We start from the raw sequence: 55,443 nt of genomic DNA, 5'->3' as shown, positions 1-55,443 counted from the left end.
CATCGGCGACCTCGACGGCGACGGCTGCGCCGATCTGGTGGTGGGCGACCCGTTCGCGTACGGCGGGGCGGGCGCGGCCCAGGCCGAGGGTGCGGGCGCCGCGTACGTCTACTGGGGCGGCCGCGATCTCGGCACGACGCGGCTGGAACTTCGGGCGCCGGCGGCCCGGACCGGCGCCCATTTCGGCTGGTCGCTCGCGGTCGCGGCGGGCACGGTCGCGATCGGCGCGCCGTACGAGGACGCCGACGAGGTGGCCGACTCCGGGGCGGTCTACGTCTATCGGTTCACCGGGCGCGTGGCCGGGCCGCCGCAGCGGATCACCCAGAACACCCCGGGCGTGCCGGGCAGCGGCGAGGCGGGCGACCTGTTCGGGTGGTCGGTCGCGCTCGGCCGGCTCGGCGGCGCGCCCGGCCAGATCGACCTCGCCGTGGGCGCGCCCTTCGAGGACCAGGAGGAGGGTGGCCTGCCGGACACGGGCGCGATCACGGTCGTGTACGACGTGTCCCTGCGGCCGTGGTCGTTCCAGGGCGTGGGCTGGAACCTGGCCGCCGTCACCCGCGAGGTCGCGGCGCACGCCGGCGACCATCTCGGCCACAGCCTGGCGTACGGCGAACACGACGGCGTGGGCCACCTGGCCGCGGGCGCGCCGTACGCCGACGTGGACGGCGTGCGCGACGCGGGGGCCGTGCTGCTCTTCCAGGCCGCCGGCCCGGGGCCGCGCTTCGTCCGCCTGCTGCGTGAGGGCGCTGTCGCGGGCACCGGCGACCGGTTCGGCTTCTCGCTGGCCTTCGCCGGGCCCTTCCTGGTCGCCGGGTCACCCGGGAGCGGCCTCCCCGGCGCGCCCGAGAGCGGCGCCGCGCACGTCATGGCCCTCGCCGGCCCACCCGAGCGGCGGACGCTGACCGAGCGCGACCCCCGGCCGTACGACCACTTCGGGTGGAGCGTGAGCGGGACGCCGGACGGCCGGCTCCTCGTCGGCGCGCCCGACCGGGGGGTGACGGGGGCGGTGACGGTGGCCGCGGCGGGACCGGCGGGCCCCGGCGCGCCCTCCGGGGTGTCGTGGGGGGCCCAGGCGGCCAAGACCACCACGAGCGGAGGTTCCCGCGAACTTCTCCCCCCGAAAGAGGGTCCAACCGGAGAGGAGGCCCTGGACTTCGGAGCCGCCGTGGCCGGATGAGGCGGAGGACGTGTGGACGTTCGCGACATGCCGACCCTTCCCGGCGGGAGGCCACAGGCCGCCCGAGGCGCCGTGCCCGGCAGGCCGGCTCCGCCGGTCCGGCGCGTCCTTCTGCGGACCGCGGCTCTGGGGGCCGTGCTGGCCGCCACATCAGCCGTCCTGACCGCTTCGGCCGCCCAGGGACAGGCGCCGCCGCCACCGCCCACGGACATCGGCCGGCGCCTCATGCTCACGGCCGGGTTCGACGCGCCGTGGATGCTCGTGCAGACCCCCGGCTGCGGCTACCCGAACTGGGCGAGGGGCGTCCGCCACCCCAACCGGCAGACCTGCCGCCTCGTCGTGCTCTTCGGCAATCCGGGCCCCGATCCCGTGCGCCTCGCCGGCCGGTTCCCGGATCTCGTCGACGACCGGGGGACGGCGCACTACGCCGTCCGGGTGTCCGGTGTCCCCCTCAGGGCCCTGCGGCCCGGCGAGCGGGTCGTGAGGCTGACCTTCTCGTACGGCATGCCGAAGGGACGCAGGCCGGTCCGCCTGCAGGGCGCCGTGCTCGCCGGGGGTCCCGGCGTGCGGGTGACGCTGTGAGGGCGGCCGGGACGCCGGCGCTCCTCACCGCGCTCCTCACCGCGCTGGTCGCGGCCCCCGTTCACGTGAATCCTCCGATCCGGAGGTGCGCGCCGGAGATCGTGGTGGCCGATCCGAGCGGGCAGGAGTACCGCTCGCCCGGCGTGGGGTCGCTGTACGCGCTGAAGTTCGACGAGTACGGCCCGCCGCGCGTGCGGGCCGCGCTGACCCGCGGGCAGGTGCCGGTCACCCCGGAGGGCCCGCTGGCCCGCGCCGACATCGACGGGGACGGCTGCGAGGACCTCGTCGTCGGCTCCCCTCATGTGGACGCCTTCAGACAGCCCGACGCCCCCGCCATCGGGGCCGGCCCCGGCGACGACGGCCTCGTCCAGATCCTGTGGGGCGGGCCGGGGGACTCGCCCGGCGTGCGCGACACGACCGTCCTGCCGGCGCCGGAGGCGGGACGGCGGGGGCACTTCGGCTGGTCGGTGGCGGCGGCGAAGGGTCTCGTGGCGGTGGGGGCGCCCCACGAGGACGCGCCGGGCGCCGCGGACTCCGGGGCCGTCTACCTCTTCCGGCTGTCCGGCCGTGAGGTGCGGGACGCCCCCCGCCGCATCACCCAGGACTCCCCCGGCGTGCCCGGCAACGGCGAGGCGGGCGACGCGTTCGGCTGGTCGCTGGCCCTGGCGGACCTCGGCGGCCTCACGGGCGTGCCCGAGCTCGTGGTGGGCGCGCCGTACGAGGACGACGACGGCGCGGGGCGGCAGCAGGACGGGCAGGGCGTGCCGCACGCGGGGGCGGTGACCCTCCTGGCGGATGTCACCACGGCCGGCCCGACGCGTGGGTGGCGGTTGTCCGGACCCTCGGCGCCCGGGGCGCGGTACGGCTACGCGCTGGCCACGGGCGAGGGGGACGGCCCTGCCTACCTCGCGGCGAGCGCGCCCGGCGTCGACGCCGTGAACCTGTACGAGGTGACCCCGGACGGGGAACCCCGGCCCGTCCTGCAGTGGCGGGGGACGGGCGCGTTCGGGTTCTCGCTGGCCCTGGGCTACGGCCGGCTCGCCGTCGGAGCCCCGTACGGCGGGACCGCCGGGACCGTGACCGCGCTCCCGCTGGACGGCGGCCCGGCGACGACCCTGCCCGGGAGCGGCGCCGGCGACCGGTTCGGGTGGGCCGTGGCCTGGGCCGACGACGGATGGCTCCTGGTGGGCGCCCCGGACAGGGGCACCACGGGAGCCGTCGCGCTCGTCCCGCTGGGCGGCGGGGAGAGGATCTGGCTCGCGCCGGGCGACGGCTTCGTCCCCTCCCCTCCGTCCGCCGGAATCGGGCCCCGGTTCAAGCCCAACGAGCAGGGCGTCGCGCTCGACTTCGGGGCCTCCATGGGCTGAGCACCGCCCGGGCTCCCAGGCAGGTCGGAGGACGCCGCGGGCGGGCTTTCCCGGACCGGTCAGAGGATGCCGCGGGCGGTGAAGGCGGTGGTGACCGCGCCGGCCGCGGCTGAGCCGTACAGGCGCCGGGCGGCGGCGACGGTGGCCTGGGCGGCGGCCGCGAACGTGGTGTCGGGCGCGAACGCGAACTGCGCCTCGATGATCAGCGTGCTCGCCCTGCGGTCGCCGAGGGCCGTGCGGATGTCCCACAGGGCCCGCGACCAGATCTCGCCGTCCGCGTGCACCTCGCCGACGACGTCCTGCGGGTAGTGCTTGTCCCCGTCGAGCCGGCGCAGGCAGTGCGGGGCGTTCGTGTAGCTCGTCGAGTCCCAGTCGGCGACGCAGGCCTCGTCGGTCCTGGTCGGCGTTCCCGTGGCCCAGCTGCTCACGGCGACCGCGAGGTAGTCGCCGAACGCCTCACCGATGGCGCCGGACTCCGCGGTCGTGCCGAAGCCGGGGACCTGGCCGTCCTGGACGCTGTGGCCGTACTCGTGCACGATCACCTCGGCGTCCTCGCCGTCGTCGACTCCGCCCTTGCCCAGCGAGATGTTCGCCTTGTCGTCGCGGAAGAAGGAGTTGTCGCCGCCGTACTGGTCGATGCGCAGCTCGATCTGCCGCTGGTTGACCGGGCGCAGCGAACCGCCGAACCCGAGCGACTGGATGTACCGCTGCGCGGCGGTCACCCAGTAGTAGCCCATGACCTGCTCGAACTGGTCGGCGTCCCGGTGATAGGCGGGGAAGGCGCCGCCCGTGGCGCGGGCGGCCGCTCCGGTCCCGCTCTTGACCCGTACGTAACGGCCCGTGAGCGTGCCCGATCCGTCGAGGTCGGTCAGCGTCACGGTCCGGTAGGCGGGCGCGAAGACCGGCAGGTCGGCGTCCTTGGCGTCGGTGAGCGTCTGCAGGCCGAGCTGCTGGACGGGGTTGGGGGCGAAGACCGTTCCGGTGGCCGTGGCCGTGTAGGGGTCCGCGGCGGCCACGGCCGGCGCGGCTGCGGCGGCCAGGGTCAGGGCGCCGGTGAGGCTCATGATCACAAGGGGGGTGCGCGGCATTGGATCCTCCGTCGAAGAGCGCGGAAGCCCCAACACTAGATCCGCGACCCATATCGCCCGCAAGCCCTCATACGCCTATTCCGCGGCCGATACGGGATCGGCACCGGGAGAGCGGCGCCAGCGCCAGTCGAGCTCGCCGGGGGCCGGGGGCGGGCCGGGCAGAGCCGGGGCGTCCGCGGCCGCCATGCCGTCGAGCAGCATCGCGAGGTGACGCAGGCGCAGCTCACGGGTGCGGCCGGGGTCGGGGACGCGGATCGCGGCGCACCCTTCGAGGACGAGCCCCACGTCGCCGGTCACCACGTCCCGCCGGAGCCGTCCACTTGCGGCGGCGCGCCCGGCCAGGGCCGCGCCGAGCGCCCCCGCCCGCTCGGCGTCCCGGCGCATCTCCGGCGTCGGGGTGAACGTCCCCGCCAGGTGGACGGTGAGGGAGTGGACGTCGGCCTCGACGACCCGCTCAAGGAAGCGGGTGAACGCGGCCCAGCCGTCGGGCTCGGCGTCCGCCGCCTCGGCCTCGGCGATGAAGCGGCGCAGCCCGTCGTGACACAGACGGCGGAGCAGGTCCTCCTTGCCCGCGTACCGCCGGTAGAGGGCGCTCATGCCGACCCCGGCCCGCTCGGCGACGGCGGCGATCGGCGCCTTCGGGTCCTCCAGGAACACCGCACGGGCGGCGTCGAGGATCACGGAGTCGTTGCGGGCCGCGCGTCCCCGCCGGGCCGGCTCGGTCTCGGTCATGTTCGCCAGCGTAACAGTGGAACGGATCGTTCCGTTCTGCTATGCTCTTATCAGAGCGGAACACTCCGTTCCGAAGTTGGCGGAAGGGATCGACCATGAGCGAGAACACGGTGGGGAACTGGCGGGGTCTGCTGGCGGAGGCCCACGACGCCCTGCGCCGGACCGTGGCGGCCGTCGGCCCGGACGGCTGGAACCTGCCCACGCCCTGCGAGAAGTGGTCGGTCACGCAGGTGCTGCAGCACGCGACGGGCGACCAGATCGCGTTCGCCGCGGCGATCACCGGAGGTGCCTGGCCGTCGGAGGACCCGTTCGCCCCGTCGGGCCGTCTCGACGGCGACCCGGTCGCCTATCTGGCTCGGGCCCTGGAGACGTCGGCCGCGGCCTGGGCCGGTGTGGGCGACGGGGACGAGGGCGTGCCGACCCCGCTGCCCCACGGTCCGCTGCCGGCCTGGCTCGCGGGCGGGGCGTGCGCGCTCGACGCCGCGGTCCACGCCTGGGACATCGCGGTGGCCACCGGGCAGCCCTCGCCGCTGTCGGAGGAGGCGGCCCGGTCGCTCATGACGGTCGCGGCCGCCGTCGTCGAACCGCTGCGCGCGTACGGCGCGTACGCCCCGGCGCTCGACGCGGGGCCCGAGGCCGGGGAGGCGGCGGCCCTGCTGTCGTACCTGGGCCGTTGCCCCACCTGGACTCCCGCCGGGTGACGTCTCCGCACCCGGCCCCGGTGTCCGCCGTACGGGTCAGGGCGTGGACGGGGCGGCGGCCCGGCGGTGCTCGGCGATGCGGGCGAAGTCCTCGACGCCGAGCTGCTCCCCCCGGGCCGACGGGTCGACGCCCGCCGCGACCAGGGCCTCCTCGGCCGCGGCGGCCGTGCCGGCCCACGACGCGAGGGCGGCGCGCAGGGTCTTGCGGCGCTGGGCGAACGCGGCGTCGACAGCGGCGAAGACCTCCTCGCGGCTCGCCGTCGTGACCGGGGGATCGCGCCGGACGAGGGAGACCAGGCCGGAGTCGACGTTGGGCGCGGGCCAGAAGACGTTGCGGCCGACCGGCCCGGCTCGGCGCACGTCGGCGTACCAGGCCGCCTTGACGGACGGGATGCCGTAGATCTTCGATCCGGGAGTCGCGGCCAGCCGGTCGGCCACCTCGGCCTGCACCATCACCAGCCCGCGTCGCAGCGACGGCAGCGTCTCCAGCAGGTGGAGCACGACGGGCACGGACACGTTGTACGGCAGGTTGGCCACGAGCACGGTGGGGGCGGCCCCCAGGTCCTGCGGCCCGATCCGGAGCGCGTCGGCCCGGACGACGGTCAGCCGATCGGCCGCCTCCGGGGCGCGCTCGGCCACGGTCAGCGGCAGCTGGGCGGCGAGGACCGGGTCGATCTCGACGGCGACGACCCGCGCGACCTCGGGGAGCAGCGCGAGCGTGAGCGATCCGAGCCCGGGCCCGATCTCGATGGCCACGTCGTGCGGGGCGACCCCGGCCACCCGGACGATCCGGCGGACCGTGCCGCCGTCGATCACGAAGTTCTGCCCCAGCTTCTTCGTCGGCCTGAGGTCGAGCTTCTCCGCCAACGCGCGCACTTCCACCGGCCCGAGCAGACTCATGCATCCAGTGTCGTGCATGCGAGCGTGTCGAATTACGCGGCGGATCCGCGCCGGGCTTGCCATCCTTTCCGTCTTCGGCGACGAACGGCCGGTGTACGGAGGGAGCTGACGTGGATAATGTGGCGACGCGCGGCGCCGCGCCCCAAGGAGACCCGCCCATGGATCCCACCGGTGCAGAGCCCCTGCGCCCCCAGGACCCGCCGGCCGTCGGACCGTACCGGCTGCTCGGCCGGCTCGGCGAGGGCGGGATGGGGACGGTGTACCTCGCCGTGGCCCCCGGCGGCCGGCTCGTCGCGGTCAAGGTGGTGAAGGCGCAGTTCGCGCTCGACGAGGACTTCGCCGCCCGCTTCCACGCCGAGGTCGGCAACGCCCGCAGGGTCGCCTCGTTCTGCACGGCCCAGGTCCTCGACAACGGCGACGCCGCCGACGGCACGCCGTACATGGTCACCGAGTACATCGCGGGGACGCCGCTGTCGCGGCAGATCGACCGGTACGGCCCGCTGGAGCCGGGCCCGCTGCACGGCGTGGCCCTCGGCGTGGCGGCGGCCCTCGCGGCCATCCACGTGGCGGGGCTCGTCCACCGCGACCTGAAGCCGGCCAACGTCATCCTGTCCCTGACGGGACCGAGGGTGATCGACTTCGGCATCGCCCGGGCCCTGGACACGAGCCACAGCTTCACCCAGTCGGGCGAGCTCCTCGGAAGCCCCGGGTGGTGGGCGCCCGAGCAGGTGCGGGGCGAGGAGGTGACCCCGGCGGCGGACGTCTTCGCCTGGGGCTGCCTCGTGGCCTACGCCGGGACCGGCCGCCACCCCTTCGGCCGGGGCGACCTCGTCACGCTGGCGGCCCGTGTGCTCAACTCGCGGCCCGACCTCGGCACGCTGCCCGCGCCGCTCGGCGAGCTCGCCCACCGGGCGACCGCCTCCGACCCCGCCCGGCGGCCGTCGGCCCAGGATCTGCTCATCGCCCTCGTGAGCGGTGTCGTGCCCGGCGCCGCGTCGCCCGCCGCCGCGGCCACCGAGGCGCTCACCCGGTCCTGGGAGCCGCCGCCGAACGTCGCGGAACGCCGGCGTGACGTCGCCGCCGCGCAGACGCTGATCGACCCGGCGTCCGCGGCGACGGACCCCCGGCAGCTCTCCCCGGGCGCCGGGACTCCGCCCACCGCTCCTCCGCCCGCGCGGCGGCGGTCACGGGGCGGCCGCTGGCTGCTGGCCGCGGCCGCCGTGGCGGTCGCCCTGAGCGTCTCGGTCGCGGTGCTCGTCAGGGCGACCGGAGGAGCGGGCCGGTCGGCCGGAGCCATCCGGCCGCCGACGGCCGGCACGGCGGCAGGCCCGGCGGCCACCCCGGGCCCGGACGTCGGACGACGCATCCACACCGGCGGCTACGACCTCCAGCTGATCGTCCCGGCGGCCCCCCGCTGCGGCCTCACGTCGTACGGCGCCGTGACGGCGCGGGAGGGCGGCCTCTGCGTGGTCACGTGGACGCTCCTGAACCTGGGCGGGGACGAGGCCGCGTTCGCGGCATCCTCCCCGCGCCTCGTGGACGACCGGGGCGCGGACCACCCGGCCGAGGCCGCGTCGACCGCCTTCCCCGACGCCGTCGCCCCGGGCGCTCGGGCCGACGGCGTGCTGGTCTTCGACCTCCCTCCGGGCCGGCGGCCCGCGACCCTGGTGGTCGCTCGAGGCGTGGAGGTGCGGCTGTGAGGCGGCCGTCCGTGCTGGCCGCCGTCGCCGCCCTGATCCTGTTCGCCGCCCTCCCGCCCGCCGGGGCGTCCCCGGCCCTCGCCCGCACGGACGGCTGCGCGGGGGCGGGCGCCGCCGACTTCGACGGCGACGGCACCGACGACGCCGTCGCCGGGGACCCGTTCGCCGGGGTGGGCGGCCTCGCGGGGGCGGGCGCCGTCCACGTGCTCCTCGACGCGGGTCGCGGGGGCGTGCTGGCGCTGCACGCCCCCGTCCCCTCCGCCGGGGCCGCCTTCGGGTGGTCGGTGCGCACCGCCCATGTGGACGCCGACCGGTGCCTGGACGTCATCGTCGGCGCGCCGTACGCCGACCAGGACGGCACGCGAGATGCGGGGGCGGCCTACGTCGTCTTCGGCACCCCCTCGGGCACGCCCCGGGTGGCGGCCCTGCGCCCCGATCCCGAGCGGGACGCGCACTTCGGCTGGTCGGTCGCCGCGGCCGAGCTCGGCGAGGGCGGCGCGCTCGTGGCCGTCGGGGTCCCGCACGCCGACAGCGACGGAGAGCGGGACTCGGGGGCCATCGACCTGTTCCGGGTGCGGGAGACCCCGGAACGGCTCGCGAGGATCACCCAGGACTCCGACGGCGTCATCGGCAACAGCGAGGCCGGCGACATGTACGGCTGGGCGGTCGCCCTCGGCCGTCTCGGCGGCAGGCCTGACGACCTCGACCTCGCCGTGGGCGTGCCGTACGAGAACGACGACGGCGCGGGCAGGCAGGTCGACACCGGAAGGATCGACGCGGGCATGGTAGGCGTCGTCTTCGACGTGATCACGGCCCGCGGGCACTACGGGAGCGTCAAGTGGGACCTGCGCCAGGCCACCGACGCGGTACGGGAGAGCTCGGGCGACCGGTTCGGCTACGCGCTCGACTACGCGGAGTGGAAGGGCGACGGCTACCTGGCCGCGACCGCGCCGCTGACGGACGGCGACACGAAGGACTCCGGCCTCGTGCAGGTGTTCGTCCGCAGGGGCGCCGGGCAGCTGGCGCCGTTGCGCGCCCTCGGCCCCGTGTCCGCCTGGAGCCTCGCCTGGTGGGACGCGGGCGGCGTCCTGTCGCTCGCCGCCGGCGCCCCCTACGCGCCGTCCGGGCCGGCGCGGGAGGCCGGGGTGGTGCGCGCGTTCGCCGACGCCGGTCAGAGCGCCGCGAACGGTCAGCTCGTCGCGGGAAGCGGCGGCAGGCAGCTCGCCGTGGGGAGCGCCGCGTACGAGCACCTGGGCGCGGCCGTCACGGACGTGGGCGGCGCCACGCCTTTCACGCCCGGCCGCACGCTGCTCGCGGGCGCCCCCGACCACGGGCCGACGGGCGCCGTCGCCCTCCTGGACGGCGGGCGCGCGACCTACCGGCCGCCGGGGACGGGCGTGTCGTCAGCCGATCTCGGCGCCGCCGTCGCGGGCTGACGCCGCGCCCGCGACCGTCACCAGGCGCCGAAGGCCCGTTCGCCGTTGGCGCTGACGGCGGCGGCGAGCGCCGCCACGTCCATCCCCTTGACCTCGGCCAGGCAGCGGAGCGTCAGCGGGATCAGGTACGGCGCGTTCGGCCTGCCCCGGTGGGGCGTCGGCGGCAGGTAGGGTGCGTCGGTCTCGACCAGCACCAGCTCGGCCGGGGCCACCCGCGCCGCCTCCCGCAGGTAACCGGCGTTCTTGTACGTCACGGGGCCCGAGAACGACATGTAGTAGCCGGCCTCGGCGCACTGCTTGGCCAGCTCGGCGTCGCCGGAGAAGCTGTGGAACACCACGACGTCGGGAGCGCCCTGGTCGGCCAGCACGGCGATCACGTCGTCGTGCGCGTCACGGTCGTGGATCACCAGCGCCCTGCCGGTGCGCTTGGCGATCTCGATGTGCGCGCGGAAGCTCGCGTGCTGGTCCTCCCGCGACGCCCAGTCGCGGAAGTAGTCGAGCCCGGTCTCCCCCACGGCCCGTACGTGGGGCAGGCGGGCGAGCTCCTCGATCTCCGCGAGCACCTCAGGCGTCGCCGCGTGCGCCTCGTTGGGGTGGATGGCCACGCCCGCGTAGACGTCGCGGTGGTCGCCGGCCGTCTCGGCGTTCCATCGGGACGAGGGCAGGTCGTACCCGACGGTGACGAGCCGCGTCACGCCGACCGCCCGCGCCTCGTCGAGGATCGACTCGACCGTGGCGGCGGCCGCCTGGGCGGCCAGCGCCACGGGGTCGCCGGACGAGGCCTGCCGTCTGCCGACCATGATGTCCAGGTGGCAGTGGCTGTCGAACACCTCGCCCGGCAGCGGCTCGGGCGGCGGTGGGAGCTCGCTCACGACCGGCCCGTCAGGCGCTCTCGAGGCGCGGGAAGAGGATCTCGCCCTTGACGATCTCGGCCCCGGCGGGCAGCCGGCCCCAGGTGGCGGCGTCCGCGATGCGCTGGGCCGCGAGGGCGCCGAGATGCGGCTCGGCTCCCAGCGACGCCCAGAGCTTGGCGCTCGTCGTGGGCATGACCGGGTTGAGCAGGACCGCGATCGCGCGCAGCGACTCCGCCGCCGTGTAGAGGATCGTCGCCAGGCGCGCCTGGCCCTCGGGCGAGTCGTCCTTGGCGACCTTCCACGGGGCCTGCTCGCTCAGGTAGCCGTTGACCTGCTTCACGAAGTCGAAGACGGCGCCGAGGCCGCCCGCGAAGTCGAGGTGATCGCCGATCATGACGTCCGCCCGGGCGACCGCCGCGGCCAGCCCGTCCGCGATCGCCTGCTCCGCGGGACCGGCGTCCGTGGCCTCGGGCAGTGTGCCGTCGAAGTACTTGCCCACCATGGCGGCCACCCGCGAGGCGAGGTTGCCGAAGTCGTTGGCCAGCTCGGAGGTGTAGCGGGCGGTGAAGTCCTCCCAGGAGAACGAGCCGTCCTGCCCGAACGGGATCGCCCGCAGGAAGTAGTAGCGGTAGGCGTCGACGCCGAAGTGGCCGGTCAGCTCGCGGGGCGAGATGCCGGTGAGGTTCGACTTGCTCATCTTCTCGCCGCCGACCATGAGCCAGCCGTTGGCGAAGACCCGGCCCGGCAGCGACAGTCCGTTCGCCATGAGCATGGCCGGCCAGATGACCGCGTGGAACCGGAGGATGTCCTTGCCCACCAGGTGGACGTCGGCCGGCCAGGTGGTGTCGAACTTGGCCTGGTCGGCGCCGTACCCGACGGCGGTCGCGTAGTTGAGCAGCGCGTCGATCCACACGTAGATGACGTGCTTGGGGTCCCACGGGATCGGGATGCCCCAGTCGAACGTGGAACGGGAGATCGACAGGTCCTGGAGGCCCTGCCGGACGAACTGGACGACCTCGTTGCGTGCCGAGGCCGGCTGGATGAAGTCCGGGTTGGCCTCGTAGAACTCCAGCAGGCGAGGACCGTAGTCGGAGAGCCGGAAGAAGTAGTTCTCCTCCTTCAGCCACTCGACCGGCCGCTTGTGGATGGGGCACAGGTCGCCCTCGAGGAGCTCGCCCGGCGACTTGTACTCCTCGCAGGGCACGCAGTACGGCCCTTCGTAGCCGCCCTTGTAGATCTCGCCCTTGTCGTACAGGTCCTGCACGAACTCCTGCACGCGTTCGGTGTGCCGCGGCTCGGTGGTGCGGATGAAGTCGTCGTTGGCGATCTGGAGGTGCTCCCAGAGCGGCTTCCAGGACTCCTCGACGAGCTTGTCGCACCACTCCTGGGGAGTCACGCCGTTCGCCTCGGCCGTACGCATGATCTTCTGACCATGCTCGTCCGTGCCGGTGAGATACCACACCTTCTCGCCACGCTGACGGTGCCAGCGGGTGAGGACGTCACCCGCGACGGTCGTGTAGGCGTGGCCCAGGTGCGGGGCGTCGTTGACGTAGTAGATCGGCGTCGAGACGTAGAACGCCGACTCCCCGGATGCAGTCGTTCCTGTAGCCGCCATGTGCGAATCCTATCGGCCCGCGGGGGATGCCTCCCCTGGGTAAACGGCCGGTGGTCAGGCCACCGACTCGCGGTTGACGGCCTGCGCGGCCTCCTCGGCGGCGGACGCCGCGATGTCCGCCGGGGTCTCCCGGGAACGGCGGATGCCGAGGATGCTGATGAACAGCGACGCGAAGATCGTCTGGAAGCTCATGACGAACGCGGTGGCCGACGGCACGACCAGGCGCAGCGACTCGGCCGGGATCAGCTCGCCGAAGTTGCGGCCGCCCCAGTGGGCGAGCGAGGCGCCGAGGCCGGCGAGACCGGCGATGGCCAGGGCGCCGCCCGCGAGCAGGCCCTTCTCCAGCGTGACGATGTCGACGAGCTTGCGGATGCGCCGGTCCTCCGGCAGGAAGCCCTCCTCGGCCGCGTACACCTTGGTGAACAGCGCGAACAGCACGGCCTGGAAGCCGATCACCACCATCGCCGACGCGCCGACGAGGGTGTCGACGTCGAAGGCGAGCTTGCCGATGTAGACCGGGCCGAACGTCAGCGCCGCGCCGGCCAGCAGGCCGAGGCTCATCAGGACCAGGCCCGGGATGAAGAACAGCCAGCGGGGGCTGTACAGCAGCAGGAAGCGCAGGTGACGCCAGCCGTCCCGCCAGGAGCGCAGGTGCGGCGGGCGGGAGCGGCCGTCGGGCGACAGCGTCGTCGGCACCTCGCGGACGTCCAGGCCCTGCAGCGTGGCCTTGACGACCATCTCGGAGGCGAACTCCATGCCGCCGGTCTGCAGGCCGAGCCGCAGGATCGAGTCGCGGCGGAAGCCACGCAGGCCGCAGTGGAAGTCGCCGATCTCGCTCGGGAAGAACAGCCGGCCGATGAACGACAGGACCGGGTTGCCGAGGTAGCGGTGGAGCGGGGGCATGGCGCCCGGCGCGATGCCGCCGCGGAACCGGTTGCCCATCACCAGCTCCGCGCCGTCGCGCAGCTGCTCGACGAACGGCAGCAGGTTCGTGAAGTCATAGGAGTCGTCGGCGTCGCCCATGATGACGTACTTGCCACGGGCGGCCCGGACGCCGCCGATCAGGGCGTTGCCGTACCCCTTCTCGTCAACGTGGACGACACGGGCGCCCGCGTCGCGCGCGAGCTGCTGCGACCCGTCGGTGCTGCCGTTGTCGGCGATCACCACCTCGCCGTCGATCCCGTGCTCGCGCATGCTGGTGAGGGCCTTGCGCACACAGATCTCAACGGTCTCGGCCTCATTGAGGCATGGCATGACAACGGTAAGTTCCACGTCGCAACTCCTCGCATATGACGGCAGGACACCAATGATGCCCGCTTCCCCGTAGGGCCCGAGTCAAGTCCACAAAACGGCTGGCATTCTGTAACCATGGTCGCGGTCGCGGATCCTCCTTCAGTGGACGCCTCCCCGGTCGGCCGTTGGAAGCGCGCGGTCGCGCTCCTGCGCCGTCACCGGGTCTTCGCGCTGACCTGCGCGGCAGCGGCCGTGCTCAGGGTCGTCACCATGCTCGGGTTCGGCCCGGCCATGTGGTTCAACGACTCCTACGACTACGTGTCGGTCGCGCTGCGCCCACGGCCGCACCCGATCAGGCCCGACGGGTACAGCTTCTGGCTGTTGATCCTCAAGCCATTCCACAGTTTCGGGCTCGTCGTCTTCACTCAGCACGTCATGGGTCTCGCGGCGGCCGTGACGATCTATGCGTTGCTGACCAAGAGATTTGGCATCCCAGCTTGGGGGGCGACCCTCGCGGCCGCCCCCGTCCTGTTCGACGCGTACCAGATCGAGCTGGAACAGCTGGTCATGTCGGACACGATGTTCATCCTGCTGGTGGTGGGCGTCGTCACGCTCGTCCTGTGGCACCGGACGATGTCGTGGAAGACCGGGGCCGTCGTCGGGCTGCTGCTCGCGCTGACCGCGCTGACCCGGAGCATCGGCCTGCCGATCCTCGTGCTGATCGTGGCCTACCTGGTGGTGAAGCGGGCCGGCTGGCGGCCCGTCGTCGCGATGGTCGTGGCCTGCGCCGTCCCGGTCCTGGGGTACATGAGCTGGTTCAAGGCGGTGAACGGCCAGTTCGCGATGACCAACAGCGACGGCGTCATCCTCTACATGCGCACCGCGCTGTTCGCCGACTGCCACAAGATGAACATCGACTCCCGCAAGGAGCTCGAGCTCGCGCTGCTGTGCATCAACACGCCGCCGGACAAGCGGGCCCCGTCGGCCCAGGCGTACCTGTGGTGGGACGAGCAGAACCAGCTCCACGTCTTCGGCTCAGGCATGAAGTTCACGCCGCAGATCAACGCCGACGCGAGCACGTTCGCGAAGCGGGCGATCCTCTCCCAGCCCGGCGACTACGTCGCGGGGGTCGCCAAGGACTTCTTCCGCGCCTTCCGCTGGGACCGCCCGCAGTTCCCGGACGCCAAGACGTTCCTGCAGTACGAGTTCCGCAACGAGTACACGCGGAAGCTGCCGGCGTGGAGCTCCTACCACAGCACGACGGACCGGGACGCCGAGGCGTACGAGAACGGGCCGGCCGCCACCCACGTCGTCTCGCCCTGGTACGACATCATGGTCGGCTACCAGAAGGTGGTGCGCCTGCCCGGCATCGTGCTGGGGGTGCTGCTGCTCGTCGGCCTGTACGGCGTGGCCGTGCGGTGGCGCGAGCTCGGCGGGCCGGCGCTGCTGCCGTGGCTCGGCGCGGTGGGGCTCGTCCTCGCCCCGGCCGCGACGGCCGAGTTCGACTACCGCTACCTGCTCCCGGCGGTGCCGCTGGCGTGCATGGCCGCCGCCATCGCGCTCGCCGGCCTGCGCCGCCCGCGTCCCGAGGCGGTCGAGCCGCCCGCCGCCGCCGCCGTCCCCGAGCCCGCCTGACCCGCAGTACGTCCGGCCTTACCCGCGCGGCGGCCGGCCGTGCGCGGCAGCGGGGCGTGCGCGGGGGCCGGCCGGGTGCGGGGGGCTCAGACGGCGTGGACGGCGTTGTACACGTCGCGTTTGGGGACGCCGGCCGCCCGGGCCACGTCGGCGATCGCGTTCTTGCGCGGCACGCCCGACGCCTCCAGGCGGGCCACCTCGCCGACCAGGTCGTCGAGGCTCGGCGGCGTGAGGTCCGGCTCGCGCCCGCCCACGACCAGCGTGATCTCGCCCCTGACCTCGCCCGCCGCCCACGCGGCCAGCTCGCCGAGGCCGCCGCGCCGCACCTCCTCGTAGGTCTTGGTCAGCTCGCGGCAGACGGCGGCGGGCCGGTCAGGCCCGAACGCCTCGGCCATCGCCTCCAGGCAGGCGTGGAGCCGGTGCGGCGCCTCGAAGAACACCATCGTCCGCTCCTCGGCGGCCATGGCGGCGAACCGCCGGGCGCGCTCCCCCGGCTTGCGCGGCGGGAAGCCCTCGAAGCAGAACCGGTCGCTTGGCAGGCCCGACACGGCGAGGGCGGTCGTGACGGCCGACGGGCCGGGCAGCGCGGTGACCGCAATCCCCGCCTCGACGGCGAGGCGGGTCAGGCGGTAGCCGGGGTCGGACACGCCCGGCATCCCGGCGTCGGTGATCACCACGACGTCCTGCCCCTGGATCAGGGCCTCCACCAGTTCCTCGGCGCGAGCGGACTCGTTCGCGTCGTAGTAGGAGACGATCCGGCCCGTGAGGGCCACGTCGAGGTCGGACGCGAGCCTGCGCAGCCTGCGGGTGTCCTCGGCCGCGATCACGTCGGCCGCTCCGAGCACCTCGCGGAGCCGCGGCGACGCGTCCCCTGGCCTGCCGATAGGGGCTCCGGCGAGAATCAGCACCCATCCACCCTATGGCTGTGTGAAACGTTCATCGGCGAAAGGCCGGATATCCACAATCGGCGCGTAGGCCGTGTTCGCGCGGGTGCCTCGCCAGTACTCTGTCCGGGTGGCCGTGACCGACTTCTCACACAAGCCGTTCGAGCAGCCCGAGGAGGGCCCGGAGGACGCGCCTCCGCCGTCCGTGCGGGACAGGTTCGTCCCCGCGCTGCCCGGTAGTGGCATGTGGGGGTGGATCGGCCCGATCGCCGTCGCCCTGTTCGGCGCCGTCCTGCGGTTCATCCACCTGGGCACGCCCGACGCGGTGGTCTTCGACGAGACCTACTACGCGAAGGACGCGTTCGCCACGATCAGGTACGGCGTCGAGCGGCAGTTCGTCGAGGGCGCCGACAAGCTGATGCTGGCCGGCAACCAGAACATCTTCAAGCAGTGCGCCCAGGTCGACCAGTGCGCCTCCTACGTGGTGCATCCGCCGCTCGGCAAGTGGCTGATCGGCGTCGGTGAGATGATCTTCGGCCTCAACCCGTACGGCTGGCGCTTCGCCGCCGCGCTGCTCGGCTCGCTGTCGATCCTCATCCTGGCGAGGACGGCCCGCCGGATGACCAGGTCCACGCTGCTCGGGTGCGCGGCCGGGTTCCTGCTGGCCCTCGACGGCCTCCACTTCGTGCTCTCCCGCACGGCGCTGCTCGACATCTTCCTGATGTTCTGGGTGCTCGCCGCGTTCGCGTGCCTGGTCGCCGACCGCGACTGGGCGCGGCGCCGGATGGCCGACTGGTACGAGAGCGCGGCCGCGTCGGCCGACGGGTGGGGCCCGTCGCTCGGCTGGCGGCCCTGGCGGCTCGCGGCGGGCCTGTGCCTCGGCGCGGCGACGGCCACCAAGTGGACCGGCGTCCTCTACATCATCGCTTTCGCGATCATGTCGCTCGCGTGGGACATCGGGGCCCGGCGGGCGGCCGGAGTCAGGCGTCCGTACCTGGCGGTGCTCCGCCGCGACCTCCCACTGGCCGCCGCCTGGACCGCCGTGGTGCCCGTGGTCACCTACGTGGTGTCGTTCACCGGGTGGTTCGTCGGCGACAAGGGGTACGCCCGCAACTGGGCCGACGCCACCTCCGGCGGCCCGCTGCGCTTCGTCACCAGTTCGTTCGCGTCGTGGATCGACTATCAGCGGCAGGTCCTCAGCTTCCACACCGGCCTGGAGTCCACCCACCCGTACCAGTCGAGGCCCTGGCAGTGGCCGCTGCTGCTGCGCCCTGTGGCCTTCTTCTACGAGTCGCCCAAGACCTGCGGAGCGCCCTCCTGCTCGTCGGCCGTGCTCGGCGTGGGCACGCCGGTCATCTGGTTCGGCGGCCTGATCGCGCTGATCGCCATGATCGCGTGGTACGTGGCCACCCGGGACTGGCGCGCCGGTGCGGTGCTCGTCGGCTACGCCTTCGGCTGGCTGCCCTGGTTCTACTTCTCGCTCGCCGACAACCGGACGATGTTCCTGTTCTACGCCATGCCGATGGTGCCGTTCATGGTGCTCGCGATCGTGCTGGCGTTCGGGCTCATCATGGGGCCGGTGGACGCCGCCCGGCCCGGCCGGCGCGTCCTGGGGACGGTCGTGGTGGGCGCGTTCGTCCTGCTGGCCCTGGTCAACTTCGGCTGGCTCTACCCCATCCTCGCCGCCCAGGTCATCCCGTACGACGCCTGGCATGCCCGCATGCTCTTCCCGTCGTGGATCTGACCACCCGTAAGGTGGGGCGCGGGGGTGGTCGCCGGTGATACGCGGTCGTCGTCAACGATGGGTTCCATACGGCAGACTGCGGGTCATGCCTGCACCTGACGTCGCCGCGCTGCTGGCCCAGCTGGAGCGCTCCGAGCCGGACATCGCCGAGCCCGCGCGCGTGGCCGTCGAATGGCTGGCCGGCGGCGAGGCCCTGGAGACGATCAGCCAGCTCGACGTGTGCGAGTTCCTCTGGTACACGTTGCCGATCAAGGTGCCGGGCGACCAGACGACCATCGCGCGGGCGCTCGGCGAGCTGCTCAGGCTCGGCGGGATGGACCGCTACGCCGCCCTGTGCGACTCCCCCTCGACCGCCCGCATCCTGCGGACGTACGCGCGGGAGGGCGAGGAGGCCGGGGCCGCCGCCTACCAGGCCGCGCTCGAGGCCACCGGCGTGCTGCCCCCGGACATCCCCGAGCTGTCGTGGAGCTCGATCATGGGCCCGGAGGAGATGGGCGCCCACGTCGCCTGCGCCGCCGCCCTGGAGCTGGCCATCGTGTCGCGCGAGACCGTCGACCGCGAGGAGCTGACCCGGCGCTGGCTCACCGCCTCCCGCACCGAGCTGGGCGGCGACTGCTGGCTGCACCGGGTGCACGGGGAGCGGCTCAACCGGTGGGTGCTCGGGCGCGGCACCGCGCGGCGCGAGCTGGCCCAGCCGTTCGAGGTCCGGCTACACGCCCCCGTCCCGGCGCCCGCCGAGCCGTCCCTGGAGCCGGTGCGCTGGCTGCTCGGGCTGGCCCGCGGCGGGCTGCGCCTCACCGAACGGCTCAACCTGGCCCGGGCCGTGGCCGTCGACGCCGCCGACCGGTTCGGCTGGGACACCACGGCAGGCCGGGCCGTACGCGCAGAGGCCGACGTCGCCCCGCTGGGCGCGCTCAAGGAGATCGCGGTCGAGGAGCTCAAGGCGTTGCGCCGCAGCGGCAGGAGGCTCGTCCTCACCCCCACCGGGCGCGCCCTGCTGGACGACCCCGAGCGGTTGTGGGAAGCGGTCACCCCCGCGCTGCTCACCCCCGCGCCCGGCGAGCACGACTTCGAGGTCTCCATCCGGGAGTGCGCGCTGATGCTCCTCGTCGACAACGGCTCGCTGCCGTACGCCGAGCTGGGCGACCGGGTCGCGCGGGTGGTGAACGGCGAGGGCTGGCGCACGGCCGCGGGCGGCCAGGTGACGGCCGTCGACCTGGCGGGGCCGCTGGGCGAGCTGCGCCGCCGGCTCGACGCCCTTGGCCTGCGGGAGAGCTCGTCGTGGGACGCTCCGTGGCGGCTCACCTCTCCCGGCCGCTCCGCCGCCCTGGCCGCGCTGCGCGCCCAGGCCCTGCGCCCCCGCCAGTACGCCGGCCTCGGCTGAGGTCGGCGCACCGGCCGGCGGTCGCGCGGGACCCCGAGGCGCCTAGGTGCAGGTCAGGGCGGGATCCCGGGGCGCCGGAGGGTCAGCCCTCGCCTCACGTCGGCGCGGGACCCCGAAGCGCCGGACGGGGGTCAGCCCTCGGCGGAGACGGTGGTGTCGAGGCGCTGGACCTTGAGCTCGCCGGTGGCCGCGTCGACCTCCAGCCGCGCCTCGAACGGCCGGTCCTTGCCCGGCTCCGCGTCGGCGGTGGACCAGCCCTCGTCTCCCTGCGTGGCCGTGAACTGCCAGGACGGCCCGCCCTCGGACTCCACGACGATCTCCATCTGGACGTCGCCGGCGTCCTCCTTGTAGAGCGGGTCGATCGACGCCGGGTCGAGCCGCAGCTGGAATCTGCCGCCGGCGTCCGTCCTGCCTCGGGCGACGACCTTCGTGGGGACGTCGGCGCCCTCCTGGATCTTGTCGAGCTCGTCGCTCTTCGGCCAGGCCACGGCGAACACCGGGATGTCCGGGCGGGGCTGCCCGTCGGCCACGAGCGTGCCGAGGGCCACCGTGTCGCCCGACGCCGCCGGGTTCGCGGAAGCGGCCGGCGCGCCGGCGGACGCGGCGGGCTTCGCCACCCCTGACGGCTCCCCGGGCGCGTCCGCGCCACACGCCGTCACGGCGAGCGCCACCGCCGCCCCCACCAGCACCGTGGCAACCCGCATGCCTCCGCCCCTCCGCTCAGATCGTCTCCGCACGGCGACACAGACTACTGGTCCCGTTGATCTCCTCGTCCGGAAATCTCACTTCATGTGCTGATGAACCGTACCGGCGCGGGCCGCCCAGTCGGCCCTGACCAGCTCGTACTCCACCTCGCCATGCTCGGAGCCCTCGATGGGGTCCGGCCACCGCTCGTGGAACGTCCGGACGTACCGCAGCCCGCACTTCTCCATGACCCGTCGGGACGCGGTGTTGACCGCCATCGTCACCGCGACGACCCGCCGCACGCCCAGCTCCGCGAAGCCCTTGTCGATCAGCGCGCGGGAGCCCTCGGTGGCGTAGCCCTTCCCCCAGGCCGCCCGGTTGAGGCGGTAGCCGAGTTCGACCACACCCGGGTCGTCCTCGTCCAGGGGCCGGAACTCGAACCAGCCGAGGAACGCGCCCGTGGCCCTCTCCTCGGCCGCCCAGTAGCCCAGTCCGCTGAAGCGCTCGTAGTAGCCGAGGAAGCGGGGCAGGATCCGTCCCTCGACCTCCTCGCGGGGGATGGGCCGTCCCCCGGTCAGGAAGCGCATGACGGCGGGGTCGGCGTCCAGGGCGGCGAGGTCGTCAAGGTCGGTCTCGGCGAACCGGCGCAGCCTCAGCCGGTCCGTCTCCAGAAAGCTCGGCACCGTCCGATGCTCACGTAACCCCGCCCTCCGGGCCAACAGGTTTTGCGGGCGCCTCGTAGGCGGCGAGGACCGTGTCGAGCAGGCCGGGGAAGCGGCCGTCGAGGTCCTCCAGGCGCAGGGTCGTCCAGCGCCGGTTGCCGTCCTCGCGCTGGCGGATGAGCCCGGCCTCGCGCAGCACCCGGAAGTGGTGGGTCAGCGTCGAGGGCGCCACGTCCACGGGGAAGGTGCCGCAGGCCCGCTCGGGCTCGGCCCGCAGCGTGCGGACGATGGTCATCCGGGTCGGGTCGGACAGCGCGTGCAGTACGTCGAGCAGGTCGATCTCCTCGGCCTCCGGATGGACCAGCGCCGCTCGCCGCCGTTGCGTTCGGGGCATCCCGCACCTCTCTTTCGACATCCATCGTACATGTGTGGTACGACTTTCGTCGTACGACGAACAGCGAAAAAGGAGGACCGCCATGCGCGCGCTCGTGATGACCGGACCGTCCCAGGGCCCCGACCGCACCGAGATCCGGGAGATCGCCGAGCCAACGCCCGGGCCGGGAGAGGTGACCGTCGACGTCGCCCACGCCGGGATCAACTTCCTCGACGTGATGGCGCGCAGAGGCGACCCGGGGTACGTCGCCGCCTGGCCGTACGTCCCGGGCAAGGAGATCGCGGGCACGGTGCGGGAGGTCGGCCCGGGCGTCACGGACCTGTTCCCGGGACAGCGGGTGGCGGCGTTCACCTCCGGCGGCGGGCTGGCCGAGGTGGCGCTCGCGCGGGCCGCGCTCACGGTCCCGGTGCCTGCCGGCGTCCCGTCCGAGGTCGCGGCCTCGGCCCCGCTGATGCTGGCGAGCGCGCTGCTCCTGCTCACGGACGCCGGCCGCTTCAGGGCAGGGGAGACCGTGCTCGTCCACTCGGCGAGCGGCGGCGTCGGCTCGGCGGTCGCCCGGCTGGTCCCGGCTCTCGGCGGCGGGCGGCTGATCGGCACGGTCGGCCGTCCCGGCAAGGTCGCCGCGGCCCTCTCGGCCGGCTACGACGCGGCGGTCGCCCGGCACGACGCCGGCGTACGGCCGGAGACGCGAGGCGTGGCCGCCCCCGGCGCCCGCATCGTGCCGTCCGGCGACGTGGGCGGGGGCGCGAGCAGCGTCGATGCGGCGCATGGCATCGACAGGGACGTCACGCGCGCGGGCGGCGACCTGGCGGGGGCGATCCGGGCGGCGGCGGGTGGCGGGGTCGACCTGGCGGGGGCGATCCGGGCGGCGGCGGGCGGTGGGGTCGACCTGGCGGGGGCGATCCAGGCGGCGGCGGGCGGCGGGGTCGACCTGGTGCTCGACCCGCTCGGGACGGCCACCCTCGACCTCGACCTCGACGTGGCCGCCCCCGGCGCCCGCATCGTGCTGTTCGGCAACGCGGGCGGGGGCGCGATGGCCCCGCTTCCGTCGCAGGCGAGACTGAGGAGCGGCAACATCGGCGTCGTCGGATTCAGCATCAGCAGCCTGTCGGCCACGGCGCCGCACCGCGTGGCCGCCGCCCTTCGCCGCGTGCTGGACCTGATCGCCGAGGGACGGCTGGACGTCCCGGTCACCGAGGTCGGCTCGCTCGACGAGGTGCCCGCCGTCCACCAGCTCCTGGCCGAGGGCCGGGGCGAGGGCAAGTACGCGGCCAGGGTCGGCCGTCCCTTCTCCTGACCCCCTGCCGTATCGACGCGCATGTGCCCGTCGGCCGAAATTCGGTTGCGGCCCTGTTCGGCCAGGTGGTGGAGTGCCCGCATGACGGAGACCCCGGCCGGCGAGGAGTTCTCCGCCCTGGTCGCCCGCATCAGGGCGGATCCGGCCGTCGCCGGCGCCGTCCTCAGCGGCTCGCAGGCACGGCGCGGCATGGCCACCCACCGCTCCGACTACGACGTCTACGTCATCACCAGCGGCGACGGGACGGTTGCCGAGGAGCGTCGTGACTCCCGGCTGGACGTCGTGGTGATGTCGCTGGAGGAGTTCCGCACGCACGCGATGCCGGGGTCGGGCTCGGAGTGGAACAGGTACGCCTTCGCCCACGCCCACGTGCTGAAGGATCGGCCGGACGGCCTCGTCGGCGAGCTCGTCTCCCGCAAGGGGACGCTGTCGGCCGAGGAGTCCGGCGAGACGGCCGCACACGCTGTGGGCGGCTTCGTCAACGCCGTCTACCGATGGCTGAAGAACCACCGCGACGCGCGGGCCGTCGAAGCCCGCCTGGACGCCGCGGAGAGCATCCCTCCCCTGCTGACGTGCGCCTTCGCCCTCGAAGGCCGGGTCCGTCCCTACAACAAGTACCTGGCGTGGGAGCTGCGCACCCATCCTCTCGACGCGTCCGCGTGGCGTCACGACCGACTGCTGCCCCTCCTGGAGGCCGTCCTGTCGGACGCCGACCCGCGGACCGCCCGACGGCTCTTTCTCGACCTGGAGCCACTGGCCCGCGCCGCCGGTCACGGTCCGGTGCTGGACGCCTGGGGCGACGACCTCCACGTCCTCCGCCACGGCCCGAACTGACGTCTACCAGGGCCTATACCTCCCCTATACCGCCCTGTCCGATGCTCTGGGCGAGGGTGGTGCGCCACTGCCACGCACAGGGGAGGTGGCAGTGATCGCCGGCCTCCGGCCCCGATCGTCGATCCGTGAGCCGTGACTCGCGGCCAGGGAGAGGAAAGCAATGACGACAGTGAAGAGACGTGCCGGCGCCGCCACCGCGGTGGCCATGATGGCGATGACGGCCTCGGTGTTCATCATCGCCGAACCGGCCAGCGCGGTCACCTGCTCCGTCACTCCCGCGCCGGGAGTGAGCGCCGTCTCCATCCGGTCGCAGAAGAGCACGTCAACCGGCTACGTCACCAGCACGCTCTACGCGGGCCAGTACCTCCCTTCGCTGTGCCAGAGCGAGAGCGGCGGCTACTACAGCTCGTGCGGCGGGTCCAGCTACTGGATCTACATTCCGGGCGAGCTCAACTTCCCCAGATGGGTCGCGGCGGCGTGCGTGCGGCTCGTGAAGGACCGGGTCGGCACCTGACCCCGCGGCGTGCGGCTCCTCCCAGGGCCTGAGGCATAAGATCCATTCCCTCGGCTGAGCAGAAAGGCCGGTCCCGCGGCGCGGGACCGGCCTCGCCGGCGCCTGGGGGACTCGCGTCAGATTCGGACGCTTGTCGGTCTACCGATGTTGTCGCCAGGCTGCGGCGCACACCTCTATCCAGGTCGCGAGGTCAGGCACGTCATCGATCGTGAGTAGCGAGTACGGCGGGGAGCCGGCCAATCGTGCGACATGTGTGAACGCGTGGTCCGGTGCGAAAAGAAGTAGCCGACCGTCGTCCCGATGTGCCAGCGTCAGGTTCCCGTTGGCCTCCACGGCGACGGCGTAGTACTCATCGGGGTTGATGGGTACTTCCAGGCCGGCGTCTTCCCAGAGCCACGCATAGTCGGTGAGTACATCTGCGATGCCTAGGCGGGCCGCATCAACCGTGAGCACCTCATTCTGGTTGTTCCACCAGGTGGCGGGCTCATGGAACCTTTCGACGATCCCGCCGCAGAGCTTCCAGAAGCTCTTGTGAGTCTGGGAGACGGAATCGCCGTCCACGTCGCGAGGCGGGCGGCAGAGCCATCCCCGTCGGTCGTCCGGTGATCCCCATGCCAGCAACTCAAAGGCATTGCTTCCGACGGAGACAGGCGTGAGGGTCGTCGATTGAAGCAGAGCAGACAGTTCGGGCAAGTCGTCGATCGATCCGCGGGTCCACGGCTGTGCCTCGCCCACTGCAGCGCTCTCTCCGGGTTGGAGGAACCACGAAACCTCGTGGAGGAACCGCTCCCAGTCGCTCATGGCACCAAATGGTGGCAGCGATATCTTCGTCCATAGGTCAGGGGGCCGAGCGTCCGCTCACACTCCCACTGGTTAGGCGGCCTCGATGATTGCTGCCGCGAGTCGGCTCATGTTGTCCACCAACGCACCGACAGTGCTCCGGCGTTGACCCCGGCCCGGCCGGGCTCTCAGCCGTGAGGCTCGATCTCGGGGGTCATGGGGAAGGTGATGCGGTGGGTGTCGCCGCCCTTCGAACCGCCTGCCTCGACCACTTCGAGGACCGGTTCGCCGTCCTTGCTGTTACGGGTGATCTGGACCAGGATCTCCACGTCGACGGTGCCGACGCTGAAGCGCATCTCCTCGCCCAGGACCTCGGCCCTGATGCGCGCCTTGCCGATCTCACCTCGGATCACGTCTATCGCGTCAGCCAGTGACAGCGCCTCGTGTGCCATCCGTCCCTCCCCGCGTCGCTCCCTGTGAACGGCCGATCGGTGTCATTCCCGCTCAAAAGCCAGGGGTGCCGGGACCTCGGTATGCATCGCCCCAAGCTTCTGGGGTGTCCGCCGGCTCCGTGTCGGGCGGACGCCGGGGGGAATGGAGCCAGTGTGGAGCACAGAGACTTCTTCGGCAGGGTGGCCGAGCGCAGCGGCCTGTCGCGTGAGGAGGCGGCGGATCTGAGCCGCGCGACGCTGGAGGTTCTGGGAGACCGTCTCAGCGCCACGGAGGCTCAGCATCTCGCGCTCGAACTTCCGGAGCCTCTCCGGGAGTCGATCCACGTCGGTGATCCGATCCAGCGGTTCGGTTTCCGCGAGTTCGTCTCGCGGATCAGCAAACGCACAGGGCTGACCGCGGTGGAGACGAGGGGAGGGATCCGGGCCGTCCTGCTGACGCTGCGGGACGCTGTTCCGGACGAGACCTTCGACCATGCCATATCGCAGCTGCCGGCCGAGTTCCAGCAGGCCGCGGAGTAAGCCGTACGGCCGGGGCGGTGCGTCAGTGGTGGAAGCTCGTCCCCTCCTCTGGGCCGAACATGGGCCCTGGCTGCTTGCGCAGCCACGGCAACAGACCCCGGAGGTCGTCGACCAGCCGGTCGGCCAGGTCGAGCGAGAACCCGTTGCGGCACACCACCCGCAGCACCTGCAGATCCTGCCGGTTGGGCGGGAAGGTGTAGGCCGGCACCAGCCAGCCCCACTCCCGGAGCCGCCGCGAGACGTCGTAGACGTTGAAACGGGTGACGTCGTCGGTGGTGGTGAAGGCGAACACCGGCAGCTGGTCGCCACGTGTGAGGAGCCGGAAGCAGCCGAGCCCTTCGATCTGCCGGGCGAGGTGCGTCGCCACCTCCCGGAGGGCGCCCTGCACCTGGCGGAAGCCCTCGTGGCCGAGCCGGAGGAAGTTGTAGTACTGGGCGACGACCTGCGATCCGGGCCGGGAGAAGTTGAGCGTGAACGTCGCCACGTCACCGCCGAGATAGTTCACGTGCTCCACCAGATCCCCGGGGAGCGCCTCCCGGTCCCGCCAGAGGACCCATCCGAGTCCCGGGTAGACCATCCCGTACTTGTGACCGGAGACGTTGATGGAGGCGACCCTCGGAAGGCGGAAGTCCCACACCAGGTCCGGCTCGAGGAAGGGGGCGATCATCCCTCCCGACGCGGCGTCCACGTGCACGGGCACGGACCATCCCGTGCGTTCCTCGAGAGCGTCGAGTGCCGCGCAGATGTCGGCGACCGGCTCGTAGCTTCCGTCCATCGTGGAGCCCAGGACGGTGACGACGCCGATGGTGTTCTCGTCGCACTGCCCAGCGGCCTCTTCGGCGCCCAGGTGGAACCGGTCGCCCTCCATCGGGACGAGGCGGGGCTCCACTTCCCAGTAATTGCAGAACTTCTTCCAGCACACCTGGATGTTGACGCCCATCACCAGGTTGGGACGCGCCCCGGCGGCGTAGCGGTCGGGGTTGCGATGCACCCAGCGGCGTTTCAGCGCCATCCCGCCGAGCATGCACGCTTCGCTGGATCCGATGGTGGACGTCCCGAGTGAGGCGTCGGGGTCGGGGGCGTTCCACAGGTGGCGGAGCATCGGAATGCAGCGCTGCTCAAGCTCGGCCGTCGCGGGATACTCGTCCCTGTCGACGAGGTTCCTGTCGGCGGTGTCGCCCATCAGCGCGTGCGCCTCCGGCTCCATCCAGGTGCTGACGAAGGTGGCCAGGTTCAGCCGCGGGTTCCCGTCCAGCATCAGCTCGTCACGGATGAGCCGTGACACGGCGGAGGGCGTCATGGGCCCTTCGGGAAGCCGGCGCCGCGGCGGCACCGCCGTGATTCCGGAGGCGGGGTCGGTCACCCCGAACAGCGGATTGACCCATACGGGCCGTTGCCTGGCCTGCCTGTTCTCCTGTGACGTCACCCCGTCCACACTCCCCTCCGGCCGATCCCCTGAGTGAGTCTGGCAGGCGGCGGCTACAGACCGGGCAGAAGGCGACTAAAGACGCAGTACTGACACTTATATCATTTAGGCGGTTTTGGGGTAAAAGGGTGCATTTCGAACATTCCGGGTTTGACGACGGTGTATGTCGACTCCGGCACCTCAAGCCACAGTCCGGGCAGGTCGCGCAGGGGTTCGGACACGACCACCCGTGCCTCGTCGGAGATCTCCAGGAGCTCGAACACCTCCGGATGCAGCTTCCGGAGGCTCTCCATGTTGGTGCTGTGAAAGAGCGACCGCGAGTGGCGCTCGGTGGAGTAGCGGAAGGACCACAGCCGCTCGCCGTTGGATGTCGACAGGGACATCTGGACCGGGTGTTCCACGTTGTGACTCCAGCCCGTCCTCTCCACGAGACCCGCCATCCGCTCCACCGCTCCCGGCGGGTCCTCCTGCAGCCCCAGCGTGAGCGCCAGGAAGAACATCACCTCCGAGTCGGTGGACCCCTCGATCGACGGGTACAGCTCCGGGGCGATGGCCATCACGAGGTCCCGTTTGAGGCGGCTGAACTCGGAGATCACGCCGTTGTGCATCCAGATCCAGGTGCCGTAGCGGAACGGGTGGCAGTTCGTCTGCTGTATCGCCGTCCCAGAAGACGCGCGCACATGCGCCATGAACAGCGGTGACCGGACATGGCGGGCGAGTTCGCGAAGGTTGCGGTCGCCCCACGCGGGCTTGGTGTCCTTGAACACCGCGGGCGATACGCCGTAGTCAGCGTAGTAGCCGACGCCGAACCCGTCGCCGTTCACCGTCTCATCGCCGTACCTGGCGTGGAGGCTCTGGTCGATCAGTGAGTGCTCCGGCTCGTAGATCAGCTTCTCCATGGCGATCGGCGAACCGGTATAGGCCAGCCAGCGGCACATATGTCCTGTCTACCCCGACCCGGCCGACGGAACTCCCGGACGAACGCGCCAGGCGGATCGCGGCCGTCACATCAGCTCGTCCAGCATCCCGTGCAGGTGGGCCGCAGCGACCTCGATGTCGGTGTACTTCAACCGCGCGGCCCGTACTTCCGCCGCGATGACGCCGCATCGGTGCACCTTCTCGAAGTCCGCGAAGGGGAACTTGTAGTGCCCCTTGTTGTCCTCGTCCTGGTCGTCGTCCAGGCCCAGATACCACTTCCCGTACTCGCCGAATCCGTGTTGCTTGATGAACGCGTTCTCCCGGGCGGCGGAGGGCTGGTGCTCGCTCCAGTCGTCCATCGAGTCCAGCGCGACCCGCTTCTGCCTGATCAGGCCCTTGGCGTGGTCGAACGCCCGCTGATTCAGCTTCACCGCCATGGCAGGTCCCCGATCTGCCGTTCCCGCGCGCCTCGGTCCGACGCGCGGCGAGGCTCAGAGCGTTTCGAGCGGCCGCCGCGAGAGCGGCGGCGGGAATGCCGCGTCAAGCAGCAGAAGATCGTCGTGAGTGAGGTGGATGCCCAGGGCCGCCGCATTGTGCCGTACGTGAGCGGGGTCGCCCGACTTCGGTATCGCGATCACGCCGTCGTTCCTGAGCACCCATGCCAGGGCGACCTGCGCCGGGGTGACCTCGTGCCGGTCGGCCACGTCGAAGAGCGCCTGATGGTCCAGCAACCGGCCCTGCTCGATCGGCGAGTACGCCATGATCGGCAGGCCCCGCTCGTGGCACCAGGGGATCAGCTCGTACTCGGGACCGCGCCTTGTGAGGTTGTACAGGATCTGGTCGGTCTGCACGGCCGCGCCTCCGGGGAGCGCGACGACCTCCTCCATGTCGGAGACGTCGAAGTTGCTGACTCCCCAGTGCCTGACCAGCCCCGCGGCGACAAGTTGCTCGAAGGCGGCGAGGGTCTCCTCCAGCGGGACCGGGCCCCGCCAGTGGAGCAGGTAGAGATCCAGCCGGTCGGTCCCGAGACGCCGCAGGCTGCCCTCGCAGGCGGCGACGGTGCCCTCCCGGGTCGCGTTGCGCGGCAGTACCTTGCCGACCAGGAAGACCTCGTCCCTGTGGCCGGCGACCGCCTCCCCGACCAGCCGTTCGGCGCGGCCGTCGGCGTACATCTCGGCGGTGTCGATCAGCGTCATGCCGAGCTCCACGCCCAGCCGCAACGCCCTGATCTCCGTTTCCCGCAGCGACCGGTCCTCGGCCATCCGCCAGGTTCCCTGGCCGAGGACCGGGACCTCCTCGCCGGACGGAAGCTTGGTCGTACGCACGGCGACCTCCCAGGTCGACTACCAGCCACCCTACGCACCCAGCCGCCCCGGACGAGGTCAGCGCGCCGCGGCGGCCACGGCGGCGGTGATGGTCCGGAGGTTCGCCGGCACCGGGACGTCCTCGACGAGGACGGTCGGCGTGCCGCTGACCCCCCGTTCCATCGCCATCGCCGTGACGTACGCGGCCCAGTCGAGGTAGGCGTGGGCGTGCACGCACCGGCCGAAGGCGGGGCCGTCGAGCCCCACCAGCCGGCCGATCTCGGCGAGCTCGTCGTCCGTCAAGCCCGGCCCGCCCTCCGGCGGCTGGTTGGCGAACAACGCCTCGGCGTACTCCACGAACGCCCCTCCGTCCGAGGCGCAACCGGAGGAAGCGGACGCGCGCGAGGAGTAGGCGTCGGCCGACAGTTCGTCGAGGAAGGCCATCGGATGGTAGACGACGGTGGCGAGCCCGCCGTTCACCATGGCGTGCAGCGTCGGTCCCGCGGTCTCCTCGAACCGCCGGCAGAACGGGCACAGGAAATCGACGAAGACGTCGATCGTCACCGGGCCCGCGCCCACGACGATGCCGTCTCCGCTCGTGGAGGCCCCGGCAGGTATGTGCCGCGGCACGGATGCTCTGCGTGCGTGCGTGGTCATGAGGTCCTCCCGCAACCCGCTCGGCCGACTACGGTTCCTACCCCCGCGAAGCCGTCCACGGCTACAGCGGGCCCATTTTTGGGAAAACCCCTGTCGGTGGTCGGCCGGGCGCCCGCCGAGCTGAAGCCATGGCGGCACAGCTACGTCTCGCTGCCGTCGGCCGGCGGAGTGCCGATCGAGAACATCTCACGCCTGGTAGGTCACAGCAACGCGAAGGTCACTGAGGCGATCTACCACAAGCAGCTTCGTCCGGCGCTCCTGGAGGAGGCCCGAGGCGATGGATGACCTCTCCAAGGCGTAGTCACTCAGTCAGTCACCCGGAAGATCAAAGAGTGCTGACCAGTGCCGTCAAGTACAGGTCGGATGCCGCCCCGTAGGCCACGTAGCCGTCCCGTGTCAGCAGGTTCGCTGACTTCTCGCTGACTTGCGCGACTCCTCGACGTGCCCCGAGTGCGCCGGGCCGTCTTGGGTCTCTCCTCGTTCAGACCGTGGACCGCCCTGTGTCGTCGAGGTGAGCCAGGAAGGCGCCATGCAGCCCAAGCCTTGTGTGGTTGGTGCCGTTCTCGTCTATCAGGTAGACCATGCCTGTATCGGCGCTGTCGCTGCCACCGTCGATGGTGACGCAGTAGCCGAACATCATCGACGTCAGCTCTCGACGAATGAAGAAGCTCAACCGTCTCTCGGCTTCCGGAAGGTTCGTCGAGTCAGGCAGCACTCCGTATTGGCCACTCATGATCTGAGATGTCTGCCATGCCACGAACCGTATCGGGTGCATACGACCAGGTTGGAAGAGTTCGGATCTTGTCGCTCAACCTGCTTCGGCGCTGGTCGCAGGCGTTCATGGCCTGCCCGGTCATACCTTCGATTCCCCGTGACTCCCCGCACTGGCTGGCACGCTTGTGGCACGCGATCTAGGGCTGATCATGAGGGTTCCTGTGCTTTCGGCATCTGCCAACGCCGTGCAGAGGTGCGGACGAGCCAGCGCGCCCCTCGAAAGAGGAGCCGAGCAAGGCCGAAGAGGAACGCGACCTGGAACAACAAGGCACACATGAACATGGTCTCGTTGAGCAACTTCCCGCCGACCCACTCACTCGCCCAACCGCCGACGACGGGTGTGATGATCATGCCCAGCACGTACCCAAGCATCACCAACGCCTCGTTATACGCAGCTCGCATGAACTGATCGTAGGGCTGCGGCGATACCCGCACACTTCCCCTGTCCTGATCTCTCGTCTGCCTTCGACCCACCGCGTAGCGGCAGCGGGCCGGCCTTCTCGGGCACGGCCAGACCTCGACCACGCTCAACCGCTACACGCACCCCTCGCGGGAGCGGAACAGCCGGGCTCGGGCGGTCTTCGCTGACTTTTCGCCGACTCCCAGCAGCGGGAACGAGGCGATAGCCGTACCGACCGCCCTCGACGGCGAACGGCCCGGGACATAGTGGCACGGTTCTGAGCAGCGAAAAGGCCCGCCAGGGGGATCACCTGACGGGCCTTCATCGTGGTGGAGCTATGGGGATTTGAACCCCAGACCCCTTCGATGCGAACGAAGTGCGCTACCGGACTGCGCTATAGCCCCAACGACTCGACTAGGTTAGCAAACTCTTGGGGCTCCTCGCGCCACTCGCTCAGTCCCCGACGGCGCGCCTCCCGTCGGCGTACTGGTCGAACACCTGGGCGCGCCTGCGCGCCTCGAACTGGATGATCTCGGCCTCCCTGGCCAGGGCGGCCAGCGCGCGGCGGCGCTCCCGCTGCCGGCGCAGGTGCTCGGCCCGCGCCTGTGCCGCCCTCTCCCGCTGCTCCCGGTCCATCCGTACGGCGATGCGGAGGACCAGCAGGTACGACACGAGGAGGACGCCCGAGGGCGCGACGGCCCACCAGGGCACGACGCGGACGGCCGCGGTGACGACGGAGGCGACCACGAGCAGGATGCTCCACAGCAGGCGCCTGCGCCGCCGGGCCAGAATGCGGGCGCGGCGGCGGCCGGCCTTCGTGCGCGGGCGCGCGGGAGCGTCGGACGGCGCCGGCTCGGCCTCCCCCGGCTCCTCCGAAGGGTCGTCCTCGGCGGTTTTGGAGCGGTCCCCGGCGGGAGCGTCCACGACGGTGTCCGCCTCGGCGACGGAACTGTCGGTGGGCTCGGGTACGGTGCCGGTGTCCGGGTCGCTCGAGGCGTCCACCAGGTCGTCGTCGGCGTTCCGGTCCCGCCGCAGCCACATGGGGAGGAGGACGCTGAGCCACATCACGACGATGGCGAGATAGAGGAAGGCGCTACCCATGCGGCCGCCTCAGGGCATGGTGAACACGTCCGGGGACCTGTGTCGTCGGAGAGGTGTTCACGTCACGCACCGTAGGACTGCGTGTCACTGATTGACGAGCATTCAGTCCGGTGTGTCGCGAGATCGTCAAAGCTGTTCATGTAATTCGATCCCGTGCGGGCCCCGGAAACGGCACTCCGTGCTGCCCTCGTCCCGCTACCTGAACCAGACCGCGCCGGAGACCGCGCCGGCTCAGCCCGGGCTCGGCTCGCTTCGCTTCGCGGCGGAGCCGCCCAGCGTCCTGCGCCACTGCACGAGCAGCCCGCGCGGCACGTCCTCGACCGTCAGCGCGTAGCAGATGTGGTCCCGCCAGGCCCCGTCGATGTGGAGCTGGCGCCGTCGGATGCCCTCCTCGCGGAACCCGAGCTTCTCCACGACCCGGCGGCTGGCGTGGTTCTCCGGGCGGATGTTGGCCTCCAGGCGGTGTAAACCCGTCGTGAAGAAGCAGTGGTCGACGGCCATGGCCAGGGCGGTGGGGATGATCCCGCGGCCCGCGAGGGCGCCGTCGATCCAGTATCCGACCTGGGCGGAGCGGGCGGACCCCCAGACGATCGCCCCCACGGTGAGCTGCCCGGCGAAGGCCCCCTCGTACGTGACGACCCAGGGCATGGCGAGCCCCTGCCGGGCCTCGCGGCGGAGCGTGCCGACCATGGAGACGTACGGCCCGAGCCCGGTCTTGAACAGCGGCGTCTCCGGGTTGCTGGGCTCCCAAGGGCGCAGCCACTCGGCGTTGCGCAGCCGGGTGTCGCGCCAGTCCCTGACGTCACGCAGGCGCAGCGGCCGGAGCGTGACGGGCCCCTCGACCAGGGTCGCCGGCCAGCCGCGAAGTCGATCCATTAGTCAATCATCCACCGGAAGACGGTCAACGCGCCACGTGGGTCCTCACGCGCTCAGCGGGCGTGGTCGCCGCCGTGGATCTGGTCCACCACGTGCGCCAGGATCGGGCCCAGCACGGCCATGCCGTCCCGGACTCCGCCGGACGACCCGGGCAGGTTGACGACGAGCGTGGACCCCGCCTGCCCGGCGAGGCCCCGGGACAGTATCGAGGTCGGCACCTTGTCGCGGTTGACCTGCCGTACGGCCTCGGCGATGCCGGGAATCTCCCGGTCGATCACCCGGCGGGTCATCTCGGGCGTCAGGTCGAGCGGCGTCACCCCGGTCCCCCCGGTGGTGACGATCACGTCGTACCCGCCGGCGACGCCCTCGCGAAGCGCCGCCTCGACGGGCGACCCGTCGGCCACCACAGCGGGCCCGTCCACCTGCTCGCACCCCGCCTCGCGCAGCAGGCCGGCCAGGAGAGGCCCGGAGCGGTCCTCGTACACACCCGCGGACGCCCTGTTCGACACGGTCACCACCAAGGCCCGCAACGGGGCTCCTCTCACTGACGTCAGGACCCGGAACGGGTCCAGCGGCCGGTCTTGCCGCCGGTCTTCTCCTCGACCCGGACGCCGGTGATCACGGCCTCCGGGTCGACGGCCTTGACCATGTCGACCAGGGCCAGCGCGGCGACGGTGACCGCCGTCAGCGCCTCCATCTCCACCCCCGTCCGGTCGGCCGTGCGGACCCGCGCCGTGATGTCCACGCCGTCGTCCGCCACGATGAGGTCCACCTTCACGCCGTGCAGCGCGATCGGGTGGCACAGGGGCACCAGGTCCGGGGTGCGCTTGGCGCCCATGATCCCGGCGATCCTGGCCACACCCAGAGCGTCCCCCTTGGGGACCTCCCCCGAGCGGAGCAGCGCGACGGTCTCCGGCGACAGCAGGACACGCCCGGTCGCGACCGCCGTGCGGGCGCTCACGTCCTTCTCCGAGACGTCCACCATCCGGGCGGCGCCCGACTCGTCGATGTGGGTGAGTTTCACAGCGGGATCACCTCCACCTCGGACCCCTCCGGCAGCTCGGTCACGTCCTGGGGGACCACCATGAGCGCGTTGGCCCCCGCCAGGGCCGCGAGCTGGTGCGACCCCTGTCTCCGTACGGGCGACACCTCGCCGCCGGACAGCACGGCCCGCAGATAGGACCGGCGGCCGGCGGGAGACCGTGCGGGGGCCGTGCTGACCGCCCGTACGGACGCCGGGGGCCCGGCGGGATGCCCCTGCATTTTCCGCAGCGCCGGCTTCACGAACAGGACGAACGACACGAACGACGACACCGGGTTGCCGGGCAGCGTGAAGATCGGGACGCGGTCGGGACCGACGACGCCGAAGCCCTGCGGCATGCCCGGCTGCATCGCGACCTTCTCGAACGTCACCGTGCCGAGCGGCGCCAGGGCCTCCTTGACCGGCTCGTACGCCCCCATGGACACGCCGCCGCTGGTGATCACGGCGTCCGCCCGGATGAGCTGGGCGTCGAGCCTGTCCATGAACTCCTTGGGGTCGTCGGTCACGGCCCCCGCGCGGAACCCCTCGGCTCCGGCCTCCCGTACGGCGGCCGCGAGCATGAAGCTGTTGGACTCCCAGATCTGCCCGTGGCCGAGCGGGGTGCCCGGCTCGGCCAGCTCGGCGCCGGTCGACAGCACGACGACCCGGGGGCGGGGCCGCACGGTCACCCTGCGGCGGCCGACACCGGCCAGGATGCCGAGCTGGGCCGGGCCGATCAGCGTGCCCTCGGGGAGCACGGTGTCGCCCGCCGCCACGTCCTCGCCCGCCCGCCTGATCGCGTTGCCCGACTCGGCCGGCCTGTCGATCCGCACCCGGATCGTGCCGGCGTCCGTCCACTCGACCGGGACGACCGCGTCGGCGCCCGCGGGCAGCGGCGCGCCCGTCATGATCCTCGTGACGAGGCCGGGGCCGATGGCGTGCAGCCCGCCGTCCCCCGCCGGCACGTCCTCGATCACCGGCAGCGTGACGGGGACGCCGGCGACGTCCGCGGCGCGCACCGCGTACCCGTCCATCGCGGAGTTGTCGAACGGCGGCAGCGGCACGGGCGAGACCACGTCCTCGGCCAGCACGGCGCCGAGGGCGGCCTCGAGCTCGACCTCCATCGGGGCGAGCGGCCGCACCGCCGCGAGGATGTCGGCGAGGTGGCGGTCGACGGGCTTCATCGGCTCAGGATCCGGTCTGGTCGAGGAACTCGCGCAGCCAGGGCAGGAACTCGGGGGCGAGGTCCTCCCGGTTGGCCGCGAACTGGACGACGGTCTGGAGGTACTCGAGCTTGTTGCCCGTGTCGTAGCGGCGTCCGCGGAACAGCACGCCGTGCACCGGGCCGCCCTCCTCGGGGCTCGTCGAGGCCAGGGTCCGCAGGGCGTCGGTGAGCTGGATCTCGCCGCCGCGGCCCGGCTCCGTCTTCTCCAGCACGCCGAACACGGCCGGGTCGATGACGTACCGCCCGATGATCGCCCAGTTGGACGGGGCCTCGTCGGCCGGCGGCTTCTCCACGAGGTCGGTCACGCGGACCACGTCATCCTCCTCGGTCGGCTCGATGGCCGCCGCGCCGTAAAGAGAGACGTGCTCGCGCGGCACCTCCATGAGCGCGATCACGCTGCCGCCGTAGGTGGCCCGTACCTCGATCATGCGCCTGAGCAGCGGGTCGCGCGGGTCGATGATGTCGTCGCCGAGCAGGCACGCGAACGGCTCGTGGCCCACGTGCTGCTTGGCGCACAACACGGCGTGGCCGAGGCCCTTCGGCTCGCCCTGCCGCACGTAGTGCATCGTGGCGAGATCGACCGGCTCCTTGACCTGCGAAAGCCTCTCCTCGTCCCCCTTGGCGCGCAGCGCGTCCTCGAGCTCGTACGCTACGTCGAAGTGATCCTCGATGGAACGCTTGTTCCGGCCGGTCACCATGAGGACGTCGAGCAGCCCGGCGGACACCGCCTCCTCGACCACATACTGGATGGCCGGTTTGTCGACGATCGGCAGCATCTCCTTGGGGGTCGCCTTGGTCGCGGGGAGGAATCGGGTGCCGAGACCAGCCGCGGGGACCACTGCTTTCGTTACAGGATCGAAGTCAGCCATGGTTGAACACTAACGGAGCAGGCAATGGACAAGACGAACCTGCGTCGGCGGATCCTGCGCGACCGCGCCGCGCTCGACCAGGCCACCCTCCGGGAGTCCTCCGCCGCCGTGCGGGAGCTGCTCCTCGACCAGCCGTGGGTGCAGATGGCGGGGCTGGTCGCGTGCTACTGGTCGTTCGGCACCGAGCCGTCCACCCACGGGCTGGTCTTCGCGCTGTGGAAGCACGGCGCCACGGTGATCCTCCCGGTGCAGCGGCCGGACGGCGACCTCGACTGGGCCGTGTACGACGGCCCCGACTCCCTGGCGCCCGGCCCGGGTGGGTTCATGGAGCCGGTCGACACCCGTCGCGGCGTGGACGCCATCCGCACCGCCGCGCTCGTCCTCGTGCCCGCCCTCGCCGTGGACCGGACGACCGGGGTACGGCTCGGCCGCGGCCGCGGGCACTACGACCGAGCCCTGACCCGCGTGGGGCCCAACGTGCCGACCGTCGCCCTGCTGCACGAGGGCGAGCTGATCGAGGACGTCCCCGCCGAGCCCCATGACCAGCCCGTACGGCTCGCCGTGCAGCCCAGTGGCATCGCCCACTTAGTGCGTATGTGACAAGATTGCCCCAGGTCGCGGCGAAGGGAGCGGGTAGGTCTGAACGTCTGGCTCCTCCTGTCCGCCGCCGTCGTGATCGCGGCCATCGCGTCCGTCCGGATCGCGCACCGCACCGGCCTCCCCAGCCTGCTGATCTACCTGGGGCTCGGTCTGTTCCTCGGCCAGTCGGGACTCGGGGGAGTCCACTTCGAGAACGCCCAGCTCGCCCAGCAACTCGGCCTCGTCGCCCTCGCCGTCATCCTCGCCGAGGGCGGCCTGACCACCAACTGGAACCACGTCCGCGACGCGGTCCCCGCCGCGCTGGTCCTCGCGACGGCCGGGATCGCGGCCAGCATCGGCGCGATGGCCGTCGCGGTACACGCTCTGCTCGGCCTGGACTGGCGGCTGGCACTGCTGCTCGGCGCCATCCTGGCCTCGACCGACGCGGCCGCCGTGTTCTCCGTGCTGCGGCGGCTGCCGCTGCCGCCCCGGCTGGCCGGGATCCTGGAGGCCGAGTCGGGGTTCAACGACGCCCCGACCGTCATCGTCGTGATGATGCTCAGCGAGGCCGCGGCCGGGGCGCCCTCGATGGGCGGGACCCTGCTGGAGACCATCTCCGAGCTGGCCATCGGCAGCGCGATCGGGCTGGCGGTGGGACCGGCGGGGGTGTACGCGCTGCGCCGGGTCGCGCTGCCCGCCTCGGGCCTGTACCCCATCGCGGTGCTCGCGCTCGCGTTCGTGGCCTACAGCGGCGCCGCCCTGCTGCACGGCAGCGGCTTCCTCGCTGTGTACGTCGCGACGCTGGTGCTCGGCAACGCCCGGCTCCCCCACCGGGCCGCGACGCGCGGCTTCGCCGAGGGGGCGGCCTGGCTCGCCCAGATCGGCCTGTTCGTCATGCTCGGCATGCTGGCCACCCCCGCCGAGCTGCCGCAGGTCCTCGTGCCTGCCCTGGTCGCGGGCCTGGTCCTGGTGCTGTTCGCCCGGCCGGTGTCCGTCGTGGTGTCGGCCGTGCTGGTGCGACTGCTGCGGATCGGCGTCCTGTCGTGGCGCGAGCAGGTGTTCCTGTCGTGGGCCGGGCTCCGCGGGGCCGTGCCGATCGTGCTGGCCACGATCCCCTGGGCCGCCGGGATGCCCGGGGCGAAAGGGCTGTTCAACGACGTCTTCGTCATCGTCGTGGTGTTCACGCTCGTCCAGGGGCCGACGCTGCAGTACCTGGCCCGCCTGCTCGAGGTGTCGGCCGAGGGCGAGGCCCGCGACCTGGACGTGGAGTCGGCCCCGCTGGAGGAGCTGAACGCCGACCTCCTCCAGGTCCGGATCCCGCCGGGCTCGATGATGCACGGCGTGGAGATCTTCGAGCTCCGCCTGCCCGCGAACACCATGGTCACCCTCGTCGTACGGAAGGGCCGGTCGTTCGTCCCGACGGACTCGACCCAGCTCATGGCGGAGGACCAGCTGCTGGTCGTGACCACGGCCACCCAGCGGGAGACGGTCGAGCGCCGCCTGCGGGCCGTGAGCCGGCGCGGCAAGCTCGCCGGCTGGTACGGCGAACGCGGCGCCTGAGCGGCGGTGGTCGGCAACCGTCGTGGTCCGGGGTTTGGCGGAGCCCGCTTGTGGCGGTGACCAGGGCGGACCCGGGGTGCTTGGCGGAGTCGCTTGTGGCGGTGACCAGGGCAGACCCGGGGTGCTTGGCGGAGCCGCTCGGGGCGGTGACCAGGGCGAAGCGGGGGTGCCGTGGCACGAGCCGCAGGCGGCGCCGACCGGCCTGCGGGTGCTGGGCCGGGTGGCATAAAGCGGGGTGGAGTGGCGTTTGGGCTCCTAGATTGCCTACCATTAGCAATCGACCCGGTCGAGTGCCAGTCTCAGGAGGAGCGCGTGCCCACCTACCAGTACGCCTGTACCGCTTGCGGGGAGCAGCTGGAGGCCGTTCAGAAGTTCTCTGACGACCCGCTCACGGAGTGCCCGGCCTGCCAGGGCCGTCTCCGCAAGGTCTTCTCCGCCGTCGGCATCGTCTTCAAGGGCTCCGGTTTCTACCGCACCGACAGCCGTTCCTCGGGATCGTCGACGTCCACCACCTCGTCGAAGCCGTCGAGCGACTCCTCGAAGCCGTCGGGCGACGGGGCGAAGAAGGAGCCGGCCGCGGCGTCCGCCTCCACGTCCTCCTCGTCCTCCACGTCTTCGACGTCGAGCTCGTCCGGTTCGTCGGGCTCGTCCTCGGGTTCGACGGCCGCCGCCTGACGGTCGGGCGCCGGCCTCAACCGGGGAGGCCGGCCGCCGGCTCTTCGTAGTTATCCACAGGCTCCGGCCGGACGGCGCCGGGGACCGGCCGATTCGCTAGGGTCGGCCGCATGGTCAATCGCGCAGAGATCGGGGTCATCGGCGGCTCCGGGTTCTACTCCCTGCTGGAGGACGCCGAGGAGATCGGCGTCTCCACGCCCTACGGACCGCCCAGCGACACGATCACCGTCGGTCGCATCGGCGAGCGGCAGGTGGCCTTCATCCCCCGGCACGGCCGGGGGCACGTCCATCCCCCGCACCGCATCCCCTACCGCGCCAACCTGTGGGCGCTGCGATCGCTCGGCGTCCGTCAGGTGCTCGCGCCGAGCGCCGTCGGGTCGCTCCGGGCCGAGATCGGGCCGGGCGCCCTGGTGGTCCCCGACCAGCTCGTCGACCGCACCGCCGGCCGCGTGCAGACCTACTACGACGCGGGCGGCGCCGTCCACGTGTCGTTCGCCGACCCCTACTGTCCCCTCGGCCGGGCGGCGGCGACCGCCACCGCCCGCGACGCCGACTGGGACCTGGTCGACGGCGGCACCCTCGTCGTGGTCGAGGGCCCGCGGTTCTCCACCCGGGCCGAGTCCCAGTGGTTCCAGTCCGCCGGTTGGTCGATCATCGGCATGACCGGGCATCCCGAGGCCGTCCTGGCCCGCGAGCTGGCCCTGTGCTACACGACGCTGGCCCTGGTCACCGACCACGACGCCGGCGTGGAGGCCGGCGAGGGGGTCACCCACGAGGAGGTCCTGGCGTTCTTCGCGGCCAACGTCGAGCGGATGCGCTCGCTCGTCCGGGACGTCGTTCAGGCCCTGCCCCACGAGCGTACCTGCCCCTGCGGCGACGCCCTCGACGGCATCAAGCTCCCCTTCGAGCTCCCGTAGCCCGTGGTGCCCGCTCCGAGCCGCCTTCTGGCCCGTCACCGCCGCCCGATCGCCGCGATCCTCGCGGGGCTGGCGGTGACGTGCGGCCTGCTCGCCGTCCGGTCCCCCGCCGGGGTGGAGGTCCTCGCCGCCGCCCGCGACCTGGCCGGAGGCAGGCTGTCCTCAGCAGACCTCATGGTCGTGCGGCTCCCCGCCGACGCGGTGCCCGACGGCGCCCTCCGTCCGGGGGCCGCGGCGGCCGGCCGGGTCGTGACCGGGCCGGTCCGGCGGGGCGAGCCGCTGACCGACGCCCGGCTGCTGGGCCCGGCCGTGCTGGCCGCCGGAAGCCCGGGGATGGTCGCCGCCCCGGTCAGGGTCGCCGATCCCGACGCCGCCAGGTTGCTGTCCCCCGGCGACGTGATCGACGTGCTGGCCGCGTACGAGGGCGAGGGACGGCAGGCGTACCCGGTCGCCCAGCAGGTGCGGGTGCTGACCCGCCCGCCCAGCCGCGCCGACGAGGGCGGGGCGCTGCTCGTGCTGGCCACCACGCCCGTACAGGCGGCCCAGCTGGCCCAGGCCCAGGCGCAGGGACGGCTGTCGGTGGCCATCCACCCGCGCTGAGCACGGTCGTCAGAGCTGCGCCCCCAGCTTGGGGTCGTACTCCCAGTGCCACGGCTCGAACGGGCTGTGATACGACCAGTCCGGATGGATGAAGCCGAACCGCTTGCTGTTGGCCTCCAACCAGTTGAACTGCACCGACCGGAAGGCCTGCACGCCCCCGCACAGGTCGACGGCGAGGCCGAGGCCGTGGTTGCTCTTGCCCGGAACGGCGGCGAAGCCCGGGCGCTGGTAGTACACGGCCTGCTGCGCCGAGAGGCTGCGGTAGCTGCTGGAGATGCACATCGGCTGGCCGAAGTGGCTCTTGTAGGCCAGGTTGAGGTCGGCGAAGGCGATCGCGGCGTCCGCGCGCAGCTCCGCGCCCTTCTGCGGCAACGGACACAGGAAGCTCTTGGGCAGCAGGCCGTTCGGATACTGGTCGGCCTCAGTCACGCGGGTGGGGTCGCAGGCGCCCGGGCCGCGGTTCCCCTGGTTGACGTTCACGCCGAGCTTCGTCAGCGTCCGGGTCAGCGACTTGACCAGCTTGGAGGACTTCGCCCGGAGCAGGTCGATCTGCGCGTCGAGCTGGGCCTCCTCCAGCAGGTTGGCCGCCCGCAGTTCCTGCGCCTCGCCGGCCAGTTGCTGCTGCTGCTGGAGCAGTTTCAGAGCGTCGGACAGCACGATGTTCCGCCCGGCCACGAGGTAGTCCATGTCGCTCATGGCCCGCAGGGTGGTGGCGCCGTCGCCGCCCGTGAGGAACGGGCTGAGCCCGCTCATCGACGGATCCTGGTAGAGGGACGACACGAGGTCCGAGAGCGGCTTGCGCATCTTGTTGAGCTGCAGGGTGGCCGTCTGGAGCTGCGTCAGCTTCGTCGCCAGCTCCCGTTGTGACGCGTCAAACTGCTTCTGCCGCGCCTGCAACGCCTTCGTCGCGTCCTCGATGCCCTTGTACGCCTGCTGGGCCTGCCGCCGCAGCTGGGTCAGGGAGACCGGGTCCTTACCCTTCGCCGCGGCGGCGGATCTCGGCGCTCTCACCACCCGGACCCGCTCGGTCCCCGCCGTCGCAGCCCTGAGGACCTGTGTTCCGGCCGTCGTGGCCGTCCGGGTCGTGCCGGCGGATGGGGTCGCGGTGGTTGGGGTCGCGGTGGTTGGGGTCGTGCCGGCGATTTCGGACACTGCGCCGTCGGTCAAGGCCGTGCTCGTGACGGTGGTCGCGCTCGTGGCCGTCGCCGCCGCGGCCGTGCCGTACGGCATCGCACCACTGAGCGAAGTCATCGCCGTGACGACCGCGATCAGGCGCGCTGATCGAGGAGAGGGCACGCTCGACTCCTCCGTTTGCCAACTCGTGACCTGGGTCAGGGACGCACGTTACTACAGGGTTCATCCTGTCCGGGCCCGAGTTGGCATACGCGCTATCTCCCGATCAAGCACCTTTCGGGTATTTCCAGGTCTGATTTCGGTCCTGCCGGCGGCCTCACAGCTGTGCCTCGTGGTCCTGGCACAGCTCCCACAGCCACGTGTCCCGCCACTCGGGAGGACACATCAGCGAGGACTCCTGCGGGTGCGGCTCCGGCTCCTCGGTCCGCGGCTGCTCCCTGAGACGCCGCCCCGGGGCCGGTCCCAGCGCCGGCGCCTGGATCTGCGGCTGGTCGATCCGGATGAGCCCCTCGTAGATCCGCGCCGGCCCGTACGGCTCGGGCATCGGGGTGGGATCCAGCAGACCCTGCTGTACGGCTCCCGCCTGCTGCTGTCCGGCCCCGGACTGCTGTCCCGCTGCGGACTGCTGCTGAGCGGCGCCCGCCTGCTGTTGCGGGTTTGCCACCTGCTGTCCGGCCGCGGATTGCTGTGCGGCGCCAACCTGCTGTTGCCCGTTGGCCACCTGCTGCTGAACCGTCCCCGCATGTTGTTGTGCGTTTGCCACCTGCTGCTGCGCGGCCGCGGACTGCTGGGCGCCTCCGGCCTGCTGTTGTGGGTTGGTCACCTGCTGCTGAGCCTGCTGGGCGAGCCCCGCCTGCTGCTGCGCGAGGCCCACCTCTCGCGACGCGCCCGCCTGCTGGTCCTGTCCCGATATCGCCGGCTGATGTGCGTCCGGCACCTGCCCCTGCCGGGCAGCCCCGGCGTACAGGCCGTTCCGCCCGCTGGTCGGGCCGCTCTCGGCAGCCTGGGCGACGGACGTGTTCGGCACCTGATCGTGTGCCGCAGGAAGACCGAAGAGCGTGGCGCTCCCCAGCCCGCCCTGCCCGGCGGCCGCGGTGCCGGAGAACCCGCCCGCCCCCGTTTGCGCGGACGCCCCCGCGCCGAGCGCCAGCACCCCGGCCGGACCGGCCTGCACGGGCACCGGCGCGGCCTTGCGCTTCCCGTGCCTGCCCTTCCGGTGCTTGTGACGCCGCGCATGCTCGGCCGGCCGGCGATCGGCGAGCCTCTTCACATTCAGTACCCGGGTCGGCCGTAGGGGCTCGGAACCCATCTGCTCGGGAATGCCGGGCATCACACCCGGAGCCATCACCGCCGGCGGCTCCACCAGCGGCCCGTCGTCCGGCACGGGAGCCACGGGCCCCTGCACCCTCGCGGGCTTCGTGCCACCTTGGCTCCCCCGCTCCTCGGCGGCGCTGCCCCGCGCCATCTTTTCGTAGCCGGAGAACTGCGCCGCGAGCAGGCCCGAAGCCAGGATCGCCGGCGCGATCATCGCCGCGACGAGCACCATCGGACGGAGCCCGCGCACATACCTGCGTCGCGTTGTGGTCACGAGCAGTGACGGTAATCAGCCCGCACAAGCGCGGACACTCGGACTTGCCAGGCCTTTACCGCACGTCAGCCTGCCGATGACCGACGACCTTCGAGCCACACCCCCTCCGGGCGCGCGAGGCACCCCAACCTTTCGCTAGGCTTACAGGGCACATTGCACGCCTCCGTAGCTCAGGGGATAGAGCACCGCTCTCCTAAAGCGGGTGCCGCAGGTTCGAATCCTGCCGGGGGCACCTAGTTGACCTTGCACGTTGCCGCCTACCTGCGCTAACTGACAGGAACAGGTGACAGCCCAGAGGCAGGCGAGAGCAGCGGTATGCACGCGTAGGCCAATGATCGCGAACCATACGCGAACCGATCATGAGGGTGTTCGCGCAGCTCATCAGCCGCATTGACGGCAGAGCTTGGCAAGGCCGTGACAATTGCTGGCCGAGGCGATCGCCGCCGCAGGGCCTTCTTCATCAGAGGAGCACCTGCTGCTTGACTGCGGCACGATGCAGGCCGAGATGGTGGAGAACGACCCGTTCGCCCTGTCGGCTGGGGACAAACTGGCGACCTGGACGTGACGGCCAGGCTCGCAGTTCCGGCGGCTCCAAGGCGATCCAAGATTCGCTCGCACGTGGTGATGGCCGACGCGGCCGCTGCGGCACGTCAGAGGCCTCGGCACTCAACATCCGAAACCGCCGCTCCGAGCTGTGGGACCAGGAGATCACTTCCACGGTGCAGGCCAGTGGAGCCACTGGGCCAGCCGGGCGTACGTGCCAACAAGGGCAATTATCGTCGCGATCAACCAGCTGACCACACTCCATACAGGGCGTGATTTTCGACCTACGTCGCCCACGGTGTTTGTGATGGAGGACTGCCCAGCCCCACCGAGCAGGTAGTTGACGGTCGCGCCCTTGTGAGCGGTGATGTTCACTCCGGCAGGGAGAGCCTTGTCGAGAGCGTGGTCAGCTTCCGCAGCGGAGGGTGTTTCCTGTCCAGGGGGCATAACCTCCCGGAGTTCCGTTACGAACGAGACGAGTGTCGCGCGGATACGGCCAAGTACGCCGGTCACAGCCGCGGGCTACACCTTCCAGTAGATGCCGCGGACGACCTGGTCCTCGGAGATCTTGTCTACGAGCTGCCACGCCTGGGTTAGGAACTGAACGGCTGTCTCGCTGTTGTCACGAGTAAGGTGCAGCGTATCCTCGTGCTTCGCGTACTCCTCCAGCTCATGAACCGGGTCTGTGAGACGGACCTCCGGGGGATATATCTCCTGGACTTGCCTCGGGAGCATGTCCTTTGACATCTGTTGGGCTAGCCGGTTGGCCCCCATCCGATTGGTGAAGTCGACCCATACGGCCGCACCAATGACTCGATAGGTAGGAACGTCTTCCTCGTCGGCATACCCGTTGAGCTCCGCTTCAGCCCATTCGCGCAGCTTATGGGACCCAGCGCGCCCGCTGAGCGCGACGCACTTTAACAGGACACCCGACAGCGGCACGCTCAGGTCGAGCGCCTCCCGCTGAATCTGGTCCAGCAGGGAGCCATCCCGGCTGGCGGAGGAAGTCGTCGTGGACACCCCTCCATCATCTCGCCATTCGCAGCGAAGCGATGGACGAGAGGAAAGGGCAGACCCCACGTCTGATGTTGGAGACTGAGGCACGGGACCTCTTGGGCTCCTCCTTCCATCAAGGCGGTGGCTTCACCTGCGTGTTCAGGTTCACCCGGAGTGGGCGGAATCGTCGCCGTGGAAGGCTCCCAAAGCGCGATCAGCACCAGTACAACATCCGAGCGCATCGTTGATCTTGCCGTTAACGTGGTCTTGCTGCCCGTCAATGCACTTGGCATAGACGCGAAGGAGGACATCGACGCTGTGGCCGGCACGCTTGGCCACCTCCGGGGCCGCGACGCCCGCGTTGAGCCAGAGCGAGACGGCAGCGTGCCGCAGGTCGTACGGCCGTGCGGCCAGGGATGAGGCGACCTGAGCCGGGGTGAGGGCGAGCTTGCGGGCCTCCTGCCAGACATAGGAGTAGGCCGAGCTGGAGTAGGAGCCGCCCGTAGCAGTGCGGAACAGCCTGCCGTCCTTGGCGACGCTGTACGCCTTGATGTGCTCACGGAGCACGGCGACGAGGATCGGAGGGATCGGGATCTCTCTCGTCTCCCTGTCCGCGCGGTGCTCGAGCAGGGCAAGAGCCTGGCCGACCTCCTCACGGACGACGATGGCGCCGACCTGGAGAGCTCTCTCTTCGACCCCGAGTCCTTCGACGTCCGCGCCGACCGCCTCAAAGAGGAGATCGGGCGAGCTCCGCTCCTTCCTCAACGACCTCGGCGATATCACCGGTGAGGACACGAAGGCCAAACAGCTCGTCGAGGATCTGGCTGAGTCCTTCAAGACGTATGACTCCGCGGTGGTCTTCACTCAGTACGCCGACACCATGGACTACGTCCGCGAGCGCCTTCTAGCCGCTGGCTACAACAAGCTTGGCTGCTACTCCGGCCGCGGCGGCGAAATATACGATCCGGTCGCGGGGGAGTGGAAACCTGTCACCAAGGCCGAGATCAAGAACCGGTTCCGCAACGGCAGTATTGAAGTCCTGATCGGTACCGACTCGATGAGTGAGGGCCTCAACCTGCAGACGTCGGGCCGCCTCATCAACTACGACATGCCCTGGAATCTAATGCGTGTCGAGCAGCGCATCGGTCGCATCGACCGTATCGGCGCCACCTATAAGGACCTCCAGATCAGCAACTACTTCTACAAAGATACTGTTGAGGAGCAGGTCTACAAGGGCATCAAGGAGGACTACGACGACTTCACCAACATAGTCGGCGGCGCTGCACCTGTCCTTGGCACTGTCGAGAAGGTCATCGAAGATCTCGTCCTTGCCGCATACCTCAGCGACGAAGTCATCGCCAGCGAGATCGCCAGCATCCGAACCCAAATCGAAGACATCAACAACCAGCCCGTCAGTGCGGACGACCTCGGCTCCCCCGATGACTGGATCACCATCAAGACTCCACCGATCTTGGTCGGAGACATCACTCCGCCAGTCCTCGCCACCAAACTTACGAGCAACCTTCTCTTAGGCCGCTGCCTGACCCCAGATGACGGACGCCCCGGTATCTACAACCTCTTCCTTGCGCGTGACGATGCTCGTGTGTCCTTCAGACGTTCCGACGGCGCGATATCCATCGAGCACTATTTGGGTCAGCCACCTGCGGCCTCAGTCCCCGTGACATTCGACCGCGACATCTGGGACACCAGCAGCGACAGCGACCTCGTTTTCCTGACCTACGGGTCACCCGAATTAGCCTCCCTCCTCCCCCGCGAACCCGGTGAGTGACAGATGCGGCATAGATCCGGATCACGCCAGCCGGATAGCAGCGTCCTCCGCTTCCAACCTCAAGCTCGGTCGTATAGAGGAGGCCCCCTTGAATCGCCGCGGGTTCGGTGGAGATTTCGGACTCCATCAGCGCCCGGGGCAGTTCAGTGAGTGTTCCGCGAACTCGGCGGTCCGGCTGTGCAGCCGGCCAGAATATCCCCGATAGATGTCATGGGCAAGCACAGGAAGATCATATGAGTGCGCGGGACGCCATCGCGCAGGTGCGGCTGACTACCAAGCCGGGGACCGTGCGCATAGACCGCCCGGAGCAGAGAGATCAGCTCCATCGACGTTCTCTGCCTGCATCAATGGTTCTACGGAAGCGACCAACGCCTGATGACGGGACAGTTCTCTATCGATCGGTGCGGGATGAGCAAGGAGCTGTCTGCACCGAAATCCACTCACTTGCCGGTGCCACCAGTTCCGAGGAAGAGGGTACTCTCGCTACTCTTTTGGCGACCATGTGATGCGGCCCGACGGGCTTCCGCGCTCGTACGGCTTCGGCCGGAGCGGATAGGCCCCCACCCGCACGAGTTCTCTCGTGCTGCCTGGGGGACAATCCGTGACGGCGCTGCGGCTGTCTGTCGAGAACCTGCTCGCCTCTCCCAATGAGGCCGCCTTCGCGGAGGTGATCGCCGAGCACGTGCGCGACATCACCGGACACTGTCCATCCCCCTCCGAGATCAAGTCCTGGCAGCGCAGCCTCCCGGCTCTGGCCCGTGATCTGGCCGACGCGGGATTACGCCGGGTCGAGATGCTCGTCGAATACAAGCTCCCGCTGACCAGCAAGCGCATCGACGTGGTCCTTGCCGGGGTGCACCCTCGTACCGGCGAGGATTCGTATGTCGTGGTCGAGCTCAAGCAGTGGAGCCGCGCTGAGCCCTCGGACCTGGGCGAGCATCTTGTCATCGTGGACGGCATGCCGGGGGGCGAGCGGCTCAACCCCGCCGAGCAGGTTCGCCGGTATTGCGAGTACATGCGCGACTTTCTCGGGGCGCTCAATCGCAAGCCGGACGCCGTCTACGGGGCCGCGTACCTGCACAATGCCATGGACCTGGACGTCGACGGCCTGGCCGACCAGGTTCGCGACGAGCGCAGCCGGCTGTTCACCAAACAGCGGCGCGGCGAGTTCCTCCGCTACCTGAGCGAACGTCTCGCAGACACGTCCGGCGCCGACGCGGCCGACCGCCTCCTCCACAGCACGGTCTCCCCGAGCAAGCAGCTCATGACCTATGCCTCCAAGGAGATCCGCGAACGCGAGCAGTTCACGCTGCTGGATGAGCAGCAGGTCGCGTACGAGATGGTCATGCGCGCCGTGGACCGGGCCAGGCGCGCCCACTCCAAGCAGGTCGTCATCGTCACCGGCGGCCCCGGCAGTGGCAAGAGCGTCATCGCGCTGTCCTTGCTCGGCGAGCTGTACAGGCAGGGCCGCTCCACCTATCACGCCACAGGCTCGAACTCCTTCACCGAAACCATGCGCCGCTACCCCGGCCGCGGCAACACCCGGATCAAGAACCTCTTCAAATACTTCAACAGCTTCACCGACGCCGAACCCAGCAGCGTAGACGTCCTGATCTGCGACGAAGCCCACCGCATCCGCGAAAACTCCACCAACCGCTTCACCCCCGCAGCCCGGCGCACCGGCCGCAGCCAGCTCGACGAGCTGATGTCGGCAGCGCGCGTGCCGGTCTTCCTCCTCGATGAACACCAGGTCGTACGGCCGGGCGAGCTTGGCACCGTGGACGGCATCGAGCGCTACGCCCGCCACAAGGGCTACGACGTACACCGCGTCTCCCTCGACGAGCAGTTCCGCTGCGGCGGCAGCCGGAAGTACGAGCACTGGGTGCTCCGCCTGCTCGGCCTGGCCGACAGCGGCCCGATGGAGTGGCACGGGAAGGACGAGGACTTCGACGTACGGCTCGCCGATTCCCCGCACGAGCTCGAAGCATTCCTCCGCGCGCAGACCGGCACCGCCCGCATGACCGCCGGCTTCTGCTGGCCCTGGAGTGATCCACGACCCAACCAGACCCTCGTCAACGACGTCGTCATCGGCGACTGGGCACGACCGTGGAACGTCAAGAACGACCGCGCGGTCGGCGACTACCCGCCGCGGATGTTCTGGGCCAGCGATCCCAACGGATTCGGGCAGGTGGGCTGCATCTACACCGCCCAGGGCTTCGAGTACGACTGGAACGGCGTCATCCTCGGCCCCGACCTCACCATCCGCGACGGGCGCCTGATCACGGTACGTGAAGCCAACAAGGATCCCGCATTCAAGAGCCGCCGCGCCGTACCCGACGCCGAGTTCGACCTGCTGGTACGGCACGTGTACAAGGTCCTGCTCACCAGAGGCATGCGCGGGACCGTGCTCTACGCGGTGAATCCGGAACTCCGCCGTTTCCTCGCCGGCCTCATGCGTCCGGCTCGGTCTTAATCAGCCCGGCCAGGAACTCCCGCGTCTCCGGATCGACCGCGTAGATAACCACCCCACGGAGCCCTCGCGTGAGCAGTACCTTGTAGACGTTGCGGACATGCCGCCTGAACTGCTCGTGGGTGACCTTGGCTGCGGTGAGGTTCTTGTCCTTGCTGAACTCGCGCCGGGGCACGAACTTGCCGCCACGAGCCACGAAGTCCGGGCCGATGATCACCCCGACCCAGTCGAACTCCAGCCCCTGCGCGGTATAAATGCAGCCCACCTGGTCGAAACCGCCCTCGGCCGTCGCCCAAAAGTCGCTCGACGGCACTGAGCCCAGCTTGTCTCTCTTCAGCTTGGCGTTCCATGGGCGTGCCCAGTCGCCGATCACGATGTCAGGCATGAGGCTGTTGTCCGGGTTGGGCTCGTGCCAGGGCCAGCAATACCCCGCCGTCATGCGCGCCGTGAGCCCGTGGGCGATCTTGCCGCGCAGAAGGTCCTCCATCTCGCCGGGAGTGTCCGCGAGGACGACCTCGAAGTTCTGGTCTCCCGTCCAGGGCTGGGGCTCCACGTCGCCATTCCATTCACAGTCGGCATCGCCGAGCCCCAGTAACTGCTGAACCCAAACGTCGTACTTGGCGCTGCCGCCGCAGCGCCACTGTCCGTCCAATCGGATGAGCTCGTAATCCACGTCGAGAGCCTGCGCCTGGGCCACGATCGCAGCGACCGTGCCGACCTCGTCCGGCTTGACGACCTGATGCTCGTCCAGCAAGAAGACGGGGACGCGGGCCGCCTGGATGAGGCTCTCGATCTGCGGGCGGGAGCTGCGCCACTCCTTCTTGAACCGACTCTGCGAGTTCTTCCGCACGCGATGCGCTTCATCGGCGATCAGCAGATCGAGACTGTTCTGCTCAGCGTTCGCGAACTCCAGGTAGTACCTGAACAGGCCGTCAAATTCCATGTCTCGCCCGGCCACGTGCCGGCGGAGAGTCTTGGTCACGGTGCGGGAACCCGTGGCGTACGCGACGCGATCCCGGTTGCCCTGCTCGATCTGGGTGCGAAGGAGCGAGACCGCGATCGCCGACTTCCCGCTCCCCGGCCCGCCTGTGATGATCACTACCCGTTTGGTGTTGGCCGCCTGAGCCAGTCGCACCCTCGTCTTGACAAGATTAAACGCATCGAGCTGCTTGTCCAGCAGATCGAACTGTCCGACCCCGCGGATGACTTCGGCAGATTTGCGCAGGAAGGGCTTGTTCGGGCGGATAGGGCCTCCGAGCAAGCGATCCGCTGCCATCCTGCCCGGCTCGTTCGCAAGGTTGCCACGCAGGTACTCGATGAACCCGCCACGCTCGGCTTTCGTGAACAGCGGCACGCCCTCGACCGCGGCTCCCATGGCAAGGTCCTGGACGCTGGAGTGCGTAGCGTTGTGGAGATAGACAGCCGCTTTGACGGCCTCGGGGCGCCCATCGAGGGCGCCGAAGTGGTCGGCTATCTGGTTGCGATAGCCCTTGGCCTGCTGGCAGGGATGGCTCTGAGGGCCCAACCCAGGCACCTCAAACAGCTCCGCCTCCTCGTCAAGGGAGTCGGCGCTGCTCCACTGCTTGAGCTCGATCACGATGTACGTGTCCAGCGCCGTGTCAGGATGAACGCCCGCAAGAAGGACATCGGCGCTGCTGCGCCTGTTGTGCGGCATGGGGAACTCGATCAGGACCTCGACCTGCTCCAATCCCGCATCGTCGAGTACGCGCGCGAGCTCGGACAGGCTCTCGATCCAAGAGCGCTTCTCGGCCGCATTGGGCTTACGCCGCCTCGTGAGCTCTACCTTCTCGGCCAAGATCTTGATGAGGTGTCCCTCGATGACCGATCTCGGCACACTCAGGTCCTGCCGCAGCGACCTCGCCGTCATCCGGTAGGCAGGATCCATGAATAACCCCCAGGCAGCACGACAGACTCGTGCGGCATGGGGGCATATCCGTGATCATGCTCAGCGGAAGCTCGTCGACCGCGTGGAACCGGCACGATCATAACCGAGGGCAGCGACAAGATCAGCGATGTTTGGGGCCAACGTGAGCCCTCCAAGCTCCCAACTGGAAAAGCTTGCGGCGAATTGGTCGCGGTGCACGACCCGACCAGACAGCATGCTCGTACGTTGGACTCTTCCTTCCAGCCGCGGGCGCGGTCGATGATGAGCAAACTTAAAGGCAGCGGCGTACGGCGGCCGCTGGCGACGGCCGATAAACCAAGAAGAGTCCGAAGCGCCGCGGTAACGTTGATGGTGTGGTAATACGATCTCAGACCGAGCCTTTTTGATCCGATTAGGCTTTTTGAAGTAGCCGGTCTCGACCTCAAAGGACCAGAGGAGGGTCTCGATGACCAAGATGACTCAAGGATCTGCGCACTCATGGCATCCCGGGATGACCACGGTGGCCAAGGACGATATTCGCCACATGAAGCCGAGCCAGCGGAACAAGTATCGCCGCCAGGGATTCTCCTGGACAGAGATAAAGAAGATCGACAAGGCGATCGGGCGAGGCGAAACCACGATCACCATCAAGTCTGCCATCCGCGAGGTAACCATCGAACTCCCGCCGAAATGGCGCTGAGACGACGACCGACCACCCGCATCTCAATCGTTGCGGAATTGCATAACGGGCCAACTTGCCACCGAGTGACGTGATTGCTCTCGCGACCGTGGACGCAACCGGGATATACGCGGGACGATCTCGAAACTCTCGGCCTGGCTACCACTGTCACCTGTTTTCAAGCAGACGTCATGACGCCTCGATGGGACATGCGCGGGATGATCAAGCATGCGATACGAGCCATGCAGGGCGTTTAAGCAGGTCAACACAGGTGATCGGGTGGATTCACCCTCGCTCTCCTAAAGCGGGTGCCGCAGGTTTGAATCCTGCCGGGGGCACTTTCTTGATCTTGGTATCCAGGCTCCGAACTAAGGTTCTTCTCCGAGACGTCTCACACCTCGAGGCAGCTATAGATCACCGCAAGCAGCCCCATGTCAGGTGCCGCGGGATGGATCTCAGAGCGTCATCCTTGGTGAAGATGTGTCGAGACGCACACCGGAGCCTGATCTCACCCCTGCCCGCGGCACGGCTCCAGAGAACTTAGCTCATGACGAGACGGGAGTAAGGGTGGGACGTCCCTGGGCATAGTCCCGCCTGAACGCCGGAAGGGTGCCGCCACCGACGACCCGGAAGCCACGGCCGCCATCATCCAGGACGGTGATGCCTTTCTTGCCGTCGGCGATCCAGTGCAGCACGACGTTGAACGTGCAGTCCTCGTAGACATGGCGCAGGTAGATCACGAAGAATTCCTGCTCGGTCAGATTGACCGAATAGGGAAAGGTGACGGCTGGCTGCTTCTTCCCGGTGAAACCGTCCCGGCCTGGGCGAGCGGTGAGGGTGATCGGGTCCCGGGCGAAATCGGCATCGAAATACCGGCTGGTCTGCCCTTCTCCGCACTGCCCGCACAAAATCCGGATTCCCCGGGTCGGAGCGGGAGTCCGCTTGGTGACCTTGATCTCCATCCTCTGCAGCAACACGGCCTGCTGGGTGCGGCCCTGCGCGGTGACCTGGAGCTCCAGATCGCCGCCTCCGGTGGATAATGCGACACGGCCCTGGGTTGCCGACTGGTCGGTGTACTGATCGACGCTGCCGTCGAACCAGTACGCGGGGCCATCGCTGGTGTCCCACTCGGCGTGGAAGGCTACCGGAGGCTTGCCCGTCCAGACTGGGCCGGGATCGCCGAGTCCCGCCGCACCCGACGGACCGTTGGACACCGAGGCAGAGGCCCGAATCGTCTGCATACCTGTGCGCGTGGAGCCCTGCGTCGCCCCGGTGGCCGAATGACCCTGCAGCCACAGCGTGGCCGAAGCACCGACCACGCCGGCCACAAGGAGGGCACCGGCACCGGCCAGCCACCACCGGCGTCGGCCGTACCCGGACCGAGGGGCCGAAACAGGGACCGCAGGCGACGACACTGAGACTGCGGGCGGTGTCGAGGCGGAAATCCCCCTGGCCAGAGCAGGGGCGACGTCCTGAGGCACGGGGATGTTCTGCGGCGCAGTGAGGTCCTCGGGCGGCACCGGTTTGCCCTGCAGTCGGGCGCGAGCCCTGCCCCGCTCGGTGAGCAACTCTTGCTTGACCTGCTCGCGGGTCGCCGCGGGGCTGCACGCTTTGGCGAAGGCCGCTGTCTGATCGATGGACGGCAGGCGCCTGCCCTCAAGAATCTCGGCCAGCGTGCTGCGCGAGATTCGGTGCCCTGCCTGCTCGGTCAACCGCTCCAGATCACGCAGGGAAGGCTCGCCGGCCTCCACCCGCAACGCCGCCAACCGAGCTGCGAACTCCGCCAGTATCCGGTCGCGTTCGTCCACGCTCGCCCTCTCCGCACCGCCACCGCCGTCCGAGGTCCGTCCGAACAATATCGCCATACGTCCGAGGCGTGTCCGGGTTTGTCCAGCACGCGTGACCAGCAATTTCAGGGCCGGTTGCCTTGAGGCACACCCCTTTTCCCCAGGCTGGCCGCCCCTGCGGCCTGTCCCGCCCTGCTTGGAGGCCGCGCATGCCCGCACACCCCCCTCACGGCGACGACGACTGGTACTACCGCCTGCGCCCCCAAGACGTCCTGCGTCTCATGGCCGCATGGGACAGGGTCCTGCTGCACGTCCCCGCAGAGTCCCGCCGCGGCGCCCGTCTGGTGTCTTACCTCCACCAGCACACCGGCCTGCCCCGCCACCTGCTCACCGACCTCCGCGAGACCCGAAACGCCTGTGCCCACCCCTTCGCGCCCCGCAGCGGCCCCCGCGCGCAAGCCGACATCGACCGCGCCCTGGTCACCGCCTACCACGCCCTCGCCCGCCTCCGCTGCAACCACTCACCGGGCCCCGCCGTCGCATGAGCGCAGGCTTCAACTGACCGTGACCTGGTCCTCGGGACGTTCCGGCTCGGCCTCTTTGGTGGGTGACGATTGCTGTTCCGAGGCTGGTCGCCTGTGCAGCAGGAGGGCGGTCAGGCCGCCCGCGACCAGGCCCCAGAACGCGGCGCCGATGCTCAGGATCGTCATCCCCGACGCGGTGACCACGAAAGTGACCACCGCGGCCTCCCGTCCCTCCGGCTCGTTCACCGCGCCGGCCAGGGACGAGCCGAGTGCCGGCAGTAACGCGAGGCCGGCCACCGCGACGACCAGCACGGGTGGGGAGAGCAGCACCAGAGCCATGGCCAGGCCTGCGCCGAGGCCGAGCGTCAGCTGCCCGGCGCCGAGGGCCACCGTGGCGATCCAGCGGCGGCGGGGGTCGGGGTGGGTGTCCGGGCCGGCGGTCAGCGCCGCGGTGATCGCGGCCAGGTTGACGGCGTGACCGCCGAACGGCGCCGCCGCCGCGCTCGCCAGGCCGGTCGCGACGAGGACCGGGCGCAAGGGTGGCATATACCCGTACGTTGCCATGATCGCCATACCGGGGACGTTCTGCGCGGCCATGGTGACGAGAAACAGCGGGATGGCGATGCTCACCACCACCGACGGGTTCAGCGTCGGGGTGGTCAACTCGACCGCGGGCCGCAACACCGCGCCGGACAGGCCGCTGCCGGATCCGTGCACCGCGATGGCGATGACCGCCACGACGAGCGCGCACGGAACGGCCCACTGCCGCAGGTACCGCTGCAGCACCGCCCAGGTCAGGATGACGGGCACGGCCAACAGCGGGATGTCGACGACGGCGCGGACCGGTGCGGTGCACAGGCTGAGGATGACGCCCGCGAGCATGGCACCGGCGATCGGACGCGGGATGGCGGCGATCGCCCGGGCCGGCCAGGGCGACAGGCCGGCGAGGACGACGAGCCCGGCGCAGACGATGAACGCGCCGACCGCGGCCGGGAAGCCGCCGGGCACGGGACCGGTCGCCACCAGCAGCGCCGCGCCGGGGGTGGACCAGGCGATGCTGATCGGCATGCGGTACCGCAGCCCGAGGACGACCGCCACCGCCCCGATGCCGCAGCAGAGGGCGAGCAGCCCGGACGCGGCCTGTCCGGGTGTCGCCCCGACCGCTCGCAGCCCGGCGAGCACGACGGTGAAGGAACTGGCGTAACCGACCACCGCACTGACCAGCCCCGCCATGACGGCCTGCACCCGCACGCGCCACCCCTCAGCGTCGCCACACTCCCGGTCGTTCCGTTTACGGAACGAACCATAGCCACGTGACCATCCCGGGAACAAGTCCGGCGGCATGCAAGGATTGCCGGGTGGACGGCCGTGACACGGATATCGGGAGCCGGCTGCGGCGGTTGCGGGAGGCCCGCGGCATCTCCCTGTCGGCGCTGGCCCGCAGCGCCGGCATCGGCAAGGCCACACTATCCGGCCTGGAACTGGGCACCCGCAACCCGACGCTGGAGACGCTCTACTCGGTGGCAGGAGCCTTGGGCGTACCGTTGACGGCCCTGGTTCTGGAGCCCGGCGCACCGCCGGCAGAGGCCGTCCGCGTGCCCGGCGCCGCCGTGACGGCCACACTGCTGGAGGTCTTCGAGGAGCCGACCGCGACGTTCGAGTTGCTGCGCATGCACGTCCGTCCCGGCGTCGTGCAACACTCGCCGCCCCACGCCCCCGGCGTGACCGAACACGTCACGGTCTACGCGGGCGTGCTGCGTGCCGGCCCTGTCGACGCCCCCCTGGTGGCTGGGCCGGGCGAGCACATCTCCTGGCAGGCCGACGTCCCACACATCTACAGCACCGTCGGCCCGGACGAAGTTCTGGCAACTCTGCTGATCCGCTCCCCCCGACCGGCCTGAGTAACCGGATTACGCCGCACGGCGGCGACCGGCCGTACACATGGTCGCGGCGGGCTCGGCACACAGCCGAGCCCGCC

At 70.7% G+C, this 55,443-nt stretch carries 57 protein-coding genes and 2 tRNA genes (1 of these 59 only partly in view); 26 read left to right on the top strand and 33 right to left on the bottom strand.

What is annotated here, in order from left to right:
• The 3 genes in view from Mco01_RS34535 to Mco01_RS34525 are tightly spaced (at most 12 nt apart) and all read left to right on the top strand, a layout consistent with a single transcriptional unit that may run on beyond the window.
• Positions 1-1,177: the 3' portion of an FG-GAP-like repeat-containing protein gene (locus tag Mco01_RS34535; RefSeq protein ID WP_239104134.1), read on the top strand. It extends 404 nt beyond the left edge of the window; 1,177 of the gene's 1,581 nt are visible here — the last part of the coding sequence; the start codon falls outside the window, past its left edge; the stop codon is at positions 1,175-1,177.
• Positions 1,178-1,189: 12 nt separating this feature from the next.
• Positions 1,190-1,759 carry a hypothetical protein gene (locus Mco01_RS34530; RefSeq protein ID WP_204061019.1) on the top strand — a complete coding sequence of 190 codons (570 nt, stop codon included), beginning with the start codon at positions 1,190-1,192 and terminating at the stop codon, positions 1,757-1,759.
• Positions 1,756-3,126, top strand: a complete 1,371-nt coding sequence (locus Mco01_RS34525; protein WP_204061018.1) for a hypothetical protein — start codon at positions 1,756-1,758, stop codon at positions 3,124-3,126. The genes Mco01_RS34530 and Mco01_RS34525 overlap by 4 nt, the downstream gene beginning before the upstream one ends.
• Before the next feature lie 59 nt (positions 3,127-3,185).
• On the opposite strand, the gene Mco01_RS34520 is transcribed toward Mco01_RS34525, so the two are convergent.
• Positions 3,186-4,214, bottom strand: a complete 1,029-nt coding sequence (locus Mco01_RS34520) for a M4 family metallopeptidase (protein WP_204061017.1) — start codon at positions 4,212-4,214, stop codon at positions 3,186-3,188.
• Between the two features lie 75 nt (positions 4,215-4,289).
• Positions 4,290-4,946, bottom strand: coding sequence for a TetR/AcrR family transcriptional regulator (locus tag Mco01_RS34515; protein ID WP_204061016.1), 657 nt, complete (start codon positions 4,944-4,946; stop codon positions 4,290-4,292).
• Positions 4,947-5,041: 95 nt separating this feature from the next.
• Between Mco01_RS34515 and Mco01_RS34510 the strand changes: the two genes are divergently transcribed.
• A complete protein-coding gene (locus tag Mco01_RS34510) occupies positions 5,042-5,647 on the top strand; it encodes a TIGR03086 family metal-binding protein (protein WP_204061015.1) in 606 nt (201 codons plus the stop codon).
• Between the two features lie 36 nt (positions 5,648-5,683).
• Here the strand turns inward: Mco01_RS34510 and rsmA are convergent, their stop codons facing one another.
• A complete protein-coding gene (rsmA, locus tag Mco01_RS34505) occupies positions 5,684-6,547 on the bottom strand; it encodes a 16S rRNA (adenine(1518)-N(6)/adenine(1519)-N(6))-dimethyltransferase RsmA (RefSeq protein ID WP_239104132.1) in 864 nt (287 codons plus the stop codon).
• Positions 6,548-6,705: 158 nt separating this feature from the next.
• Here rsmA and Mco01_RS34500 point away from each other — a divergent pair, with 158 nt between their 5' ends.
• The gene (locus Mco01_RS34500; protein WP_204061013.1) at positions 6,706-8,247 is read left to right on the top strand and encodes a serine/threonine-protein kinase; all 1,542 of its coding nucleotides are present in this window, start codon (positions 6,706-6,708) and stop codon (positions 8,245-8,247) included.
• Positions 8,244-9,683 carry an integrin alpha gene (locus tag Mco01_RS34495; protein ID WP_204061012.1) on the top strand — a complete coding sequence of 480 codons (1,440 nt, stop codon included), beginning with the start codon at positions 8,244-8,246 and terminating at the stop codon, positions 9,681-9,683. Before Mco01_RS34500 ends, Mco01_RS34495 begins: the two co-directional genes overlap by 4 nt.
• A 17-nt stretch (positions 9,684-9,700) precedes the next feature.
• On the opposite strand, the gene Mco01_RS34490 is transcribed toward Mco01_RS34495, so the two are convergent.
• From Mco01_RS34490 to Mco01_RS34480, 3 genes are read right to left on the bottom strand one after another with little or no spacing between them, the layout of a single operon-like run.
• Entirely contained in the window at positions 9,701-10,555 is an 855-nt protein-coding gene (locus Mco01_RS34490; protein WP_204061011.1) for a TatD family hydrolase, read from the bottom strand.
• 10 nt (positions 10,556-10,565) lie between these two features.
• Positions 10,566-12,152 carry a methionine--tRNA ligase gene (gene metG, locus Mco01_RS34485; protein ID WP_204061010.1) on the bottom strand — a complete coding sequence of 529 codons (1,587 nt, stop codon included), beginning with the start codon at positions 12,150-12,152 and terminating at the stop codon, positions 10,566-10,568.
• 54 nt (positions 12,153-12,206) lie between these two features.
• Complete coding sequence (locus Mco01_RS34480; protein ID WP_239104131.1) at positions 12,207-13,406, bottom strand: glycosyltransferase; 1,200 nt, start codon at positions 13,404-13,406, stop codon at positions 12,207-12,209.
• 114 nt (positions 13,407-13,520) lie between these two features.
• Between Mco01_RS34480 and Mco01_RS34475 the strand changes: the two genes are divergently transcribed.
• A complete protein-coding gene (locus Mco01_RS34475) occupies positions 13,521-15,020 on the top strand; it encodes a hypothetical protein (protein ID WP_204061008.1) in 1,500 nt (499 codons plus the stop codon).
• Positions 15,021-15,106: 86 nt separating this feature from the next.
• Here Mco01_RS34475 and rsmI read toward each other — a convergent pair whose 3' ends face one another.
• Positions 15,107-15,928, bottom strand: coding sequence for a 16S rRNA (cytidine(1402)-2'-O)-methyltransferase (gene rsmI / locus Mco01_RS34470; RefSeq protein ID WP_204061007.1), 822 nt, complete (start codon positions 15,926-15,928; stop codon positions 15,107-15,109).
• A 106-nt stretch (positions 15,929-16,034) separates the two neighbouring features.
• Here rsmI and Mco01_RS34465 point away from each other — a divergent pair, with 106 nt between their 5' ends.
• Both Mco01_RS34465 and Mco01_RS34460 read left to right on the top strand, forming a co-directional pair.
• The gene (locus Mco01_RS34465; protein WP_204061006.1) at positions 16,035-17,648 is read left to right on the top strand and encodes a dolichyl-phosphate-mannose--protein mannosyltransferase; all 1,614 of its coding nucleotides are present in this window, start codon (positions 16,035-16,037) and stop codon (positions 17,646-17,648) included.
• Positions 17,649-17,733: 85 nt separating this feature from the next.
• Entirely contained in the window at positions 17,734-19,032 is a 1,299-nt protein-coding gene (locus Mco01_RS34460) for a hypothetical protein (RefSeq protein WP_204061005.1), read from the top strand.
• A 131-nt stretch (positions 19,033-19,163) separates the two neighbouring features.
• On the opposite strand, the gene Mco01_RS34455 is transcribed toward Mco01_RS34460, so the two are convergent.
• From Mco01_RS34455 to Mco01_RS34445, 3 genes are all read right to left on the bottom strand, one after another.
• The gene (locus tag Mco01_RS34455; protein WP_204061004.1) at positions 19,164-19,736 is read right to left on the bottom strand and encodes a hypothetical protein; all 573 of its coding nucleotides are present in this window, start codon (positions 19,734-19,736) and stop codon (positions 19,164-19,166) included.
• Positions 19,737-19,814: 78 nt separating this feature from the next.
• Positions 19,815-20,399 carry a GNAT family N-acetyltransferase gene (locus Mco01_RS34450; protein WP_204061003.1) on the bottom strand — a complete coding sequence of 195 codons (585 nt, stop codon included), beginning with the start codon at positions 20,397-20,399 and terminating at the stop codon, positions 19,815-19,817.
• A 10-nt stretch (positions 20,400-20,409) separates the two neighbouring features.
• Entirely contained in the window at positions 20,410-20,772 is a 363-nt protein-coding gene (locus Mco01_RS34445; RefSeq protein ID WP_204061002.1) for an ArsR/SmtB family transcription factor, read from the bottom strand.
• 82 nt (positions 20,773-20,854) lie between these two features.
• On the opposite strand from Mco01_RS34445, the gene Mco01_RS34440 reads away from it, so the two are divergent.
• The 3 genes from Mco01_RS34440 to Mco01_RS34430 all read left to right on the top strand — a co-directional run bounded on the left by Mco01_RS34440 (position 20,855) and on the right by Mco01_RS34430 (position 23,417).
• A complete protein-coding gene (locus Mco01_RS34440) occupies positions 20,855-22,069 on the top strand; it encodes a quinone oxidoreductase family protein (RefSeq protein ID WP_204061001.1) in 1,215 nt (404 codons plus the stop codon).
• A gap of 81 nt (positions 22,070-22,150) precedes the next feature.
• The gene (locus tag Mco01_RS34435; RefSeq protein WP_204061000.1) at positions 22,151-22,903 is read left to right on the top strand and encodes a nucleotidyltransferase domain-containing protein; all 753 of its coding nucleotides are present in this window, start codon (positions 22,151-22,153) and stop codon (positions 22,901-22,903) included.
• Between the two features lie 160 nt (positions 22,904-23,063).
• Positions 23,064-23,417, top strand: coding sequence for a hypothetical protein (locus tag Mco01_RS34430; RefSeq protein WP_204060999.1), 354 nt, complete (start codon positions 23,064-23,066; stop codon positions 23,415-23,417).
• 138 nt (positions 23,418-23,555) lie between these two features.
• Here Mco01_RS34430 and Mco01_RS34425 read toward each other — a convergent pair whose 3' ends face one another.
• Both Mco01_RS34425 and Mco01_RS34420 read right to left on the bottom strand, forming a co-directional pair.
• Complete coding sequence (locus Mco01_RS34425) at positions 23,556-24,218, bottom strand: hypothetical protein (protein ID WP_204060998.1); 663 nt, start codon at positions 24,216-24,218, stop codon at positions 23,556-23,558.
• A 167-nt stretch (positions 24,219-24,385) separates the two neighbouring features.
• On the bottom strand, positions 24,386-24,649 hold the full coding sequence (locus tag Mco01_RS34420) for a trypco2 family protein (RefSeq protein WP_204060997.1): 264 nt from the start codon (positions 24,647-24,649) through the stop codon (positions 24,386-24,388).
• A 153-nt stretch (positions 24,650-24,802) separates the two neighbouring features.
• Between Mco01_RS34420 and Mco01_RS34415 the strand changes: the two genes are divergently transcribed.
• On the top strand, positions 24,803-25,168 hold the full coding sequence (locus tag Mco01_RS34415) for a DUF2267 domain-containing protein (protein WP_204060996.1): 366 nt from the start codon (positions 24,803-24,805) through the stop codon (positions 25,166-25,168).
• Between the two features lie 22 nt (positions 25,169-25,190).
• Here Mco01_RS34415 and gad read toward each other — a convergent pair whose 3' ends face one another.
• The 5 genes from gad to Mco01_RS34390 form a co-directional block, all read right to left on the bottom strand.
• Positions 25,191-26,594, bottom strand: coding sequence for a glutamate decarboxylase (gene gad, locus Mco01_RS34410; RefSeq protein WP_239104130.1), 1,404 nt, complete (start codon positions 26,592-26,594; stop codon positions 25,191-25,193).
• A gap of 101 nt (positions 26,595-26,695) precedes the next feature.
• Complete coding sequence (locus tag Mco01_RS34405) at positions 26,696-27,532, bottom strand: class II glutamine amidotransferase (RefSeq protein WP_204060995.1); 837 nt, start codon at positions 27,530-27,532, stop codon at positions 26,696-26,698.
• Positions 27,533-27,598: 66 nt separating this feature from the next.
• On the bottom strand, positions 27,599-27,949 hold the full coding sequence (locus Mco01_RS34400; protein ID WP_204060994.1) for a hypothetical protein: 351 nt from the start codon (positions 27,947-27,949) through the stop codon (positions 27,599-27,601).
• 54 nt (positions 27,950-28,003) lie between these two features.
• Positions 28,004-28,837 carry an aldo/keto reductase gene (locus tag Mco01_RS34395; protein WP_204060993.1) on the bottom strand — a complete coding sequence of 278 codons (834 nt, stop codon included), beginning with the start codon at positions 28,835-28,837 and terminating at the stop codon, positions 28,004-28,006.
• A 57-nt stretch (positions 28,838-28,894) separates the two neighbouring features.
• Positions 28,895-29,473, bottom strand: a complete 579-nt coding sequence (locus Mco01_RS34390; protein WP_204060992.1) for a DsbA family protein — start codon at positions 29,471-29,473, stop codon at positions 28,895-28,897.
• Positions 29,474-29,551: 78 nt separating this feature from the next.
• Here Mco01_RS34390 and Mco01_RS34385 point away from each other — a divergent pair, with 78 nt between their 5' ends.
• Positions 29,552-29,758 carry a site-specific integrase gene (locus tag Mco01_RS34385; RefSeq protein ID WP_204061030.1) on the top strand — a complete coding sequence of 69 codons (207 nt, stop codon included), beginning with the start codon at positions 29,552-29,554 and terminating at the stop codon, positions 29,756-29,758.
• Between the two features lie 196 nt (positions 29,759-29,954).
• Here the strand turns inward: Mco01_RS34385 and Mco01_RS34380 are convergent, their stop codons facing one another.
• The 9 genes from Mco01_RS34380 to galU form a co-directional block, all read right to left on the bottom strand.
• Complete coding sequence (locus Mco01_RS34380) at positions 29,955-30,230, bottom strand: hypothetical protein (RefSeq protein ID WP_204060991.1); 276 nt, start codon at positions 30,228-30,230, stop codon at positions 29,955-29,957.
• A gap of 164 nt (positions 30,231-30,394) precedes the next feature.
• Positions 30,395-30,649, bottom strand: a complete 255-nt coding sequence (locus Mco01_RS34375; RefSeq protein WP_204060990.1) for a hypothetical protein — start codon at positions 30,647-30,649, stop codon at positions 30,395-30,397.
• A 325-nt stretch (positions 30,650-30,974) separates the two neighbouring features.
• Positions 30,975-31,051: transfer RNA gene (locus Mco01_RS34370), tRNA-Ala, on the bottom strand.
• 49 nt (positions 31,052-31,100) lie between these two features.
• The gene (gene sepX / locus Mco01_RS34365) at positions 31,101-31,748 is read right to left on the bottom strand and encodes a divisome protein SepX/GlpR (RefSeq protein WP_204060989.1); all 648 of its coding nucleotides are present in this window, start codon (positions 31,746-31,748) and stop codon (positions 31,101-31,103) included.
• Positions 31,749-31,979: 231 nt separating this feature from the next.
• A complete protein-coding gene (locus Mco01_RS34360; protein WP_036332564.1) occupies positions 31,980-32,624 on the bottom strand; it encodes a GNAT family N-acetyltransferase in 645 nt (214 codons plus the stop codon).
• A 53-nt stretch (positions 32,625-32,677) separates the two neighbouring features.
• Entirely contained in the window at positions 32,678-33,154 is a 477-nt protein-coding gene (locus tag Mco01_RS34355) for a MogA/MoaB family molybdenum cofactor biosynthesis protein (protein ID WP_204060988.1), read from the bottom strand.
• A 20-nt stretch (positions 33,155-33,174) separates the two neighbouring features.
• A complete protein-coding gene (moaC, locus tag Mco01_RS34350; RefSeq protein ID WP_275410660.1) occupies positions 33,175-33,648 on the bottom strand; it encodes a cyclic pyranopterin monophosphate synthase MoaC in 474 nt (157 codons plus the stop codon).
• A complete protein-coding gene (gene glp / locus Mco01_RS34345; RefSeq protein ID WP_204060987.1) occupies positions 33,645-34,829 on the bottom strand; it encodes a molybdotransferase-like divisome protein Glp in 1,185 nt (394 codons plus the stop codon). Before glp ends, moaC begins: the two co-directional genes overlap by 4 nt.
• A gap of 4 nt (positions 34,830-34,833) precedes the next feature.
• On the bottom strand, positions 34,834-35,739 hold the full coding sequence (gene galU, locus Mco01_RS34340) for a UTP--glucose-1-phosphate uridylyltransferase GalU (protein ID WP_204060986.1): 906 nt from the start codon (positions 35,737-35,739) through the stop codon (positions 34,834-34,836).
• A 24-nt stretch (positions 35,740-35,763) separates the two neighbouring features.
• Between galU and Mco01_RS34335 the strand changes: the two genes are divergently transcribed.
• The 5 genes from Mco01_RS34335 (at position 35,764) to cpaB (ending at position 40,070) form a co-directional block, all read left to right on the top strand.
• Positions 35,764-36,339, top strand: coding sequence for a 5-formyltetrahydrofolate cyclo-ligase (locus Mco01_RS34335; protein ID WP_204060985.1), 576 nt, complete (start codon positions 35,764-35,766; stop codon positions 36,337-36,339).
• A gap of 39 nt (positions 36,340-36,378) precedes the next feature.
• The gene (locus Mco01_RS34330) at positions 36,379-37,878 is read left to right on the top strand and encodes a potassium/proton antiporter (RefSeq protein WP_204061025.1); all 1,500 of its coding nucleotides are present in this window, start codon (positions 36,379-36,381) and stop codon (positions 37,876-37,878) included.
• Between the two features lie 312 nt (positions 37,879-38,190).
• Complete coding sequence (locus Mco01_RS34325; protein ID WP_204060984.1) at positions 38,191-38,553, top strand: FmdB family zinc ribbon protein; 363 nt, start codon at positions 38,191-38,193, stop codon at positions 38,551-38,553.
• A 110-nt stretch (positions 38,554-38,663) separates the two neighbouring features.
• Positions 38,664-39,470 carry an S-methyl-5'-thioadenosine phosphorylase gene (locus tag Mco01_RS34320; RefSeq protein ID WP_204060983.1) on the top strand — a complete coding sequence of 269 codons (807 nt, stop codon included), beginning with the start codon at positions 38,664-38,666 and terminating at the stop codon, positions 39,468-39,470.
• A 6-nt stretch (positions 39,471-39,476) separates the two neighbouring features.
• The gene (cpaB, locus tag Mco01_RS34315) at positions 39,477-40,070 is read left to right on the top strand and encodes a Flp pilus assembly protein CpaB (RefSeq protein WP_239104128.1); all 594 of its coding nucleotides are present in this window, start codon (positions 39,477-39,479) and stop codon (positions 40,068-40,070) included.
• Between the two features lie 9 nt (positions 40,071-40,079).
• Here cpaB and Mco01_RS34310 read toward each other — a convergent pair whose 3' ends face one another.
• Both Mco01_RS34310 and Mco01_RS34305 read right to left on the bottom strand, forming a co-directional pair.
• Entirely contained in the window at positions 40,080-41,081 is a 1,002-nt protein-coding gene (locus tag Mco01_RS34310) for a M15 family metallopeptidase (protein ID WP_239104127.1), read from the bottom strand.
• A 439-nt stretch (positions 41,082-41,520) separates the two neighbouring features.
• Positions 41,521-42,750: a hypothetical protein gene (locus tag Mco01_RS34305; RefSeq protein WP_204060981.1), complete on the bottom strand. Its 1,230-nt coding sequence runs from the start codon at positions 42,748-42,750 to the stop codon at positions 41,521-41,523.
• A 201-nt stretch (positions 42,751-42,951) separates the two neighbouring features.
• On the opposite strand from Mco01_RS34305, the gene Mco01_RS34300 reads away from it, so the two are divergent.
• Together Mco01_RS34300 and Mco01_RS34295 are read left to right on the top strand one after the other, a co-directional pair.
• Positions 42,952-43,024: transfer RNA gene (locus tag Mco01_RS34300), tRNA-Arg, on the top strand.
• Positions 43,025-43,213: 189 nt separating this feature from the next.
• On the top strand, positions 43,214-43,357 hold the full coding sequence (locus tag Mco01_RS34295) for a hypothetical protein (RefSeq protein ID WP_204060980.1): 144 nt from the start codon (positions 43,214-43,216) through the stop codon (positions 43,355-43,357).
• 500 nt (positions 43,358-43,857) lie between these two features.
• Here the strand turns inward: Mco01_RS34295 and Mco01_RS34290 are convergent, their stop codons facing one another.
• Both Mco01_RS34290 and Mco01_RS39950 read right to left on the bottom strand, forming a co-directional pair.
• A complete protein-coding gene (locus Mco01_RS34290; protein WP_204060979.1) occupies positions 43,858-44,355 on the bottom strand; it encodes an AbiTii domain-containing protein in 498 nt (165 codons plus the stop codon).
• Between the two features lie 141 nt (positions 44,356-44,496).
• Entirely contained in the window at positions 44,497-45,195 is a 699-nt protein-coding gene (locus Mco01_RS39950) for a site-specific integrase (RefSeq protein WP_275410657.1), read from the bottom strand.
• On the opposite strand from Mco01_RS39950, the gene Mco01_RS34280 reads away from it, so the two are divergent.
• On the top strand, positions 45,185-46,120 hold the full coding sequence (locus Mco01_RS34280; RefSeq protein WP_204060978.1) for a helicase-related protein: 936 nt from the start codon (positions 45,185-45,187) through the stop codon (positions 46,118-46,120). The two genes, Mco01_RS39950 and Mco01_RS34280, sit on opposite strands and share 11 nt — an antisense overlap.
• A gap of 601 nt (positions 46,121-46,721) precedes the next feature.
• The gene (locus tag Mco01_RS34275; RefSeq protein ID WP_204060977.1) at positions 46,722-48,593 is read left to right on the top strand and encodes a DUF2075 domain-containing protein; all 1,872 of its coding nucleotides are present in this window, start codon (positions 46,722-46,724) and stop codon (positions 48,591-48,593) included.
• Here the strand turns inward: Mco01_RS34275 and Mco01_RS34270 are convergent.
• Positions 48,571-50,496, bottom strand: coding sequence for a DUF2075 domain-containing protein (locus tag Mco01_RS34270; protein ID WP_204060976.1), 1,926 nt, complete (start codon positions 50,494-50,496; stop codon positions 48,571-48,573). The two genes, Mco01_RS34275 and Mco01_RS34270, sit on opposite strands and share 23 nt — an antisense overlap.
• 445 nt (positions 50,497-50,941) lie before the next feature.
• On the opposite strand from Mco01_RS34270, the gene Mco01_RS34265 reads away from it, so the two are divergent.
• Positions 50,942-51,175 carry a hypothetical protein gene (locus tag Mco01_RS34265; protein WP_204060975.1) on the top strand — a complete coding sequence of 78 codons (234 nt, stop codon included), beginning with the start codon at positions 50,942-50,944 and terminating at the stop codon, positions 51,173-51,175.
• A gap of 524 nt (positions 51,176-51,699) precedes the next feature.
• On the opposite strand, the gene Mco01_RS34260 is transcribed toward Mco01_RS34265, so the two are convergent.
• Positions 51,700-52,962, bottom strand: coding sequence for a helix-turn-helix domain-containing protein (locus Mco01_RS34260; protein WP_204060974.1), 1,263 nt, complete (start codon positions 52,960-52,962; stop codon positions 51,700-51,702).
• A 188-nt stretch (positions 52,963-53,150) separates the two neighbouring features.
• Here Mco01_RS34260 and Mco01_RS34255 point away from each other — a divergent pair, with 188 nt between their 5' ends.
• On the top strand, positions 53,151-53,486 hold the full coding sequence (locus Mco01_RS34255; RefSeq protein ID WP_204060973.1) for a hypothetical protein: 336 nt from the start codon (positions 53,151-53,153) through the stop codon (positions 53,484-53,486).
• A gap of 9 nt (positions 53,487-53,495) precedes the next feature.
• On the opposite strand, the gene Mco01_RS34250 is transcribed toward Mco01_RS34255, so the two are convergent.
• Positions 53,496-54,716 (bottom strand): benzoate/H(+) symporter BenE family transporter, encoded by a 1,221-nt coding sequence (locus Mco01_RS34250; protein WP_239104126.1) that lies wholly within the window; start codon positions 54,714-54,716, stop codon positions 53,496-53,498.
• 107 nt (positions 54,717-54,823) lie between these two features.
• Between Mco01_RS34250 and Mco01_RS34245 the strand changes: the two genes are divergently transcribed.
• The gene (locus tag Mco01_RS34245; protein ID WP_239104125.1) at positions 54,824-55,366 is read left to right on the top strand and encodes an XRE family transcriptional regulator; all 543 of its coding nucleotides are present in this window, start codon (positions 54,824-54,826) and stop codon (positions 55,364-55,366) included.
• Positions 55,367-55,443 lie beyond the last annotated feature (77 nt).

The organism is Microbispora corallina (assembly GCF_016863035.1).
GTDB lineage: Bacteria > Actinomycetota > Actinomycetes > Streptosporangiales > Streptosporangiaceae > Microbispora > Microbispora corallina.
This window is presented reverse-complemented; position numbering and strand designations above follow the sequence as displayed.

Excerpts from the sequence above, each read along its gene's own strand:
- Mco01_RS34520 (WP_204061017.1), bottom strand. The coding sequence starts at position 4,214 with ATGCCGCGCACCCCCCTTGTGATCATGAGCCTCACCGGCGCCCTGACC.
- Mco01_RS34515 (WP_204061016.1), bottom strand. The coding sequence starts at position 4,946 with ATGACCGAGACCGAGCCGGCCCGGCGGGGACGCGCGGCCCGCAACGAC.
- Mco01_RS34510 (WP_204061015.1), top strand. The coding sequence starts at position 5,042 with ATGAGCGAGAACACGGTGGGGAACTGGCGGGGTCTGCTGGCGGAGGCC.
- rsmA (WP_239104132.1), bottom strand. The coding sequence starts at position 6,547 with ATGAGTCTGCTCGGGCCGGTGGAAGTGCGCGCGTTGGCGGAGAAGCTC.
- Mco01_RS34500 (WP_204061013.1), top strand. The coding sequence starts at position 6,706 with ATGGATCCCACCGGTGCAGAGCCCCTGCGCCCCCAGGACCCGCCGGCC.
- metG (WP_204061010.1), bottom strand. The coding sequence starts at position 12,152 with ATGGCGGCTACAGGAACGACTGCATCCGGGGAGTCGGCGTTCTACGTC.
- Mco01_RS34480 (WP_239104131.1), bottom strand. The coding sequence starts at position 13,406 with ATGCCATGCCTCAATGAGGCCGAGACCGTTGAGATCTGTGTGCGCAAG.
- Mco01_RS34475 (WP_204061008.1), top strand. The coding sequence starts at position 13,521 with ATGGTCGCGGTCGCGGATCCTCCTTCAGTGGACGCCTCCCCGGTCGGC.
- Mco01_RS34460 (WP_204061005.1), top strand. The coding sequence starts at position 17,734 with ATGCCTGCACCTGACGTCGCCGCGCTGCTGGCCCAGCTGGAGCGCTCC.
- Mco01_RS34455 (WP_204061004.1), bottom strand. The coding sequence starts at position 19,736 with ATGCGGGTTGCCACGGTGCTGGTGGGGGCGGCGGTGGCGCTCGCCGTG.
- Mco01_RS34445 (WP_204061002.1), bottom strand. The coding sequence starts at position 20,772 with ATGCCCCGAACGCAACGGCGGCGAGCGGCGCTGGTCCATCCGGAGGCC.
- Mco01_RS34440 (WP_204061001.1), top strand. The coding sequence starts at position 20,855 with ATGCGCGCGCTCGTGATGACCGGACCGTCCCAGGGCCCCGACCGCACC.
- Mco01_RS34435 (WP_204061000.1), top strand. The coding sequence starts at position 22,151 with ATGACGGAGACCCCGGCCGGCGAGGAGTTCTCCGCCCTGGTCGCCCGC.
- Mco01_RS34430 (WP_204060999.1), top strand. The coding sequence starts at position 23,064 with ATGACGACAGTGAAGAGACGTGCCGGCGCCGCCACCGCGGTGGCCATG.
- Mco01_RS34425 (WP_204060998.1), bottom strand. The coding sequence starts at position 24,218 with ATGAGCGACTGGGAGCGGTTCCTCCACGAGGTTTCGTGGTTCCTCCAA.
- Mco01_RS34420 (WP_204060997.1), bottom strand. The coding sequence starts at position 24,649 with ATGGCACACGAGGCGCTGTCACTGGCTGACGCGATAGACGTGATCCGA.
- Mco01_RS34405 (WP_204060995.1), bottom strand. The coding sequence starts at position 27,532 with ATGTGCCGCTGGCTGGCCTATACCGGTTCGCCGATCGCCATGGAGAAG.
- Mco01_RS34400 (WP_204060994.1), bottom strand. The coding sequence starts at position 27,949 with ATGGCGGTGAAGCTGAATCAGCGGGCGTTCGACCACGCCAAGGGCCTG.
- Mco01_RS34390 (WP_204060992.1), bottom strand. The coding sequence starts at position 29,473 with ATGACCACGCACGCACGCAGAGCATCCGTGCCGCGGCACATACCTGCC.
- Mco01_RS34375 (WP_204060990.1), bottom strand. The coding sequence starts at position 30,649 with ATGCGAGCTGCGTATAACGAGGCGTTGGTGATGCTTGGGTACGTGCTG.
- sepX (WP_204060989.1), bottom strand. The coding sequence starts at position 31,748 with ATGGGTAGCGCCTTCCTCTATCTCGCCATCGTCGTGATGTGGCTCAGC.
- Mco01_RS34360 (WP_036332564.1), bottom strand. The coding sequence starts at position 32,624 with ATGGATCGACTTCGCGGCTGGCCGGCGACCCTGGTCGAGGGGCCCGTC.
- glp (WP_204060987.1), bottom strand. The coding sequence starts at position 34,829 with ATGAAGCCCGTCGACCGCCACCTCGCCGACATCCTCGCGGCGGTGCGG.
- galU (WP_204060986.1), bottom strand. The coding sequence starts at position 35,739 with ATGGCTGACTTCGATCCTGTAACGAAAGCAGTGGTCCCCGCGGCTGGT.
- Mco01_RS34335 (WP_204060985.1), top strand. The coding sequence starts at position 35,764 with ATGGACAAGACGAACCTGCGTCGGCGGATCCTGCGCGACCGCGCCGCG.
- Mco01_RS34320 (WP_204060983.1), top strand. The coding sequence starts at position 38,664 with ATGGTCAATCGCGCAGAGATCGGGGTCATCGGCGGCTCCGGGTTCTAC.
- Mco01_RS34305 (WP_204060981.1), bottom strand. The coding sequence starts at position 42,750 with ATGGTGCTCGTCGCGGCGATGATCGCGCCGGCGATCCTGGCTTCGGGC.
- Mco01_RS34270 (WP_204060976.1), bottom strand. The coding sequence starts at position 50,496 with ATGGATCCTGCCTACCGGATGACGGCGAGGTCGCTGCGGCAGGACCTG.
- Mco01_RS34265 (WP_204060975.1), top strand. The coding sequence starts at position 50,942 with ATGACCAAGATGACTCAAGGATCTGCGCACTCATGGCATCCCGGGATG.
- Mco01_RS34255 (WP_204060973.1), top strand. The coding sequence starts at position 53,151 with ATGCCCGCACACCCCCCTCACGGCGACGACGACTGGTACTACCGCCTG.